Here is a 57,228-nt window from a genome sequence, read left to right as displayed (position 1 = left end):
TGTTATTTACCAAACCTGCTGTTTTAGATACAGCTACTCTCCTAAGCACACAGCGTCTTGCAACACGACTAAGCTTTTTTAGCTTAGGTTTTGCGACTGCAGCTTGGGCACCTCTTATTCCTTTTGCACAGCAGCGTTTAAACCTAAATCATGCCGATTTTGGTTTACTTTTGCTGTGTATGGGTATTGGTTCAATGATTGCTATGCCTGCGACTGGTGCTTTAGTAAAGCGCTGGGGATGTCGTCCGTTAATTGCTTTGGCATTGATGCTGTTAATGGTTTTATTGCCTAGCCTTACGATGTGGAGCAGCATTGTGAAGATGGCTGTAGCATTGTTTATTTTTGGATCGGCAGCAGGATGTCTTGGAGTAGCTGTCAATTTACAAGCAGTAGTTGTTGAAAAACATAGTGTGAGAGCTCTTATGTCTAGCTTCCATGGAATGTGCAGTCTTGGTGGCTTAACAGGCGCTATGCTTGTGACAGCATTATTGGCAGTAGGTCTTTCACCCTTAATGAGTACTTTATCAGTCGTTATGATTTTGCTTGTTATTGGTGGTGTTGCGATTCCATCTTGTTTAACGTCTTTTGAACAGGACGAAAAGCCACATGAAGATACCACTCAAGCACCTAAAAAATTTTATCGTCCTGATGGCATTATTCTGCTTATTGGTATGATGTGTTTTATTGCCTTTTTATCAGAAGGTGCAGCAATGGATTGGGGTGGTATTTATTTAACAAGTAAATATCAGCTTAACCCTGCTTTTGCTGGTTTAGCTTACACTTTCTTTGCACTTAGCATGACCACTGGTCGTTTTGCGGGTCATATCTTGCTTAAGCAATGGGGTGAAAAAAATATTGTGACTTATAGTGCAATTGGAGCCGCTATTGGTATGGCTGTTATTGTAACGGCACCAGTGTGGCAAGTGGTTGTATTGGGTTATGCACTGTTAGGATTAGGTTGTTCTAATATTGTACCAGTGATGTTTTCTCGTGTTGGTCGACAAAACAATATGCCTAAAGCAGCAGCACTTTCTTTAGTATCAACAATTGCCTATACCGGTTCATTAAGTGGACCAGCTTTAATCGGTTTAATTGGGGAATGGACTGGTTTAAGTACAGTTTTAACAGGCGTCGCTGTATTACTATTTATTATTGCTTTACTTAACCGCTTTACATTAGTAAAGACAAATTAATTTATAAATAATAATCACCAAATAGCGAACATCGAGAAATTGAATTTCTCGATGTTCTTTTATACAGATTTATAAAACCTGATAAATAGATTGATAATTATCTTGTAATAATCGCTGAGGCTTCATTAGTAAAGTTGGTGTCTTTTCTAAATCATCCAAGAAATTATTTCGCCAATTGGTAAGATCAGATGATGTTAATCCCTTTATCAATTGTTGATAACGATTAATACGCTCAGCTTTAGACATTTCTAAAGCCATTTTTAAAGTATCCATCATTGCCGCTCTATCTTGTGGGTCAACAATCAAGGCTTGAGACATCTGCTCAGCAGCACCAGCATATTTAGATAAAATGAGCACACCTGGATTTTCTGGGTCTTGAGCCGCAATATATTCTTTAGCTACTAGATTCATCCCATCACGTAGTGAACTGATCCAACAAATATCTGAATGACGATAAATGTGCATGAGATTATGGTGTTGTACCGTGTCATAGCAGCAATCTACAGGTCTCCAGTCTTCATGCGCAAACTCTTCGTTAATTAACTCCAGCTTGGTTTTAAAACGTTGATATAAGCGTTGATAAGCTGGAATATCGGTACGAGAAGGGATCGCCACTTGAAGATGTCGAACTAAGCCATGATATTCAGGGCTGGTTTCCAAAAAGGTTGCAAATGCATTAAATCTTTCGAGTAAACCTTTTGAATAATCAATACGATCAACTCCAATAATAGTTTTTTGACGTGGTATTTCTTCAAAATTAAACACCGAAGAGGTCGCCAAATCTTGCTGGGCTTGTTTTTGTATAAGTTCAGGCTGAACACCAATTGGGTATGATTTAATTAATATTTGACGTTTTTTATAGCTAATACTGTTGCTTTGAATTTTTTGAGCTTCGAGTAAATTCAGACAAGTCTGCATGCAGGCATTTTGGTCAATCTGAGTTTGTAAGCCAATAACATCATATTGGCTCAAGTCTTGAATTAACTCACGGGCTACCGGAATTTTGTGCCAGATATTCAGACTGGCAAAAGGAATATGTAAGAAGAAACCAATTTTGTTTTGCATGCCTAATTCACGGCAATAGCGAGCCACACTAAAAAAGTGGTAATCGTGCACCCAAATAAGATCTTCAGGCTGAGCAAGCTCTTTTAGCTTTTGAGCAAATAAGCGATTAACCTTTTGATAGGTATTATATTCTTCTGCATCATATTCAATTAGATCATCTCTATGATGCATTGCTGGCCATAAAACTTTGTTAGCGAAACCACAATAATATTGGGCATATTGCTGATGAGTGAGAGGGCAGGTAATGTAGTCAATTCCTTGAGAATAAGCCTGCGCAAATTCTGGCGCTTCGCTATCGGTAATTTGCTGCCCATTCCAGCCTAACCAGATGCCGTTACTATCATTTAGTGCATCTTGTACAGCTACAGCAAGACCACCTGCTGAAGCTTTACCCGATGGCATACTTATTCTGTTCGATAATACGATTAATTTAGACATAATTTTTCTCCATTCTGATTTTGGCTATTTTTGACATATAAGCTTTTTATTCTGTTTTGAAATAAAAGAAGAAAATCCGCGACATTATCAATATCTTTTAATCTATATTTTGCTTGTGTTTCACCCGGACCTACTTTAATACTAAGGCCAGATTGCTGATTAATGTAAGTGAAACCAGATTCATCTGTTAAATCATCACCTATAAAAATAGGTAATACAGCAGGTAAATCAAGATGATTTAATATAGTTTTAATTGCTCTACCTTTATCAGCTTGGTTTGGAATTAATTCAACAACAAATTTCCCTCTATTTATTTTTAATTGAGGATAATTTAAATTAATTCTTTGCATAATATTAATGGCATTATTTTCTAAATTAGGATTTTTACGATAATGTAAGGCAATAGAATATCCTTTATCTTCAATTAATAATTCAGGATGTTTATCACAATTTTTGGTAATATCTTGTTTTAATTTTTTGAAATTAATACTGCTTAAATCTGGTCGAATATAATTTCCTGAATCAAAATAAATATCTAAACCATGTAAACCAGCAATTGGAACTTCAATAGGATGTAGTAGTTTGCTTGCTGTATCTACATCACGACCTGTTACAGCAATAACAGGTATATTTAATTTAGTAATTTTTTTTATAACGTCTAAGGTAGTTTGTGGAATAAAACTATGCTCAGGATTAATTTGAAAGGGTGCTAATGTACCATCAATATCCAAAAATAAGCAGTAATTTTTATCTAAAGATAAGTTGTTTATAATATCATTGGGTGTAACAAAAGATGTATTTTTTTCTCTCCCATCAGATATTGTGCTTTGACTGTTCATATTAGCCTTCCTAATACTTTTTGATCAATAATTAATCTTCTAGCATTAAAATGAATTGGTGAGTCATTTTTTTTAATAAAAAAACATAAGTATTAACATTAATTACATTGCATAATGGATTTATAGGCGAAGTGTGGAGTATGTTGTTTTTTGATTGGCTTCAATGTTTAGATAATTAATTTTTTGTATGTTTACTATGAATAATGCGGGTCTTATTTATCAATATATTTCAGAATATTATCACATTATAAATGCTTAATTTTATGCTCTAAAATTTAATTTTTATATTGATTTTAAAAGATATTTTAAATCGATATTATTATATAATCCTTATAAAATTGGCTTTGAGCAGGCATATGAAGTTACAAAATAAAATTTTATTAATTACAGGTTGGGGAGTAGGAGTGGAGCCTTTGCAGTCCCTTAAATTGCAATTGGAAAAAGCTGGCTATCAAACACAACTTATTAATATTTTTAATATTTTAGATGGTAAGTATCGTGCCCAGCTTGATTTAGTTGCTGAGGTTGATGTAGTAATAGGTTGGTCTTTAGGTGGACAGTTAGCAACTCAACTGGTTAATACTTTTTATGAACAAACAGGGCAAACTAAAACTTTAATTACGCTCGCTTCAAATCCTTGTTTTGTTACCAACGATAATTGGCAGACTGCTATGCCTGCTGATGTGTTTAGTCAATTTAAGACTTCTTTTTTACAAAACCCGCAAGCCACTTTAAAGCGTTTTTATTATTTAATTACACTCGGTTCCTCTCAGGCTAAACAAGATTGGATAAGCATGCAAAACATAGCAAATCCGCCTTCAAGTGAATTGCTATCAGAAGGTTTGCAAATGCTTGAGCAACTAAATTTGGTAAATAACTTAAAAAACTATCTAGGTCCGCAGCTTCATGTATTTGCCGAGCAAGATAATGTCATTCCTTACAAAATTAGTGAAAATTTCAAGGATATCGCGACAGAAAACATGAGTTATAAAGTATTAGAAGGCGCTACTCATGCTTTTCCATACCTAGAAGTAGATCGAACAATTGAAGAAATCTGCCAATTTTTAACAATTCATCAGCAAAGTTAATAAGCTTTGGTTGATCTCGCAATTTTCTTTCATTCTTAACAGGTTTAACATGTGCTAAATGAAAGATTTAATTGCTGTAAAAGGGTATAGAGGATGACCGATAATTTTGATTTGGAACATATTTGGCATCCATATACCTCAATGACCCAACCTTTACCAACGTTTAAAGTTAAACGTGCCTATGGGGCAACGATTGAACTAGATGATGGTAAGACTTTAATTGATGGTATGTCGTCATGGTGGTGTGCAATTCACGGCTATAACCACCCTGAACTCAATCAGGCAGTGACAGATCAATTACAAAACATGTCACATATCATGTTTGGTGGTTTAACTCACGATCCTGCAATTGAACTTGGAAAAATTCTTTTAAAAATTACGCCGCCAAGTCTCGATAAAATTTTCTATGCAGATTCAGGTTCGGTAGCCGTTGAAGTTGCTTTGAAAATGGCTGTGCAATTCTGGACAGCACAAGGCCAACCACAAAAAACAAATTTTATTACTACACGTTCCGGTTATCACGGTGATACATGGAATGCGATGTCTGTTTGTGATCCTGTTACAGGTATGCATCAGATTTTTGGTACAAGTTTACCGAACCGTCTTTTTGTAGCAGCTCCGCAAACCAAATTTCATGAAGAGTGGAACCAAGAAGATATTGCTGAGCTAGAACAAGCTATTAAGCAAAATCATGAAAACCTTGCTGCACTGATTATTGAGCCGATTGTTCAAGGTGCAGGGGGGATGCGTTTTTATCATCCTGAATATTTACGTCAGGCGAAAGCACTTTGTGAACAATATAATCTGTTATTAATTTTTGATGAAATTGCGACTGGTTTTGGTCGTACGGGTAAGCTTTTTGCTTGGGAACATGCACAAGTTGAGCCAGACATTATGTGTATAGGTAAAGGACTAACAGGCGGCTACATGACGTTATCTGCTACCTTAACGACAAAGCATGTTGCAGAAACCATTAGTCGCGGTGAGGCTGGGGTATTTATGCACGGCCCAACTTTTATGGCCAATCCACTTGCTTGCGCGGTCGCTTTAAAAAGTACCCAATTATTAATTGAGCAAGATTGGCAGGCCAATATTGAGCGTATTGAGCAACAGCTTAGCCAATATTTAAAGCCTTTAAGTCAGCTTGATTATGTTGCCGATGTGCGAGTGCTGGGGGCAATTGGTGTAGTAGAACTCACCTTTAATGTTGATATGAAAACCTTACAGCAACAATTTGTAGACCGCGGAATCTGGATCCGTCCTTTTGGAAAATTGGTTTATGTGATGCCACCGTATGTCATCACGCATCAAGAGTTAAGCGATTTGCTCGAACAATTGGTTGAAGTTGTTCAAACGATGCAGGGAGCGAATTAAGATGTCATTGCTTGATCATTTTTCTGCCGAATTAGATGAGTTAAAGCAACAAGGTAACTTTAGACAATTTACCCAAAATGTGCAGCACGGACGTTTTATTACGATTCAAAATAAAACGATGCTCAACTTAGCTTCAAATGACTATCTTGGGTTGGCGGCTGATATCAATCTTCGTCAAGAGTTTTTAGATAGCTTTCCAATCGAGCGTAGCTATTTTAGTTCTTCATCTTCACGTCTATTAACGGGCAATTTTGACGAATATGAACAATTAGAAAATAGCCTAAGCCAAGCGTTTGGTGGTCGGGCGGCACTATTATTTAATAGTGGCTACCATATGAATATTGGTATTTTGCCAGCTATTGCTGATAGTAAAACTTTAATATTGGCGGATAAGTTAGTTCATGCCAGTATGATTGACGGGATCCGTTTATCTGGCGCTCAGTATGTGCGTTATCGACATAACGATTTACAACACTTGGAACAACTCCTCCAAAAATATCATGATGATGAAAAGATTGAACGAATCATTGTGGTCACAGAAAGTATTTTTAGTATGGACGGTGATGAGACGGATTTAGCCGCTTTAGTTCAGCTAAAAAAACGGTTTGCTAAAACTATGTTATATGTTGATGAAGCGCATTCAATTGGCGTTCGTGGTCAGCAAGGCTTAGGATGTGCTGAACAATATAATGTCATTCAGGAAATTGATTTTCTGGTTGGTACATTAGGTAAAGCATTAGCGGCGGTCGGTGGTTACATTATTTGCGATCCAATTATTAAAGATTATCTCATTAATAAAATGCGCCCACTTATTTTTAGTACTGCACAGCCTCCGATTGTTATGGCATGGGCAAACTTTATTTTTCAAAAAGTATTACTCGCTCAATCTCAACGTGAACACTTAAAAAATATTAGCCAATATCTTCAACAAGCTGTTGTGCAAAAGGGCTACGATAGCCCATCGACCAGCCATATCATTCCAGTCATTGTTGGAGAAAGTCAGGCTGCTATCACTAAAGCAATGCAGGTTCAGGCAAGTGGTTTTTATGCCATGCCTGTGCGTCCACCAACAGTACCTAAAAACAGTTCGCGTTTGCGTATTTCTTTAACGTCAATGGTGCAGCAATATGAACTTGAAGAATTGGTGAGTTTTCTGTGAGTTTCAATAAAAACTTGGTTGCCCAGCGTTTTGCCAAAGCAGGGCAAAGCTATTCAGAGCATGCAATTGTTCAAAAACAGATTTGCCAAAATTTAACAGGTTTAGTTCAGCAGTTCTGCCCGACTACGATGTCGCGTGTCTTTGAAATTGGTTGTGGTTCTGGCAATTTAACTCGTCTTCTTGCTACATCTTTTCAGTTTGAAGAGTTAATTTTGAATGATCTATATGCAGATGTGCAGCAGCACTTTAGTCATCAAGAAAATTTAAAATGGTTGATTGGGGATATTGAAACTTTAGATTTCCCTCAGCAGCTGGATATGATTGTTTCAGGTTCAGCTTTACAGTGGATGCAAGATTTACCGCATTTGCTCGAACGTTGTAATGAGGCTTTAACTGAGCGAGGTTGGTTATGCTTTTCAACATTCGGTTCTAAAAACTTATTAGAGATTAAAGAATTAACAGGACAGGGTTTAAGTTACTGGTCAGTTGAAAATTGGAGTAGTGCCTTAACTCAGGCTGGTTTTGAGATTTTGCATTTGTCAGAATCAGAAACTCAACTCTATTTCGATTCACCTAAAGCTGTGTTGCAACATTTAAAAGCAACAGGTGTAACCGCAACGGCTCAGCATCGTTGGACTAAACAAACTTTACAACAGTTTTATCAAGATTATGATCGGTTTAAGTATGCTGAAGGATATTCCCTAACATATCATCCGATTTATTGTATTGCCCGGAGAATGAAGTAAATGAGTGGCCAGATCTATTTTGTGAGTGGGATTGATACCGAAATTGGTAAAACCTACGCGACAGGCTTCTTAGCAAAATTATGGACTGAGCAGGGTAAAAAAGTGATTACCCAAAAACTCATTCAAACAGGTAACGCTGATATTTCTGAGGATATTGAAAAGCATCGTGAAATTATGGGGCAGGGCTGGTTCCAAGAAGATCATGACAAGCTAACCATGCCTGAAATCTTTAGTTATCCTGCTTCACCTCATCTTGCAACACGTCTTGATAACCGAGAAATTGATTTTCAAAAAATTGAAGATGCGACCCAAACATTGGCTGAGCGTTTTGAAATCGTATTGTTGGAAGGTGCGGGAGGTTTAATGGTGCCATTAACCACCAGTCTGCTTACCATTGATTATGTCGCTCAGCATCAGTTTCCCGTTATTTTAGTAACATCTGGTCGTTTAGGAAGTATTAACCATACTTTGCTTAGTCTTGAAGCACTTAAGTCTCGTGGGCTGAAGTTGCATGCCTTGGTTTATAATCTAAAAGATGAATCAAAAGATCCATTAATTTCTCAAGATACTTCAAATTATTTGAAAGATTACTTAGCTATTCATTTCCCCGAAGCTGAATGGATTGAACTGGCAAAAATGAATTAAGTTAAACGGCTATAAAAAACCGCTCAAATTTGAGCGGTTTTTTTTACATCTTTTTAATATCTTAGAATTTCTTCGAACCGCGGTTAAAACCAGTCGATTTACGTTGGTTCCCTGTGTTAACAGGAGCTTCTTTTTCATCATCACGACGTTGTTGACGTAAGTAACCGCCACGACGCGCAGCCATTGGTTTTTCAGTCATACGATCAGTACGGCGTTTTGCCATACCAAATAAGCCTGTACCTTGACGTGGTTTTAACTCAACCGATTTAGCTAAGTTGTCGATGTCAGTTTTGTCGAGTTCCATCCAACGACCAGTACGTAATTCGCGCGGTAAAATAACTGTGCCGTAGCGTGTACGTAATAAACGGCTTACTTTAAGATCTTGCGATTCAAAAATACGACGTACTTCGCGGTTACGACCTTCTTTTACTACAACTTGGTACCAGCGGTTAATACCTTCACCACCAATTTCAGAGAATGATTCGAATTTGGCAGGGCCATCTTCGAGCTCTACTCCGTTGACCATGTTTTGGCGTAGTTTTGGCGTTACTTCACCCATTACTCGAACAGCATATTCACGTTCGATTTCATTAGATGGGTGCATTAAGCGGTTAGCAAGTTCACCATCATTTGTGAATAGTAATAAACCAGTACTGTTAATATCCAGACGACCTACCATTACCCAGCGGTCATTGGCAATTTGTGGTAAATGATCAAATACGGTTGGGCGTTTTTCAGGATCATTACGTGAACAGATTTCACCCTCAGGTTTGTAATAAATCAGTACGCGACGACGAATTTCGTCTTCAATCTGAAACTGAACTTTACGGCCATCAATGCGTAATTCATCGCCTGGTTCAATGCGCTCACCCACTTGGGCAACACGACCGTTTACACTCACGCGTCCTGCGGCAATAACCTCTTCCATATATCGGCGGGAACCTAATCCGATTCGCGCTAATACTTTTTGCAATTTTTCACTCATGACAGCACAACCTTAGACATAATGATCAACAGTCCACCTCTTTATGATTTCGGTGCATTTGCATCGAGAGCCATAAAGGCTTCCTTGGCGTTCTGTAGGGGAGGCAATTGGCCTAGAGAGGCTAGACCAAAAGCATTCAGAAACTGAGGCGTTGTAATTAGCAACGCAGGTCTTCCGGGTAAATCTCTAAAACCGGCTTCTTTAATCCAGTTCCAGTCAAATAGTGTTCTAAGAATCTGACTATTATTAGATACACCACGAATTTGTTCAATATCAGCTCGGGTAACCGGTTGATGATAAGCAATGACAGCCAGGGTTTCTAGTAATGAAGGCGACAGTTTTGTTGGTCGCTCTGGCCAAATTTGCGCAATAATACTACGATATTTAGATCTTACCTGAAAGCGAAACCCTTGTGCTGTTTCAATCAGCTCAATAGATCGACCATGTTGTAATAGCGCGAGCTGTTGCAAGAGCTGACGAAGCTGTTGTTTATTATATTGATTGTTAAATGCTTCTTTTAAGCGGGCAATTGAAACAGGCGCTTCACTGGCAAAGATAATTGCTTCAAGTTGTAATAAGACTTCATGATGTATGTCAGCTAATGACAAATCACTATTATTTTGTTCAAAACTACTCATATTGAAGATCCTTGAATTGCTAACGGGGCTTCAATACCAGTGGCAATAATTTTAATTTTCTGTTGGCGAGTCAATTCTAAAACTGCCATAAATGTAACAACCATTCCCATACGACCTTGCTGGGGATTGAGTAATTCTTTAAAACTTAACACGTCACCAGACTCTAATTTCTCTTCAATATATGCAATACGTTCTTCGAGTAAAACAGGTTCTTGAGCGACAACATGGGTAATAGGTTCGGGGCGATTAAATACACAGAACAACGCATCATGTAGCGCTGAGATATCGTAACCTTCATAAACAGGAGAGATATGTCCCAAGCTTACATTGGCACTAAATGTATCGCGCTCAAGAATTGGCATTTGACCTAAACGCTCAGCTGCTTGCTTAATGCGTAGATAGGTTTCAAGACGATCAATAAGCTCCTGCTTAGGATCTTTTTCAATACTTATAATGGTAGGTTTTGGTAGAAGTAGGCGAGACTTCAAGTCAGCCAATAAAGCAGCCATCACCATATAATCTGCTGTCAACTCGATATTTAAAGATTTCATGCTATCCATATAGGCCAAATATTGAGTCGCTATAGGAGCAATATCGAGTTGAATTAAATCGAAACCGTTTTTCTGAATCAGATAAATTAAAAAATCTAATGGACCTTCAAACCGCTCGAGCAAAATCTCAAATGCAGCTGGAGGTATATAGAGATCTTCTGGAATTTTGTCATGCCACTCATCTAAAACACGGATGTGTGGAGCGTCTTCCATGGATTGATGAAGTGATTGATTCATTACGATTATAAGCCACGCGAATTTTCAAAAGCATGAGACTTGTTATTCAAGTCCTAGACAGCTGTAAGTAGAAGAACAGCAGATAGTGAAAATCATTCTAAATGAATTGTGTCTTTTAATAAATTACTTAACGACTAAAGTGTAAAAAAAATCCAAAATAAATAAAGAGTATTTTTTTGAGTGATAATACTTTTTTTTAAACTATTGGTAAAAAAGTAAGTGCTTATTCAAAAGCACTTACATCGCCCACACCACGGCGGATAATTTCAGGATGTTCGCCCGATAAATCAACGATACTTGTACTGGTCAAGGTACCAAAACCACCGTCAATAAATACATCAATTCGTTTATCTAACTGATTTTCAATATCATAAGGGTCATCTAGAGGGTCTTCTTGACCCGGTAAAATTAATGTACTGGTGAGTAGGGGCTCGCCAAGTTCTTGTAATAAAGCCTGACAAATCGGGTTGCTTGGAATACGTAAACCAATCGTTTTCTTTTTAGGGTGCATCAATCTACGAGGAACTTCACTTGTTGCAGGTAAAATGAACGTAGTAATAGCTGGTGTGTTCGCTTTCAATAAACGATATGTCGCATTATCAACTTTTGCATAAGTTGCAATATCAGATAAGTCACAGCACATAATGGCATATTGATGTTTAGGTCCTAAGCCACGAATCTGTGCAATACGTTCCATGGCATTTTTATTACCGATTTGACACCCAATTGCATAGGCAGCATCGGTAGGGTAGACCACAACATCTCCTGCTCGGATACGTTCAACCGCTTGGGCAATGAGGCGTTGCTGTGGATTTTCAGGATGTACATGTAAATGCATCATATTTTAGAGACTCCATCACGCCAGTGTTAAAAATAATTATTAGGCTTTTTAAATGGCCTAGGCAAGTAATTAACGTAGCTTTTTTGTCAATTAATCAAGGAGTTCACGTTTAAATTCATTTAATTGTAAAGGTGTACCCGAACGTGTACATTGGCAAATAAAACCAATAAATGCTGCTGCATCACGTGGCAACTTAGCTTCACCCGAAAAGTAACGTTGCACTTGAGTATAAACGTTATCTTTAAATAGTTTGCCATCACCGCTATCACCTGTAAGGTTATCGAGTGAAACTCTAAATTTTCGGCCAAAAGATTGCGCAAATAACCATTCAATTGCTTGTGGCTTAATTTCTACTTGTTCAAATAAACTTTGCTGTTCTTGGGTGCGACCATCAGGTGCATACCAATAACCTAAATCTGGTAATAGACGTCTTTTTTCACCAGCAATAGTCCAGTGACTAATTTCATGCAAAGCACTATTAAAGAAACCGTGAGCAAATTGGATCTTGGCTGGTTCTTTATTTGTCGCTGGGAAATATTCAGGTTCAAAATCACCACGAACTAATGTCACATTATGGTGGGAAAACCAGTGATTAAAGTGTAAAATAAGCCAATCAACTTGCTCAGACTCCGATTTTGAGCTTGACCATGGTGAGAGTTGCACTAGGTCAGGTACAAGAGTGTTCTGATGAGTTGAATGGGTGCAAACGAGTAATGAAGTGTTAACTTCAGGTTGCGGCTGCAACAGGTGCATTGCTTAATTTACCCCGAGTTCTGTCTAAAGAAGTGCAAAATTGTATCTTAATCTTTGACAGAGTACCGATGAATTTGTAGAATTGCCGCCTTAATTATGTCAGCAAATACCTTTCCGGCACAGATTGAGCCGTTTAAATGGGCTGAACAAGGCTTTACATGGTCAGGTCAACTGCCCTTGTCTCGCTTTGCTCGTATCGCTCGTGAAGCTGTTGGATCAATTGATAACCAATTGATCAACATAGACTGTAAGCTATCAATGGATGCATATCATCGCATTGTGTGGATGGACGGTCACATGGACACGAAAGTTCCAATGGAGTGCCAACGTTGTTTGGAACCTGTTGAAATGCCTCTTGTCTTAGACTTCCATATTGCATTAGTGGATGATGAGTCACTGATAGAGCGCTTGGATGAGGATGCTGATTTCATCGTTTTAGGTGAAAGTGAGTCTTCGACGAAAGGCGATTATGATACGCCTGCCTCGATTAACTTACTCGCATTACTAGAAGATGAACTGTTATTGTTGATGCCTTTATCTCCCAAGCATGATGCTTGTGAACATAAACATCAACCTACCATTCAGAATGTTGTCGAAGAAAAACGGGATAATCCGTTTGATGTTTTGGCAGGTTTGAAGGGTAAACTTAACTCATAATTTGTGTTATAATTATGAGATAAGACAACTGAATTTGTTCTGATCCATTTTTTCGATCTTTGTAAGGAGCCATCATGGCCGTTCAGCAAAACCGTAAAAGTCGCTCTCGCCGTGACATGCGCCGTTCACATGACGCTTTAACCGAGAATGCATTAACAGTAGACCAAGCAACTGGTGAAACTCATCGTCGTCACCACGTGACTAAAGACGGTTTCTACCGTGGTCGTCAATTATTCGCTAAAGCAGCTGATGCTGAATAATTGCATGATATGCATTAAGCGTGATGCTTAAGTATAGAAAAAATGGGAGCGAAAGCTCCCTTTTTTTGTTGTTTTTCGCAATTATAAATATATAAATAACATGTTAAATTTCCGCTCCAGAAATGAGTGAAAACCCAAAAAAGGATTTCTTATGTCTGCTAAACGTCTTGAACAAGTAGCTTTAGCCACAAAAACTGCATTTGTGTTTCCTGGTCAAGGTTCACAAAAAGTCGGTATGCTTGCTGAACTAGCAGAACAGTTTAGTGGGGTCGGGCAAACTTTTGCAGAAGCTTCAGATGCTCTTGGATTTGATCTTTGGCATATTGCACAAAGTGGTGAAGGTCTCGACCAAACAGAAAATACCCAACCTGTGTTATTAACTGCCAGTATCGCTTTATGGCGTGTATGGCTTGATTTAGGTGGTCTGGCACCTAAATACCTTGCAGGACATTCACTAGGTGAATACAGTGCATTGGTAGCTGCAGGCTCTATGAGCTTGGCGGATGCAGTTAAATTAGTTAACTTGCGTGGCAAGCTCATGCAAAGTGCTGTACCTCAGGGTCAAGGGGCTATGGCTGCAATCCTTGGCTTGGCTGATGAGAAAGTGGTTGAACTTTGTCAAACCGTGAGTGCATCAGGTGAAGGTTCTGTAGAAGCTGCAAACTATAATTCACAAGGTCAAGTTGTGATTGCAGGAAGTACAGCTTCTGTACAAGAAGTTATGGCTTTGGCAAAAGAGCAGTCAGCTAAAGCAATTGCTTTACCAGTATCAGTTCCTTCTCATTGTTCGTTGATGAAACCTGCCGCTGAGAAATTTGCAGAAGCTTTGGAACAAACTGCCATTGAGCTACCTACCATTCCTGTAATACAAAATGTCAACGCGGGAATAGCTACCGATGTTGCTCAATTGCGTCAGGCATTAACTGCACAATTGTACCAATCAGTACAATGGACACGTACCATGCAGTCTCTACAAGACCAAGGTATTCAATACATTGTTGAGTGTGGTCCAGGTACAGTATTGAGTAACCTCGCAAAGCGTTTACCAAATATTGAAAAAGCTTTTTCTATTGATAGTAAGAGCAAAATGGAAGATGCCCTAAATGCTGTTTTAGTGGCAGAAGGAAAAATTGCATGACACAAGAACGCAAAGTTGCATTAGTAACGGGCGCGAGTCGGGGTATTGGCGCTGCCATTGCCCAGCAACTTATTCAAGACGGTTATTTTGTTGTAGGTACTGCGACTTCTGAATCTGGTGCACAAAAGTTAAGTGATAGCTTTGGTGAACAAGGTGCAGGTTTGGCGCTCGACGTGCGTAATCTCGATGAGATTGAAGCAGTCGTTTCTCATATTGAACAGAACTATGGTCCTGTACTTGTTCTAGTTAACAATGCAGGTATTACGAAAGACAATTTGTTGCTTCGTATGTCTGAAGATGATTGGGATGACATTCTCAACATTCACCTTAAAGCAGTTTATCGTTTATCTAAACGTGTGCTTAAGGGTATGACGAAGGCACGTTTTGGTCGAATTATTAATATCAGTTCTGTTGTAGCTCACTTTGCAAACCCAGGCCAAGCGAACTATTCTGCTGCTAAAGCAGGTATTGAAGCATTCAGCCGTAGCCTTGCAAAAGAGATGGGTAGCCGCCAAATTACTGTAAACAGTGTGGCGCCAGGCTTTATTGCAACAGAAATGACAGATGCACTTAGTGAAGACATTCGCAAAAAAATGAGTGATCAAGTGGCTTTAAATCGCTTAGGTGAGCCACAAGATATCGCAAATGCGGTGAGTTTCCTTGCAAGTGATAAAGCAGGTTACATTACCGGTACGGTATTACATGTAAATGGTGGTTTATACATGGCCTAACGCCGATGTATAAACTTTTAAAAATTTTTATATTCAATTAAACTAGTGGCAAATTAAACGCCACAAGCAATGAGGAGAATTCCTGTGAGCGATATCGAACAACGCGTTAAACAAGCGGTTGCAGAACAACTTGGTCTTAAAGCTGAAGAGATTAAAAACGAAGCATCTTTTATGGATGACTTAGGTGCTGACTCTTTAGATTTAGTTGAACTTGTTATGTCTTTCGAAAACGACTTCGACATCACTATCCCTGATGAAGATTCTAACGAAATCACTACAGTTCAATCTGCAATTGACTATGTAACTAAAAAACTTGGTTAATTCGCATATTGCTGAATAAAAAGAAGGCCACCGTAAGGTGGCTTTTTTTATTTTAGAAAAAATTTAAGAGATACATATTTTTACAAGATCAACCTCAATTGATAGCAGAGGTATAACTTTTTTGAAGTATAACAATAAAGGTCAGTTTAATGACTTTACTATAAACAATAATATGAGGACTAAAAGATGGGTCTTTTTGATTTTGTAAAAGGTATTGGCAAAAAAAATACCGCACCAGCAGAACCACAACCAGCTCCAGCAACACCAGCAGAACCTTCTGCACAAGAAGTTGCAAATAAATTATTAGGTTTAATTAAAAGTTTGGGCTTAGGGGTAGAAGGCTTATCTGTAACCTATAACGGTACTACTGATACTGCAATTATTAAAGGGCAGGTAAAAAGCCAAGCAGATAAAGAGAAAATTATTCTTATTGTTGGAAACATTGATCATGTGGCTCGAGTAGATGACCAGATGACAGTGGCAACTCCTGAACCAGAAAGTAAATTTTATACAGTGAAATCTGGTGACAACCTTTCAAAAATTGCGAAAGAAGTTTACGGTGATGCAAATCAATATCCAAAAATCTTTGAAGCAAATAAACCAATGTTAAAAGATCCTGATGAGATTTTCCCGGGGCAAGTTTTACGTATTCCTCAATAATCGAGGTTAATAAAAAAAGGCGCTTTAAGCGCCTTTTTTGTGCTTTTAAAAACGCTTTGGAATCTTTTGTCCGTTTGGTACAGGGGTGTCTGCATTTTTTAAAACACCGAATAACCATGTTTCAGCATGCTGTACTGCAATTTTTAAAGAATCACCTAAAGCTAAACGGCCAGCGATAAAGCTAGCTAAAGAACAACCTGAGCCGTGATATTCACCTTCAAGGCGAGGACAGCTACTACTCGCTGCTAGTTCACCATCGATATGTAAACTATTTTTAATATGATCTGGTGTATCTTCATGTCCACCTTTCACTAGAACAGCTTTAGCACCCATTTCAAAAAGCTTTTGAGTGGCTTGATCTAAATCAGTAATACCTGTTAGAGCACGTAATTCAACCGTATTTGGAGTAATAATTGTGGCTAGAGGAATAAGTTCAACGAACGCTTTAACGAGAGTTGCCTGATCACCTAAAGAGCCGCCACTGTTTGCGACTAAAACAGGATCAAGTACATATTGATAGTCAGGATGAGCACGTAAAAATTCAGCTAGTGCCGCAATATTATCTGTCGTGCCAAGCATGCCTGACTTAACACATTTAATGGGTAAGTCACCTACAACTGCATTTGCTTGTGCTAATAAGAGTTCTTTTGAGGTTGCTTCGAAGCCAAATACTTGTTGTGAGTTCTGAATGGTGAGGGCAGTACATGCAATTGCTGCATGGGCACCACTTTGTCCAATTGCTTCGATATCGGCTTGTAAACCTGCACCACCTGAAGGGTCTAAACCCGAGAAACAAAGTACGGTTGGACGCACGGTTATTTCCTTTTCAATTTAAATTTACGTTAGTATAAGAGAGTTTGATTAAACTCTCGACCAATTGAATTAAATACTTTACTGGGTTACTGATTGAATGGCTATAAAACATATTTTGATTGATTTGGATGGAACCTTAACAGACCCAAAAGTTGGAATCCATACTTCAATTCGCTATGCAATGGAGAAATTAGGCTATCCATTGGCTGCTGATTTAGATATTGATTGGACAATTGGCCCACCATTAAAGCCATCACTCGCAAAATTATTAGCTACTCAAGATGATGCTTTAGCTGAACAAGCTTTACTTGCTTATCGCGAGCGTTTTTCGGTGGTTGGCCTGTTCGAAAATGAAGTGTATCCATCTGTTGCCAAAACGCTTAGCGCTTTAAAAAAAGAAGGATATCGTTTATTTGTTGCAACTGCTAAACCAACGATTTATGCAAAACGTATCTTGGACCATTTTGAATTAAGTCAATACTTTGTACATATCTATGGGAGTGAGTTAACGGGTGAGCGCACTAATAAAGCTGACCTTATCCATTATATTCTTGAGCATGAGCAATTAAACCCAGAAGAGTGTTTAATGGTCGGTGACCGCCAATATGACGTTTTGGGTGCTCGTCATAACGGTATCGAGGCGGTAGCGGTGACTTATGGTTATGGAACAGCAGAGGAACTTGCTCAAGCACAGCCTAAAGCAATGATTAAGCAATTCTCTGAACTTTTGGACTATGTTGAAGAACTGACAGCACAAAAGAAAGTTTCTTAAATATTATTAAATTTTAATTTGAAGGTTTGGCTTTGATCTAAAGCCAACCCTTTTTTATTTAAATACCGTGTTGCTGGCGGTATTGAACAAGTTCTTCAATCGTAATCACCGTTAAGTGATGAGTTTGAGCATATGCTAAAACTTGAATGCCCGATGCCATCGTGCCATCTGGATTGGTTAATTCACATAACACACCAGCAGGTTTTAAACCGGCTAATCTTGCTAGATCAATTGTTCCCTCGGTATGACCTCGACGAGTAAGGACTCCACCATTACGTGCACGTAATGGGAAAACGTGACCCGGACGATTTAAGTCACTTGCAACAGCGCCATCTTTAATAGCAGTTTGAATAGTTGTTACACGGTCTTTAGCAGAAACACCAGTGGTAACGCCTTGAGCTGCCTCAATGGTCACTGTAAAAGCGGTATGAAACTGGCTTGAGTTTTGAGAAACCATTGGAGGGAGTTCTAGATGATCTGCTAGCTCTTCTGTAAGGCATAAACATACAATCCCTGAACCATCACGAATCATACGTGCCATTGTTTCTACCGTTAAAGTTTCGGCTGCAACAATTAAATCTGCTTCATTTTCGCGATCAAAGTCGTCCATAACCAAGACAGGCTTGCCTTGACGGATATCTTCTAATGCTTGTTGAATGCGTTGCTCAGCAGGAGAGAGGGCTGAGAAAAAAAGTTCTGGTTGAATTAAGCTAGACATAATGAAACGCTCTCGTAAAAATACGGTTGAACATTTCAGGACTGATGTAAAAACAGGCTGGCACTGAAATAAAACGGATTTATCCCAGTTCGTCGTCTTCTTTCATCCGGACTATACCGTCGGCTTTGGAGTTTCACCAAATCTGCTCAAATTACACAATTTAAGCTCGTGGGCTTGTTAATCTATTTATAGAAATTAACTTTACCACCGGTGGGGAATTGCACCCCGCCCTGAAGCGATGGGTTTTATTATAGCGCGCTTGATAGAATTGGCTAGATGCTTTTATAGAATGCTAAGTTTCTTTATGAATAAGCATTTTCATAAATCGAAATAGGCTTTTTAACAAGAGCTTACTTGTTGATATGAAAATGGAATGCTATGTTTTTTATAGAAAATTATAAATAAAATAGGTGTTTCATGCAGATAAGAGACTATTATCCTCTAACCAATAGCTCATTTATTCAGCACCTCCATATTTTCAGTTATGTATTTATGGCGGTAAGTATCCTTTATTTAATTGCTGCTAACTGGTTGATGCTTCCAGACAGTATTCAACTCGCTATCCCGCCCGCTATATTAGTTGTCACAGCTTGGTTCAGCATAAAAGATACTTTAAGCGATGGGGTTAGTCAGACCTTACATAGCGTTTGTGGTTTGATGATAGGTTTAAGCTTGGCTGTAATTGGACAGGTTTATCAAACTGGTGCAGACAGTTATTTGCTTTTTTTAATTTGGACATTGCTTTTACTGCCGTGGTTATATCGGCCGAATATTGGAATCTTTGCTTTAATTTGTATTACCAGCCAACTTACACTTTTTTTATTTTTTAAACAGACTTTCTGGTCTGAAAAGTTTCCTTATTTATATTTAATCGCTCTAAATCTATTAAGCCTTATTGAGTTTTGGGTATGTATAAACAAATATCGTGCTTTAAGGTTTGTCTTTATCGCTTGGTTCGCCTTTATTTCGATTATTGGAATGATTCAATATTTATCGAATGAGAATATTCCTTATCTAATTTCTGCCTTCTTTTCCGGAATAGTCGTTTTTTATTATTTCTTCAAAAAAGATGATCAGCTATGTGCTAGTTTGATGGCAGCTGTTCTTGGTGGGACTGCAACGATATGGCTTGTAGATGGGATTAATAACCTATTTAAAGACTCTAATGAGTTCATATTTTTATTGATTGCAGGCATTATTTTTATTTGGTTTGCGCTGATTAGCTATCTTTTAATAAAAATTTTTCGTCAAAGCCGCTTTTATATCATTCCATTGGCAATTGGTGCTTGGCTTGCTGGCTTGGCACTTGCAGCTTTTACGCTGGTGTTTTGGGAAGCTATTTCTTTAATTATTGGAGTTGTTTTTGTTGGATTGGCGTTGATTCTTTTAAAGAAATCACAAAGCTATTTCTTTCGGCAATTTGCCTATTGTTTGTTTATCAGTGGGCAGACCGCTTTCTTGTTTCATCTTGGTTCAGAAACAGACCAAATTCTATGGGTTTTAATTGCACAGATTTTTATTCTATGTATTAGTTATTTTCTTAAACCACATTGGTTCTTCATTTTAATTCAAATGCTTGCTACGTATGGCATAGCTTTTATCTATTTGCTACAACTGGACCATTCATTGTGGTCGATACATTCTACTCAGACTTATTTAAATTTAACTTTGCTCAGTTACTTGGTTTTTAGTTTGGTACTCTTACCTAAGAAGAAATCAATAGCTCTATATGAGCGTAGTATTTTTTTATTCGTGCTGGTCGTAATTCTTGTAGTTTCTTTTTTTGATACTTTTATGGGGCTGGTACCAGAAAATTCGATAGATCAGCAGTTATGGATTTTATATTTGCTACCTGTTGTCTGGTTACTTTGCTTTAGTGTTCTTCATTTATATCGACAACTTAATACACTCACTTTTTGCGCCTTTTTAATATTTGGTGTGTTACTTATTGTGTTGGGATATTTTGAAATTTTCATCCTGCTTATTATTTTAACGTGGGCATTAAAAAAGAAAGATTATCTTGTGTATGGAGTGAGCTTAACAGTATTCGTTTTTGTGTTCTGGCAGCTCTATTACAACCTACAAATAACTTTTCTAGCTAAGAGTGCATCTATTTTTATTTCGGGTATTGTTTTGTTGGCTCTGTCTTGGTTACTTCAACGTGAAAATAAAAATGATCTTGTTAAAGGAGAGAAAGAATGAAAAAGTATTTTTCTCTTATTATTGCCGTTATCACGCTATTATTTTTTGCAGGTTTAGTGGCGAAAAACGAATGGCATCTGCACCATAGTAAAAGTATTTTTATTGAGCTTAAACCAGTTGATCCTCGTTCAATTTTACAAGGTGACTATATGGCAGTGGCTTATGAATTACATTTACAATCTCTTAAAGCTCTTGCAGGAAGTGAAGGTGAGGCTCTGGAACAGGTGATTTTTAATCACTCTTCCGTTCCCGCAAAAGTTATTTTGGATTCACAAAATCGCGTAGTTCGTACCATTTTAGATATCAATAATTCATTTGCTGGGCAGAGGTTAATTTTAAAAAATCCTGAAAATCGTTTGCAGGCTTTATATCCTGCCTCTCGCAGTTTCTTGTTTGCAGAAGGCTTGGCTCAATGTTATGAAAAAGCCAAATATGCTGAATTTAAGGTAAATCCTGAAGGAGAGGCGATATTGTTCGAATTACGAGGAGAGCAGCTTCAACCATTAAATTGTGAAAAACAAAAGAACTGGTGGGAAGGAACTATTAAGGATTTATAAAATAATAAAAGCCCGTCAATGCGGGCTTTTTATTCTTAAAATAAATTAGGCAACTTGAACAGGAATGCAATTCGCTGTGTGGTTGACTGTATTATTTGGATTAGCATATACCAAACGTGGTTTATGAATATTTGCTTCAGCTTCAGTAAAATCACCAAATGTAGCAATAATTACTAAATCGCCAACATCTGCTTGATGTGCAGCACCGCCGTTTACTGAAATAATTCCAGAGTTATCTTCACCACGAATCGCATAAGTTGTGAAGCGTTTGCCATTGGTTACATTCCAAACATGAATTTCTTCATATTCACGAATACCAGCTAAGTCCATCAATACGCCATCAATTGCACAAGAACCTTCATAGTGAAGTTCAGCATGGGTTACAACTGCACGGTGAATTTTGCATTTTAATAAACGAGATAGCATGGCTAGCGTCTCCTGAGTAGACCTAAGATGTAGATCTTATGGTGAAATCTTTAGCTTTTGCGGTTGGCAAAGTGGCTGATGCGCATTTTGCTCCTAAAAAAGCAAGATAGCAAGCATGATTGTTCAACAATTTAAGTGGGTTTATATGCATTAATTTGATTCATGGCCTGTGGAACTTGTCCTTGAACAAGTAGCTTCACTTTAGAAAGGGCATGATCAATTGCTGCATCCATCAGACTTTGTTCACTACTTGGTGCTTTTCCAAGTACGTGACCTGAAACTTTCTCTTTCGAGCCAGGATGTCCGATACCAATACGTAAACGGTGAAAATTTGGACCAATATGAGGGACAATGTCACGTAAACCGTTATGACCACCGTGTCCACCGCCTGTTTTAAGACGAATTACACCTGGGTTCATATCAAGTTCATCATGAGCAATCAAAATTGCTTCGGGAGCAATTTGATAAAATTTTGCAAATGGAACTACACTTTGTCCAGAACGGTTCATAAATGTAGTGGGTAGAAGTAGACGGACATCGTGTCCTTCTATATTACCACGTCCACTGATTCCGTGAAATTTCGGATCATTTTTTAATGTAATGCCATATTTGTCAGCAAGCTGTTCAATGAACCAAAAACCTGCATTATGGCGGGTTTGGGCATATTCTGAACCAGGATTGCCCAAACCAACAATTAGCGAAATATTTGACACTAATCTACGCCTTTAAACACTTATGCGCGTTTGAAGTCAGCGTGCATAGGAGTGTTTTTAGATGGGTGACGTTGTAACGCTTGGATTTTAACGTTTTCAACTTTGTCGCCCACTTTGATTTCTACAACTTCTTCAAAGAAAGCATTGCTTTCTAAAGCTTTTACAAGCTCACGAAGTTCTAAAGTAACAGTTACAGGCTCAGCGTTGCCACCATAAATGATAGCTGGAATTAAAGCTTCGCGACGAAGGCGGCGGCTCGCACCTTTCCCTTGTTTGTCTTCAGCACGCGCTTGAGCGTTTAATACGAAGTTTGCCATGAGTAAATCCTCATTAAAGTTTAAAAGACTAAACTTGCGACCAGTTTAGTGATAGAAAACCCCAGCCAAGGCTAGGGTTTATAAAAAGCTGCAATATTATAAACTATCGAACATTGCACTGATAGACTCTTCGTTATTAATACGACGAATCGTTTCAGCAACCATGCTAGCAACAGAAACCTGACGGATCTTGCCTAAGGTCAATGCTTCTTCAGAAAGAGGAATGGTATCAGTCACAACCAGTTCATCAATAACTGAATTACGTAAGTTTTCAATAGCCTTACCTGATAGTACAGGGTGAGTTGCGTATGCAACTACACGACGTGCACCAAATTGCTTAAGCGCATCAGCTGCTTTACACAATGTACCAGCAGTATCGACCATATCGTCTACGATAACGCAATCACGATCTTTTACGTCACCAATTAAGTGCATAACTTGCGACTCATTGGCTTTTTGACGACGTTTATCAATAATTGCTAAATCGATGTCACCCATCTGTTTGGCAACAGCACGAGCACGTACTACACCACCAACGTCAGGAGAAACCACCATAAGGTTGTCATGTTGTTGTTGACGTAAGTCAGCAAGCAAAGCAGGAGTACCGTAGATGTTGTCGACTGGAATATCGAAGAAACCTTGAATTTGGTCAGCATGTAAGTCGATCATCACGACACGGTCAATACCAACAGTGGTAAGCATGTCTGCGACAACTTTAGCTGTAATCGGCACACGTGCAGAACGTGGACGACGGTCTTGGCGAGCATAACCAAAATAAGGGATAACAGCGGTAATACGACCAGCACTTGCACGACGCAAAGCATCTGCCATAACCAAGATTTCCATAAGGTTATCATTGGTAGGGGCACAAGTAGGCTGAACGATAAATACGTCTTTACCACGAACATTTTCAGTAATTTCTACTGAAATTTCTCCATCAGAAAAGTGACCGACTGATGCAGCACCTAGAGGGATATGTAAGTGACTTACGACTTTTTGAGCGAACTGTGGATGAGCATTTCCACTAAAAACGACAAGATTGGGCATGAAGCACCCTTGGCGGTTGGTATGTAATGAAATAGATGGCAGGGGCGGCTGGATTCGAACCAACGGATGCCGAGATCAAAACCCGGTGCCTTACCACTTGGCGACGCCCCTAACGTGTAACCTTAAAATGATTAAGAGGAGATTCTTTTAAACTATTTACCAAGTAAGATTTACATGGTGAATGCTTAAGAATTTCATCAATATTCATTTCATTCGTTACTTCAATAAAAACACAAGCACCTGTACCTGTAAGCTTTGCTTGACCAAATTGATCTAAATATTGCATTGCTTCTTCTACTTCAGGGTATAACTGCCGAGCCAGTGGCTCAAAGTTATTTCCAAAATTAGAAGGTTCTAACTGATAGGCGCAAAATTTAGTGGTCTTAGAGTCTCTTGTCAATGTTTTTTGTGAAAAAAGCAATTGAGTGCTGATAAAACAATCAGGTTTTAAAATAATGAACTGTTTTTGATCTAAGTCTATGAATGATAAATGTTCACCGATGCCTTCAGCCCATGCATTTTTACCATAAATAAAAATTGGAACATCGGCACCGAGCTTAACACCGTAGTCCGCAAGTTGTTCTTTCTCTAGGCCACATTCCCATAATTGATTTAACACAATAAGTGTTGTGGCGGCATTAGATGAACCGCCGCCTAGACCCGCACCCATTGGAATATTTTTTTCAATTTTGATGTCCAAGCCACAAAGTTTTTTTGCATGTGGTTTTAGTATTTGAGCTGCTCGATAAATCAAGTTTTCTTCAGCTCGAACTTCACTCAACCCATCAATTTTGATTTCTTCGCCCAAAGTCGGTGTAAATGTCATCCAATCATATAAATCAATTAGTTGGAAAATGGTTTGTAGCTCATGGTAACCATTTTCACGTCGGCCTGTAATATGTAAAAACAGGTTGAGCTTAGCAGGGGAAGGAACTCGAATCATAGATTTATATAATTAGACTTAGCGGTTTTGGATGACCATTGTAATACGGTTTTCTTTATCTTCAGCAAGAGCTTGCTTTAAAACCAGTTTGTTTGGCAAAGTTTGTTCACCATCGTAACTGAAATTAACTGTCCAGCCATCTTCAATCAGTTGACTCACTCGATTTGCAGCGTCTTTCGTAATTTGAGCATTTAGCGTTGCTGGTTTTGCTAAAATCCAGCTTGTTAAGTGTGTAATTGGTGCTTGCCAACCCGTTGCACGTTCTAAAAGTTCTTCTGGAGAGGCTGCGCTAATAAGTCCTGTTTTAGAACTGTTTAAAGTTACTTCGCCTGGTTTACCCTGAATTTGGGTTTTTCCAACGCCTAAAATACCGCTTAATTCGATATCAAAATTATCTTGCTGTTGAAGCCAGGTAAAAAACGCACTACCGGTTTGCTGTGGTGTACGAACCCCAATCTTACCTTGTAAATTAAAGTGTTTTTCGTCTTGAACTTGTTGGGTAACCGCTGGTTTTGGTTGAGTAAAATGCTGACAACCGGTTAGAAATAATACACTTGATCCACAGATCGCTGTGCACAGTTGGGCAAATTTGCTCATATATTTAACTCTTTTTTGCAGATGTAGGTAAAATTAACGCATCAAGCTGTTGTAATTGTGGATCATTGGCATGTTTTTGTTTCAGTTGTTGTAACACTGCGCTAAATTGCGTGAGTGACCCTTGCATATACAAAGCTTTAGCATAACGAACGCCAATATTTATATTATGGCTAAGTTCATACGCTTTGCCTAAGGCTTCCGCCGCAGCTTCATAATCATTCTGTAAAAATGCAATATAACCTAGCGTATCAAGAATTGAGGCCTGTTCAGGCGCATATTCTAATGCTTGCTCTGCATACTGACGTGCTTCTTTTAAACGACGGTTTTGCAGTGCTAGTGTATAAGCATATGCATTTAGATAAGTTGGGCTGTTGGGCTCAAGTTGTAATAATTGTTTTAAGGTTTTGTCCAGCTTGTCACGGTCCGTATATGGATCAAGTAATAAAACTTCCGCATAAATCAGTTCTGGGTCGTCGGGTAGGTTTTTAATTGCTTCATCTAATAGATTTAGTGCAGCTTTTTTATTGCCCATTTTCTTTAAGATTTCAGCTTGGGCTTGATATAAGAAACTTGCATGTTGAGGATAATTTACTCGTTCTTGAGTAAGGAACCGTAAAGCATCGTGTAAGTTTTCTTGTTTATCATATATTGCGATCAAGTTTCGTCTAGATACCACATATAAACTGCCATCAACTAAACGATAGTAAGCTTTTGCAGTTTCATAATGCTGTTTACGCTCTGCATTAATGGCTAAGTAGTAATACGCTTCATTTTGATATTTTGCCGAGTTTCGTAGGTCAACAAGATATTGTTCCGCTTTGTCATATTGCTTTAAATCAATACTTGTTAAGCCTGCAATAAATAAGGCTTCTTCAGCTTTAGGGTTGGTTTCTATAATCTTTTCAAGTTTTTCTAACGCAAGCTGAGATTGGTTAATTTGTATGAGATAGCGGATTTCAGCTAATCGAATATCTAAATTTTTCTTATTTTTACGACTCGACTTTGCATACCATTTAAGCGCACCTTCTTGATCGCTGAGAGCAATAAGTAAGTTTGCTTTCATTAAAATAAAGCTCGTTACTTTAGGACGTCGACGTAATGCTTTGTTAATGTTGGTTAGCGCAGTTTGTAATTGGCCATTTTGAGCCTCTAAATTGGCGATGAGTGCCAAAATAGAAGGATTGTCTTTTTCTGCGCTAGAACGTAAAGCTGTTAATAGTACTTCTCGATCCTGCGCATTTTCTGGAGCAATGATGGCTAAAATTTGTTCTAAATCAGCAGTGGGATCTATCTTTAAGATTTTATCTAATGTCTCAGCAGCAAGCTGATATTCGTGCGTTTTTAAAGCAATGTGTGACAAATAAAATAAAGCTGGTACATCTTTAGGTTCTTGAGCTACCCAGTGTGTAGCAATATTTAACGCAGCTTGTAAATCATTATATTCAAGTGCAACGTCTAAAGCTCTCTGCTTAATTGATGTAGAGTTGCTTTTAATTGCGAGCACTGTGTAATTATGCAAAGCGTTTGGAATATCGTCATAAGCTAGAGCAAATTCAGCGACCATCGTTTGCTCTAGTGCCTGATCAAATGAATGCACGGCATAGGTCTCTTGCACAGGACGTGCATAGACATACGAGGACATGCTACCTAACAACAAGAATGTGGTAGAATACTGTCTTATCGAAGCACCGTTAAAATTAATACGGCTATTCATTTGACGCAATTTTTATTGATCCAAAGTAATGCTTTTTATGACACCGATGTTGCACAATAGCATAAATTTAGCGAAATGATGATCTGATATGTCTTTCTTTGCATTGGGTGTCAACCATCAAACAGCTTCTGTAGAACTCCGCGAACAAATTGCTTTCAATGCAGAGCGATTAAGTCGTTTGCTTGCCGAACAACGTCATCACCAAAACTTAAAGGATTTGGTGGTTGTCTCGACCTGTAACCGTACAGAAGTTTATGCCATGGCAGAAAACGCCGAAAGCCTTCTAAAATGGTTAGCCGATGCCAATAATATTGATGTAAAGCAGTTAATTCATCATGTTTATCGTTACGAGAATACGCAGGCCATTACACATTTAATGCGAGTGGCGAGTGGTCTAGACTCTCTCATGCTTGGTGAGCCACAAATTTTAGGGCAGGTTAAAAGTGCTTTGGCATTGTCTAAAGAAGCGCAAACGGTCTCTCCTGAATTAAATAGTGTTTTTGAATACGCTTTCTATGCAGCTAAACGTGTACGTTCCGAAACTGCGGTAGGTAGTCATGCTGTTTCGATGGGGTATGCTGTTGCACAACTGGCCTTACAGGTTTTTAGTAAGCCTGAAAAGCTTACTGTTATGGTGGTTGCTGCGGGTGAAATGAATAGCTTGGTGGCTAAACATTTGGCTGAAATGGGTGTCGCGAAGATTATTATTTGTAATCGTAGCCGTGAGCGTGCTGACCAGCTGGCTCAGGAGATTGCACATCAGGTTGAAGTTGAAATTATTGAGTTTTCAGCATTAGCAGAAAATTTATATCGTGCTGATGTCGTGTCGAGCTGTACTGGAAGTTTATATCAAGTTATTGCTTATTCTGATGTTAAGGCTGCATTAAAAAAACGCCGCTACCAACAAATGTTAATGGTTGATTTAGCAGTGCCACGTGATATAGATCCTAAAGTTGAAGCACTTGATGGTGTCTATTTGTATGGTGTCGATGATTTACAAAGTGTGATTGATGAGAACCTCGCTCAACGTCGTCAGGCGGCAGTTGAAGCGGAAGTAATGGTGAATCAATTAGCGACTCAGCTTATTACTCATCAAAAGGTTAAAGAGGCTGGTAGCACCATTCATGCTTACCGCCAACACAGTGAAGAGATTAGTCAACAAGAGCTTACGCATGCATTAGAAGCTTTGCATCATGGTGAGAATGCCGAGCAGGTATTACAGCAATTTGCCCATCGTTTAACGCAAAAACTTATGCATCCTACATCGATATTACTACGTGAAGCGGCCAAAGCAGAAAATCCTGATTATTTTGAATGGTTACAGCAGCATTTACAGGATGTATTTGATCATGAGCGTAAGCCAAAACATTAAGACAACAGTTTCAAGCTAATTTGTTTTGTTAATTCATTCAATTGTTGTCTTAGATTTCTTGATTCAATTAAAGAAATCGGTGATTTCAGCTTCTGACGTAAATATCTTTCTTGCAGACTTAGCGAATATTCCTTAGCTAACTTGTCAGCTACCTCAGGTGCCTGTGTTAATGCCTGAATATTTGTTCTTTGCATAATATCGGCGATTTCATGACAGTAACTACTACACGCACCAAGCACATAATAAGTTGCCAACTCTTGATCATCCGGTAAATCATCAAAAATACGGTTTAAGATTGCCAGTACTTTAGCCAATAATTCATCTTGCTGAATATAAGCCCGTAATCCTTCGAAATGAATATAAAGAAAAGGATGATGCATTAAAATTGCTATCGCAAAATCTTCGTCTTTGGTTTGAATGTTAAAAGATAAAGATGCATCGTGACTAATTTGTGGGGTAAAACGCTTACCTAAACCGAGTTTTTCACGGAAAGATTGAGTAAGTAAGTAACGGAAAGAACCTTGTTTTGGCAATAACTCGGTGAGTTCTCTGAGTTCTCCCATGACTAAGCTTTTCCCTTCAGGCGTACTGATATCGTGTTGACCTGTTAAGTGCGCAAACACGAAATCGGACAAAAGAGGGGCTTGTTGTAATAGTTTTTGAAAATTTTCGAGTCCTTCTCGACGGATGAGAGAGTCTGGATCGTGATCATTGGGTAGAACAAAAAATTTAAGTTCACGACCATCATTGAGAAGGGGTAAAGCAATTTCTAAAGTTCTGCGTGCTGCTTTTTGACCAGCAGCATCACCATCAAAAGCAATGGTAATACGACTATTTTGTTTAAATAAAATATTAAGGTGTTCAGTATTACTTGCAGTCCCTAAGGTTGCTACAGCTCCTGTAATGCCATATTGCTGAAGCGCAATGACATCCATATAGCCTTCAACCATTAACCAATCGCTAGATTTAAGTTTTCTACCTTCATAAAGTCCGTAAAGTAGCTGATTTTTATGAAAGACTTCTGAATCTGGCGAGTTAATATATTTGGGCTTGATTTCATCATTTAATGCACGCCCACCAAAGCCAACCACTCGGCCTTTCGGGTCGCGAATTGGGAAAATAACGCGGTCACGTAATAGGTCAAAATCACGGCCATTATCGCTCGAGCGGATAAGTCCAAGTTGTTTTAAGCCGTCAATATCATAAGGAAAAGCTTTTTCTAGGTGTTGCCAGTCTTCTGGAGCATAGCCTAAGCGCCAAAATTGAATAGTCTGATTGGTTAGTCCACGCTGTTTAAAGTAATTTTTTGCCTTTTGACTATGAGGTAATTGTTGTTCATAGAACTGAGCAACATTTTCCAGTAAGTCATATAAATTACCTTCTTGAACTGGTTCATCAAAGCTAAACGGCTGTTCGAACTGAGCAAAAGGGTCATCAAAAAATACGGGTTCAAGCGTGTTGTAGCTTTCATCTGATGGCTGCTGTGAAGTTACAGGCTCAGCCGTATTTGTTTTAGTAACAGGTGGCTTTGTAACCTGACGGGTATAAGATAGTTTTTTATTCTCAGTATTATCTTTGGGTAATTCAATTCCAGTACTGCTCGATAATTCTTTCATTACCTCAATAAAGTTTCGGTTATCAATATCCATAAGAAAACGGATTGCATTTCCGTTAGCCTGACAACCAAAGCAGTGATAATACTGTTTGTCACGGTAGACATGGAATGATGGCGTTTTTTCTTGATGAAAAGGGCAACAGCCGGAATATGTACGTCCGGTTTTTTTCAATTTCACACGCTGACCAATCAGATCGACAATATCTGTGCGATCTAAAATTTGATCAATCGTATGCTGTGGAATTGCCATAATTCAGATAACCGTATTAAAACTTGATGAGACAGTGAGTCAGAATATTCTGACATGATGAATCGAGATATGCCCAATAAATATTTTAATATTTTATAAAAACAAACAGGCAAGTGATATCACTTGCCTGTTTGTTGATGTTTTTTAAAGCTTAAACTTATTGAGCAGCGTCATCCGCACCTTGTGTTGCCTCGTCTGATTGAACATCAGTTGAAGCTTCAGTAGAGGTTACAGCTGGTGCAACAGTTGTATTTTCTGCTGCTTGTGACTCAGGTTTGTCTAATAAACCGAAGCTTAAACGGTTTGTCCAACTACGTTCAGACTTAGGAGCTTCAACAGGTGTTTGTTCTGGTGCTTCAGTTTCTTCTTTATCTGAATTACCAATTAAACCAAAACTAACACGGTTGAGGAAACCACGTTTTGGAGCTTCTGCTTCAGTTGTGCTCTCTGGCGTTGCAGCAGTCGATTCACGACCGAAGATACCTAAAGTTGCACGGTTGATCCAGTTACCTTCTTTACGAGCAGCACGCATGTTAACTGTGCCGTCTTTTTTCACAAGGCTTGGATAATTAAGCTTTAAAACTTCAATATATTGTTGGGAAGTAGCTTTATCACCTAACTTGTCATAGCTATATGCCAAAGTAGCTAAAGCTTCTGGAATTTGAGGTGTTTGTGGATAGTGTTCAATCACCCATTGCGAACGTTCTGCAGCGGCGATCCAAGCTTTACGCTTAACGTTGAAGCGAGCAGCAGTCATTTCATTTTCAGCAAGTTCTTGCCCAATGAATTTCATACGCTGAGCAGCATCAACAGAATATTGGCTACTTGGGAAACGACGAATTAAATCAACAAAGTTTTGATACGCAACTTTTAAATAACTCACATCACGATGGGACTGTTGCAAAGAGGTATAACGCATCAAACTGTCGTAGTTTTGCTCCATATTGGCAACAGCACGAACATAATAAGCATAATCCACATTTGGATGTTGAGGATTTAAACGAATAAAACGTTCTGCTAAGGCAATGGCGCCTTCATAATCTTTTTGTTTAAATTTCGAATATAGAAGTTCAAGTTGTGCTTGTTGAGCGTATTGTCCAGTCGGATAATAAGTATCGATTGCCTCTAAAGACTTGGTCGCATCAAGATATTGACCACGATCAAGCGACTTTTGGGCCTTTTCGAAGTAAGCTTGTTCACTAGATTGAGGGCCAGTATCGACCACTTCTTTTTTACTTGGATTGCTGCTACAGCCCACAAATGCAGACGCTACGCCTAAAGATAAGGCAAGCATCGTAATTTTATAACGTGGTAGCGACATAAAAACTCCTCTGTTATGTTGGGCAATGAGCTACAATTGCGCTATTAAACCACTTTTATCTCAATGATCAAATGACTTCAGCACAATCTTCAAACACAAACTTCTCTGAAACCGACTTCAATTTACTTGAAGATTCTGAGGATGCAGATAACCATACTTCTGATACAACTGCAACACGTTTATCGTTGCAAGTTCAGCTAGATGAAACCTATCTGGGACAACGTATCGATCAGGTAGCAGCCTTGGTATGGAGCGAGTTTTCACGTGAAAAGCTCAAGCAATGGTTGAAGGATGGCCATCTGTTGGTGAATGGTAACATTGTCAAGCCTAAGCACCGTTGTGAAGGAACAGAGCTACTTACGCTTGAAGTAGAGCTCGAAGCCCAGACGACGAGTCAGCCTGAAAATATTCCACTTAATATTGTCTATGAAGACGATGATATTTTAGTCATTAATAAGCCAGTAGGCATGGTGGTACATCCAGGAGCAGGCAATAGTTCTGGAACTTTAGTGAATGCTTTGCTTTACCATTTCCCAAAATTGGCAGAACTTTCGCGCGCTGGTTTAGTACACCGTATTGATAAAGATACCAGCGGTTTACTGGTTGTCGCTAAAAGCCTAGAAGCTCAATTTTCTTTAAGTAAACAGTTGGCAAATAAAACGGTTTACCGTGTATATGATTTGGTTGTTTATGGAAATATTATTGCTGGCGGTACGATTGATGAACCAATCAAACGCCACCCAGTTGACCGTGTGAAAATGGCAATTTTACCGGGTGGGCGAGATGCGGTAACTCACTACAATGTAAAAGAACGCTTTAAAGATTTTACTCGTGTACAAGCTCGTCTTGAAACAGGACGAACACATCAGATCCGTGTGCATTTTAGTTACATTGGTTATGGCTTGATTGGCGATCAGGTTTATATGAACCGTGTACGTGTGCCAGCTGGTGCATCTGAGTTGCTCATTGAAACTTTACGTGGTTTTAAACGTCAGGCATTGCACGCAGCGAAATTGGGCTTGAAACACCCTCGTACTGGTGAAGACATGCTGTTTGAAGCGCCGTGGCCTGAAGACTTTACACATTTAGTAAATGTGTTACGTTCAGAAAACGCTGCATATTAAGGACGTGTATATGGAATTTGTTCAAGGTTTACCTCAAGGCGTATTTGTAGGGCAGACACGTGTTCAACATCCTTTGGCATTACCAACGGATCAACTTGAATTATCTGGCTTTAATTTAGCTTTACATGTCAAAGATGAGGCACAACGTGTTCAACAGCATCGAATGATATTGTTAGATGAGTTTGCGAAATTTGGTGTTAAAAAAATGACATGGATGACTCAAACGCATAGTACGATTTGCCATACTGTAAATGAACAAATTCCTTTTAAAGCTTTAATTGGCGATGGTCTGGTCACCCAAACAAAAGGCCATGCTTTAATGATGATGACGGCTGATTGCTTACCTGTCGTGTTGGGAAATGCTGAAGGCAGTGAAGTTGCTAATTTGCATGCCGGTTGGCGTGGTTTGGCTGGTGGCATTATTGAAAATACAGTAGCCGCTATGCAGAATCCTCCAACTTGGGCATGGTTAGGAGCTGCAATCAGCCAACCTTGTTTTGAAATTGGGGCTGAAGTAAAAACTGCTTTTTGTGATAAATATCCAGAGTTGGAAACAGCCTTTGTTGAGGGCGTGGCTCCAAATAAATTTCATGCAGACTTATATGCCATTGCTCGCTTTATTTTGCAAAGTCTAGGTGTGCAACAAGTCTTAGGTGGAGATCAATGTTCTTATCAACAGGATGATGAGTATTTTTCTTATCGTCGTGATGCGAAAACTGGGCGTATGGCCACGTTTGTTTTTATGTAAGTTTTGATAACCGCCTTAAATGACTCTCTTACATTATATTCACTAAAATAAGAGAGTTTTTTATTTAATTTGAAAATATGTCTACAGCTCGCGGTAGGGAGAACCTTATATTTCATATTTATAGATGAAGGTTTAGCAAGTGTTAATAAAATGATAAAATAGAAAAAATCGCTCAAAATTTTAATCTTATGTCTTTGCCTGAAAAACATCTCTCTATTGTCTACCACAGTCCATATGGTCATACCGCGAAGGTAGCTTCCGCTATTGCTGCTGGGGCAGAGGTGATGGGTGTAAAAGTACATTTAATGAATATTGAACATATTGATTGGGATGCACTTGATGCATCGCACGGTATTATTTTTGGTTCGCCTACCTATATGGGGAGTATGACCGCTGACTTTAAAAAGTTTATGGACAGTACTTCTAAACGTTGGAAAGAGCGTTTGTGGCAAGGCAAGCTTGCAGCTGGCTTTGCAAACTCAGGTGGTCTAAGCGGCGATAAATTGGCTGTATTACAACAATTAAATATTTTTGCGATGCAACATGGCATGCTTTGGTCAGGTTTACCTTTAATGACGACAGGTCATGGCGAAAAAGATTTAAATCGATTATCGAGCTGTTTAGGTTTAATGACACAGTCAGATAATGCGCCTGTTGAAATTACTCCTCCACAAGGCGATTTAGATACTGCAAAATGGTTTGGTGAATATCTTGCTGGACTCTTATATAGATTAAATTAATAAATTCCGCGATATAAAAAAGCCTCTAAAAAGAGGCTTTTTATTTAATTACTTATGAAATATACGAGCTTTATCACGCTGCCAATCGCGATCTTTTTCAGTCGCACGTTTGTCGTGAAGCTGTTTACCTTTCACAAGCGCGATTTCAAGTTTAACCAAGTGACCTTTCCAGTAACATGCTAAAGGAACACATGAGTAACCTTTTTGGTTAACTGAACCTGTTAGCTTTTCTAGTTCTCGGCGTGATAATAATAATTTACGTGTACGTGTAGCTTCAGGTACTACATGAGTAGATGCTGAAAGGAGCGGTTGAATTTGTGCACCAAATAAAAACGCTTCACCATTCTTAAAAATGACATAACTTTCTGTCAAACTCATGCGACCAGCACGTAAAGACTTTACTTCCCAGCCGAGTAAAGACATACCAGCTTCAAATTTTTCTTCGATAAAATAATCATGACGGGCACGTTTATTTTGTGCGATGGTTCCGCCATTATGTTTCTTTACTACTGTTGCTTTCGCCATAATTCAAACTTCCACAATTGCCCCTATTGTGCCGTAAACTGATGCTAAGGTGAAGTTTTTCCTGCACGTCAATATTTCGCCTGATGTATAACTTTTGCTAAAATAGGTTCACAATACAATTAGAGTACTAGCGGATGTCTAAAACGCGTGTAATTTATCCTGGAACATTTGACCCCATCACGAATGGACACGTTGATTTAGTTACTAGAGCATCAAGAATGTTTGATGAGGTTGTAGTAGCAATTGCAATTGGACATCATAAAAACCCTTTGTTCAGTCTAGAAGAGAGAGTTGAACTGGCCCAAACATCACTCAGCCATTTATCAAATGTTGAATTTGTAGGCTTTGATGGTCTACTGGTTAATTTTTTCAAAGAGCAAAAGGCAACAGCAGTACTTCGTGGTTTAAGAGCAGTTTCTGATTTTGAATATGAATTTCAACTTGCCAATATGAACCGTCAACTTGACCCACATTTTGAAGCAGTATTTTTAACACCATCTGAGCAGTATTCATTTATTTCTTCGACATTAATTCGGGAAATTGCTCGTTTAAAAGGGGATGTAACCAAGTTTGTTCCGCAAGCTGTGGTTGAGGCCTTTGAACGTAAACATCAACAAGGTTGGTAAAGTGTCGTTATATATCACCGATGAATGCATAAACTGTGATGTTTGTGAACCAGTTTGCCCAAATGAAGCTATTTTCATGGGTGAAGTGATTTATGAAATTCATCCAGATTTATGCACTGAATGCGTTGGTCATCATGACCAGCCGCAATGTCAGTTATTTTGTCCAGTGGACTGTATTCCTAAAGATCCGCAGCATGTGGAAACGGAAGATGAGCTATTCGACAAATATAAAAAATTAATTGCTCAAAAAAGCACAAGCAATTAGTAAATAAATTTGTTAATATGCGCCCCTGAAGTGAGCTGGATGGTCGCTGCTGTGGAGGTCTTCGTGACTGAAGCAGGGGAGGAAAGTCCGGGCTTCATAGGGCAGGGTGCCAGGTAACGCCTGGGCGGTGAAAGCCGACGGAAAGTGCAGCAGAGAGTAGACCGCCTCATTCGTGAGGTAAGGGTGAAAGGGTGCGGTAAGAGCGCACCGCGTGTCTGGTAACAGTTCACGGCATGGTAAACCCCACCAGAAGCAAGACCAAATAGGAATCCTGAGGTACGGCCCGTACTGGATTCGGGTAGGTCGCTTGAGCGTATGAGTGATTGTACGCCTAGAGGAATGACCATCCTCGACAGAACCCGGCTTATAGGCTCACTTCACCTCATTTTATTTAAAATTTTTCTTGACGTGCGTTAAAGAAGTTAAGATAATGCGCGCACAGTTTTCGGCTATGTAGCTCAGTTGGTTAGAGCACCGCACTCATAATGCGGGGGTCACAAGTTCAAGTCTCGTCATAGCCACCATTTTATAGACCACGCTCCTGCGTGGTCTTTTTTTATGCTCATTTTTTTGATTAAACACAGTTTGTAAAGACCGACTTTATAGTTATGGCATTGTTTGTCTAGACCAATTTCTTCATGTTCTTATAACACTTAACAAGGATGTTGAAGACATGAAAAGGTCATTATTATTTTTAGGAATTTTAAGTTTAACGGCGGGAGTAGAGGCTTCTGCGGCTGATTTAAGTTGGGGAGATCCAACTTTGGAATCGGGACAATTTAAAGTTTCTGGCGCAGTACGTTCTCGTTATTTGCATAAAGATTATGTGGTTGATGCAAATGAAGGTTCTCAAAATGATGACTGGCGATTAACTGATATTAAATTAGTGCTAGGTTATGAAAATCCAGATTGGATTGCAGGTGCGGATGCCCGTTGTTATCAATATGATCGCTTATGTGATGCGATTTTCCTAAAAAAAGCTTGGGTAGGTTATAAATTATCTGATCAGCAGAGAATCACGGCAGGTTTGCAACCCATTGATTTTGGCTTTGGTGAATTTTGGGGAAGTAGTTATTACGAAACGCTTTTAAATACCGTTGGTTTAGAAGATATTGATAATCTGGGGATTAAATATAAATTTGCAGATGATAAATACAATTTGACCTTAGGTTTCTATCCAACTGATGGAGGAAACTATAAGGGAACGTCAAAAGACTCAAGCAGATACAGCGGTAATTTCGTTGAAGCTGATGACTTGATGGTAGGAACTAATATTGAAGAAAAGAATATGTGGATTGCGCGAGCCTCTAGAAAATTTGAACTTGATAAAGTTCAAAAATTTTCGACCGAGTTAGGAGGTTCAGTCTGGTATTCTGATTTAGAAAATAAAAGAACAGATGAAGATGGACACCGCAAATCATGGAATGTATTTGCTCAAACGCAATATCAAGCATGGCAATGGATGTTCTTAGCAGGTAAGCAAGATGTCACTAATGGCGATAATTTATTGCCAAATAGCTCAACCATTGGAGCATTTGATTACCCGTATCAAGTCGCTAACAAAGGTAAATATTTGATTAATGAAATTAACTATACCTTTGCTCAGCCATTCCATCAGATTGAAAACATTAAACCGTATATATCCCATAGTCGCTTTTTTAAAGATGAGGATGGATATAAAGACTCTGAGCGTTTAATTGCAGGCGTTTATTTTAATTACAAAGCCATTGGTATTCAGGGTGAATACATTATGAGTAAAAATGATCCAATGGTGGGCGGTGGGGCTGATGGTCTTGCACAAGGTAGCAGTAATGATTGGGATAAATTATTTTATCTTTCAATCGGATATTATTTTTAAAATTTAAAAGCAATTTATTGCCCTAGGTGAATAGGCCTCACTTAGGGCTTTTTTTCATAGAAAGACTTTTTCAGGCGGTGGTTCTCGTTTAACTGCTGGAGAAATGAGTTGTCCTCGGTTCAGGTTTTGAACGTGCTGTAAACGATTGAGCAATTCGTTTTGAATGAACAAAATACAGGTTTGCAATTTAGATGAGCTTTTGAGTCGTGATGGATAAACTGCCCAAACATCTGCATCTTGCCAATATTCGGGCAAAATGTGTTGGAGTTGACCTGTAATTAATTCATCTGCAACATCCCAAATTGATCGGAAAATAATCCCGTGGCCTTCTATGGCAAGTTGATGAATAATTTCGCCGTTATTCGAAACAAAACGTGGTTTGATATGCACTGAGACATCTTCAGAAGCATGCCTAAATTTCCATAGCACAGACGATTGATCACGCTCACTAATCGTCAAACAATCATGTGTTTGCAAGTCTTCAATGCCGTCTGGTACGCCGTGTTTAAGTAAATAGCTCGGTGCTGCACATAAAATTCGAAAATTAGAAGCTAACTTCTTCGCAATCATGTTTGGCGCAATTTCATTACCAATTCTAATATCCAAATCAATACTGTGTTGAATCAAGTCCTTGGTATTGTCGATGGTGTCAAAATGAATCTGTAGTTTTGGATAAAGCATCATTAATTTAGACAGAATTGGTGCAATATGCTTTCTGCCAAAACCAAAGCTACTAATAATATCCATACGACCGGTAGGCGTACTGAGTGGGTTATTTACCAGTTCACAGACTTCATCAAATTCTTCAAGAATATTTGAAACTCTCTCAAGGATGAGTTTGCCATCTTCTGTCAGACTAACGTGACGCGTGCTGCGATGAAAAAGTTTGCAGCTTAAGGTGTTTTCTAAAATATTAATTCGCTTGCTAATAAAAGCTGGCGATGTCCCGAGTTCCTCAGCAGATTCGACAAAACTTTTTAGTTTAGCGACTGTGCAAAAAACCTTTAAATCCGATAGGTTAGGTAGATTATTCACGATCCGTGTCCATTGGAGTGATAGTTCTGTTGTTGATCATTTTTGCTTAAAACATCATGTTTAAGCCATACAAGGATATTAGTCGAAGGTGTGAAGGAAGCTTATGGCAAAAAGATATAAAGTTGCCACGATTGCAGGCGATGGCATTGGTTTAGAAGTTCTACCAGAAGGCATTAAGGTTGTAAAGGCAGCAGCAGAGAAGTACGGCATTGATCTTCAGTTAGATGCTTTCGATTGGGCTAGCTGTGATTATTACCTAGAGCACGGCAAAATGATGCCGGATGACTGGTTTGGAACTTTGCAGGACTACGATGCAATTTATTTTGGCGCTGTAGGCTGGCCAGATAAAGTACCTGACCATATTTCGCTTTGGGGTTCGCTGCTCCAGTTCCGTCGTGGTTTTGACCAATATGTGAATTTACGTCCAGTGCGCTTAATGCCGGGTGTTAAATGTCCCTTAGTAGGTAAAAAACCGGGCGATATCGACTTCTACGTAGTCCGTGAAAACAGTGAAGGTGAATATTCAGCCATTGGTGGTAAGGCTTTTGAAGGAACAGATCGAGAGTTTGTTTTACAAGAAGCCGTATTTACACGTCATGGTGTAGATCGCATTTTGCGTTATGCATTTGAGTTTGCAAATCAGCGAGATGCGAAAAAAATTACCGCAGCGACCAAGTCAAATGGTATTGCCGTTAGCATGCCGTATTGGGATGAACGTGTTGATGCGATGGCAAAACAATATCCACAAATTCAGGCCGATAAACAGCACGTTGATATTTTAGCAGCTCGTTTTGTTTTACAACCTGAACGCTTTGATGTGGTTGTTGCATCGAATTTATTCGGCGACATTCTTTCCGATTTAGGCCCTGCATGTACAGGAACTATTGGTTTGGCTGCTTCGGCAAATTTAAACCCAGAAAGAAAATTCCCATCATTGTTTGAACCTGTACATGGTTCAGCACCAGATATTTACGGTAAACAAATTGCCAATCCAATCGCTGCGATTTGGTCAGGTGCAATGATGTTCGAATTCTTTGGTGAAGAAGACGAACGTTGCATTCAAGCAGGTCAGGACATTATGCAGGCGATTGAGCATGTATTAATTAATGGGCCAAAGACAGCCGATATCGGCGGTCAGGCAAAAACTTATGAGGTAGGAGATGCAATTGCATCGTGTGTAGCCCAAATTAAAATGGACGTGTTCGCTATGGAATAACGCCATCCAAAAAATGGATGTATGGATATGGATAATCAAAACACAAAAATTTATACGGATAAAGTTCTTGCCGTAACCAGTTTACTGTTTGTATTTATTTCAGTTGCTGGTTTGGCGATTTATTCGCAAGAGTCGATCAAGATCGCTGCAACATGGATGCAGTGGACGACATCGGTATTTACCACCCCAGTATTACTGTTTGCTTTTTTAGCTATTATTTTTACTTTTGGTCTAGCTTTTAGTAAATACGGCAAAATCAAACTAGGTGAAGGAAAGCCTCAATACACCACGATGTCATGGATTTTTATGTTCATCTTGTCGGGTATCGGGTCTTCTACATTGTACTGGGGCTTTCTGGACTGGGCTTATTATTATCAAACTCCGGGTTTGAGCTTACCGCCTGAGTCAGCAGAAGCATTGAAATATAGCGTGGCTTACTCGTTTTTTCACTCAGGTTTAAGTGCATGGGCAATTTATGCTTTGGCATCAATTTCTTTGTGCTACAGCTACCATGTTAGAAAAAACAAAGGCTTAAGTTTGGCTTCTGTGATTGAAGCTGTGACAGGCTTTAAATCAACTGGCGTGGTTGGACGTTTAGTCGATCTTATGTTCTTGCTTTGCATGTTTGGTGCATTGACGATTTCATTAGTACTCACTGCCGTGACATTTACCAATATTTTGTCTCAGCTCACGGGTATTCCAAATACCTTTATGACCAAGGTCATCATTATTTTGGGTGTTTCGGTTCTATTCGCACTAAGTTCGTATGTAGGTATGGACAAGGGCATGCAACGTTTAAGTCACATGGTGTGCTTAGGTGTGGTGTTATTTGCGATTTATGTACTTTGTTTTGGTCCAACGCAATTCATTTTGAATAACTCATTAATGAGTTTCGGGTTAATGGCAACCAACTTTGTTGATATGAGTCTGTTTACCGACCCAATGGGCGATGGCAAGTTTACTCGTGAATGGACTGTTTTCTACTGGTTATGGTGGATTTCATATGCACCGGGTGTGGCACTGTTTGTAACACGTGTTTCTAAAGGCCGTACTATTAAAGAAGTGATCTTTGCCATGGTGATTGGTGGCAGTGTTGGTCTTTGGTTCATCTTTGGTGTGTTTGAAAACTACAGTGTTTATAGCTTTATTCATGGGGCTGTAAATGTACCGCAAATCTTAAGCCAACAGGGTGGTGAGGTTGCAATTGGTCAATTGCTCAGCCTATTACCTGCTGGAAAGCTGATGATGTGGATTTTCCTCGGCATTATGGTGGTGTTCTTGGCAGCACATATGGATGCGGTTGGGTATGCGGTTTCAGCAACATGTACACGCGGTTTAAGTGAAGGGCAAGATCCATCGCCAAACGCACGTCTGTTCTGGTGTGTCATGCTGACTTTGGTTCCAATTGCCATGATCTTTAGTAAGGCACCTTTAGACACAATGAAAACAGCAACTATTGTGACGGCTTTACCATTCATTGTGATTATTCTGATTCAAACCTATGGTTTAGTGAAATGGTTGATTCAGGATTATGCCAAAGTCCCATCACATTTAATTGAGCAACAAGGTTATGATGATGTGGAAATTGGTTTAAACCAGACTCAAGATGAACATGCAAAACGGATGCAGCTTGAGCTTGCAAGCTCAATCAAACTGGACAGAAAAACCAGCTAGAGGGAACGGTAATGACTACATGTGAACAGACCACGTATGTTTTAAGTGAAGAAATGCAAAGCCTTGTGTATTGGAGCAGCATTTATTCACCAGCAGATGCAGATATTGACTCAGTCCGCGCGGCCTATGACGCGATGTGTCGACACTACACTTTGCCTCGTGATGGCAAGATCGAAGTAGAAGACCGAGTTGTTGCAAATGCAGAGCATCCTGTACCTGTTCGCATCTATTCACCAAAAACTAAACGACCTGAAGCTGGTTGGCCATGTGTGTTGTATTTACATGGTGGCGGTTGGATGGTTGGTGGACTCGATTCACATGAGTTTATTACCAGTTATTTATGTCAGGACCTAAATGCAGTTGTCATTGGTGTGGATTACCGCATGGCACCAGAGCATCGCTTTCCAGCAGCTTTTGAAGATTGTTTAGCAGTTTATCAATGGCTTAAACAACATGGTTCTGACTGGCAGATTGATAGTGAAAATATCGTTCTAGCAGGCGATAGCGCAGGCGGTAACTTAGCAGCAGCCCTTGCAGTGCATCTACAGCATAGTGGTTTACAAGCTCAAGGTCTGGCTTTGGTTTATCCGTGTTTAACTACAGCACTTGATACACCAGCCGCACAAAAGCATGCCCATGCGCCGTTACTCACAACGGAAGATATGCATTTTTATTTAAAGGAGTATGCACCGAATTCACAAGATTGGCAGGATTTACGTCTAGCACCTTTATTGGCAACTGATTTTTCAGATATGCCTACAAGTTTTGTGGCGGTTGCAGAATATGACCCTTTAAGTGATGACGGTTATTTCCTTACCCAAAAATTGGAACAAGTAGGTATCCCTAACGAGTTCCATTTAGGCAAAGGTTTATTACATGGCAGTTTACGTCTGATGCGTGACTGTCCTGAAGTTCAACAGTTATATCAAAACATGCTGAGTGCGATACGTCGCATGTTTGGCAGTGTCGAAAAGATATGAATTTAATATCGAGTCATTTGGACGAAAAGAATTTAATGGAGTAATAACATGAGTGCAGTTGAAAAATTACCTGAAGATTTTTGCGCAAACCCAGATGTTGCATGGACTTTCCCTAAAGTTTTCTATACTTCATCGCAAGTATTTGAGCATGAGAAAGAAGCAATCTTTGCTAAAAGCTGGATTTGTGTTGCACATGGCAGTGAATTGGCACAACCGAATGACTATATTACCCGTAAAGTAATTGGTGAAAATATTGTCATCATTCGTGGTAAAGATAGCGTTTTACGTGCGTTTTATAATGTGTGTCCACATCGTGGTCACGAGCTTTTAAGTGGCAGTGGTAAAGCAAAAAATGTAATTACTTGCCCATATCATGCTTGGACTTTTAAGCTAGACGGTAGCTTAGCCTTGGCGCGTAACTGTGACCATGTCGAATCTTTTGACAAAGAAAACTCAAGCATGGTGCCTTTAAAAGTTGAGGAATATGCAGGATTTGTTTTCATTAATATGGATGAAAATGCGACTTGTGTAGAAGACCAACTTCCGGAATTTGCTGAGCGTTTAAATCAAGCATGTAGCGTAATTAAAGATTTGAAACTGGCAGCACGTTTTGTGACAGAAACTCCAGCAAACTGGAAAGTGATTGTTGATAACTATCTAGAGTGCTATCACTGTGGACCAGCGCATCCTGGTTTTGCTGACTCCGTACAAGTTGATAAATATTGGCATACCACACATCAGAACTGGACATTGCAATATGGCTTTGCTCGCTCATCTGAGAAGTCATTTAAGCTTGATCCATCAGTAACAGATCCTGAATTTCACGGTTTCTGGACTTGGCCTTGCACGATGTTCAACGTACCACCGGGCAGCAATTTCATGACTGTGATCTATGAGTTCCCAGTAGATGCAGAAACGACTTTGCAGCATTACGATATTTACTTCACGAACGAAGAACTCACTCAAGATCAGAAAGATTTGATTGAGTGGTATCGCAATGTATTCCGTCCTGAAGATTTGAACTTGGTCGAAAGCGTACAACGTGGTTTGAAATCACGTGGTTATCGAGGTCAAGGCCGTATTATGACTGATAAGCAACGTTCAGGAATTAGTGAACATGGTATTGCTTACTTCCAACATTTAGTGGCGCAGCATCACAAATAAAACAAATGGATTGATTCAGGTGTAAAGATGACTTACACCTGATTCTTCAGTTAGGAAGATGATATGTCGAGTTTACAAAGTACTGAATTATTTCAGCAACAAGCCTACATTAATGGGCAATGGTTAGCTGCACAGTCAAATGCAACGGTTCCAGTGACTAACCCTGCAACAGATGAAGAAATTGGCACAATTCCTAATATGGGAGCGGCCGAAGCGACACAGGCTGTTGAGGCTGCTTATATAGCTTTGCAAAGTTGGAAGGCTTTAACTGCTCAAAACCGTGCAGATATTTTATTGGCTTGGTACAAACTGGTTCTCGAACATACCGATGAACTTGCTTTAATCATGACCATTGAACAAGGTAAACCTTTGGCAGAAGCGAAAGGTGAGGTGCGTTATGCTGCATCATTTATTCAATGGTTTGCCGAAGAAGGTAAGCGTATTTATGGTGATGTGATTCCAACCGTCAATAATCAGCAGCGTTTTATTATCAGTAAAGAACCTGTGGGTGTGGTGGCTGCGATTACGCCGTGGAATTTCCCAATCGCCATGATTACCCGTAAAGCAGCACCAGCTTTAGCAGCTGGATGTACGGTCGTGATTAAGCCAGCGAATGAAACGCCTTATTGTGCTTTAGCGATTGCGAAGCTTGCAGAAAAAGCAGGTATTCCGGCTGGTGTGATTAACGTTGTTACAGGTAAATCACAAGAAATTGGTTCTGTATTTACTTCGCATGAAAAAGTGAAGAAATTGACTTTTACTGGCTCAACTCCAGTGGGCCGTTTATTGATGCAGCAGTGTTCAAGCACCATTAAAAAATTGGCGCTTGAGTTAGGCGGTAATGCTCCACTGATTGTGTTTGACGATGCCGATTTGGATAAAGCTGTACAAGGTGCGATTTTTGCCAAGTTCCGTAATGCGGGCCAGACCTGTGTTTGTGCTAATCGCATTTATGTCCACGACAATATTTATCAAGCTTTTGCCGAGAAGTTTGTACAAGAAGTACAAAAGTTTAAAGTCGGTAATGGACTTGAAGATGGTGTGCAAATTGGTCCATTAATTAATGAAAAAGCAGTTTTGAAAGCACAGCAGTTGATTGATGATGCAGTGAGCAAAGGCGCTAAAATTGCTTGCGGCGGTAAACAGCATGTTTTAGGGCAAACCTTTTATGAGCCGTCAGTTCTAACGAACGTTGACCGTACAATGGAAATTGTCCAAGAAGAAATTTTTGGTCCAGTTGCGCCGCTTATTCGCTTTACAGATGAAGCAGACGTCGTTTCTCAAGCAAATGACACGATCTTCGGTTTGGCTGCTTATGTGTATAGCGAAAATATTTCACGTTTATGGCGAGTGTCAGAACAGCTTGAATATGGAATGGTCGGTATGAATGCCACAGCAATTTCAAATGAAGTTGTACCATTTGGTGGTGTGAAACAATCAGGTGTTGGGCGTGAAGGCTCAAAATATGGTCTTGAAGAATTCATGACCATTAAATACATGTGTTTAGGGCTTTAAGGATAAGCCCTAACAACAAAAATATGCGGTAAAAGAAGGATTCTAATATGGCGAGTCATTATGAAATGTTCCCAGCGGTTGTTACTCGTGTGGAACAGCTAACCCCTTTAATCAAACGGTTTACGTTCAAACGTCAAGATGGGCAGAACTTTCCTCGATTTAGTGGGGGAAGCCATATTATTGTCAAAATGAATGAACAGCTTTCAAATGCGTATTCATTGATGAGCTGTACGCAAGATTTATCAACTTACCAAGTCTGTGTTCGTAAGGATGTAGAAGGTAAGGGCGGATCAGTGTTTATGCATGATCAGTGCAATGAAGGCTGTAAAATTCAGATTTCAGAACCAAAAAATTTATTTCCATTAGCCGAAACAGGCAATAAACATATTTTAATCGCAGGTGGAATTGGCATTACACCATTCTTGCCTCAAATGGATGAGCTTGCAGCACGCGGTGCAGATTTTGAGCTACATTATGCTTATCGCTCGCCTGAACATGCGGCTTTGTTAGATGAGTTAAAGCAGAAACATGCCAAGCATGTATTTAGCTATGTTGACTCAGAAGGTTGCTCATTAAAGCTGGATGAATTGATTTCATCACAACCTAAAGGCACACACGTGTATGTCTGTGGGCCGAAACCCATGATTGATGCTGTGATTGATTGCTGTAATAAGCACCGTTACCGCGATGAGTACATTCACTGGGAACAATTCGCTTCAACAGTTCCTGAAGATGGGGAAGCATTTACGGTTGTACTTGCCAAATCTAATCAGGAAATTGAAGTACAAAGTAATCAGACGATTTTACAAGCTATTGAAATATTAAATATTGATGTGGAATGTCTATGCCGAGAAGGGGTTTGTGGTACATGTGAAACTGCTATTTTAGAAGGCGAAGCAGATCACTTTGATCAATACTTAAGTGATGCAGAAAAGGCTTCACAAAAGAGCATGATGATTTGTGTGTCGAGAGCTAAAGGTAAAAAACTAGTATTAGATCTTTAATATATTTCTGTGGTCGATCAATTGTTTAAAGCAAAAAAATGCTAAAAAAAGAACAAATAATGATGATCTGAATCTTATTTGTTCAATTGATGGGCATTAAGGGTTTTTACCTATTGACCTGCTATACGGAACTATAGATAATGCGCACACAGTTTACGGCTATGTAGCTCAGTTGGTTAGAGCACCGCACTCATAATGCGGGGGTCACAAGTTCAAGTCTCGTCATAGCCACCATTTTAAAAACCACGCTCCTGCGTGGTTTCTTTTTATCTATTTTTTACTCATTAAAATGTTTTTCAATCATATCGAGTGTTTTTGAGCTTTGATAAAAGGGAGCTAAAAGCGCTTGAAGTAAAGGTTCTAAAATACCGTGCTCATTAAAGGCATCCATAACCTTCGGATAAAAACGTAAAGCTTCGGTTTGTAAGTCGCTTTCGGTTAACCCAATCTCACTTAATACTTCAAATAAACTCTGATCTTTATAAAAGTCATAAAAAACTTCGACACCATACAAAATCAGATCTTGCATAAATTGTGACTGGCGTAATTCTTTCCAGTATTCGTAAATTAAAACAAAAAACTCTTCAACATCGAGAGGAGTGAGCTGTTTCATAAATTCATACATTTTTTTATGTCTAATATCTTCCCAAACATGACGTACTAGACTTTCTAAATCTTCACTCGATAAAAGACTTAATTCTGTAAGTTGCTCATGAATAAAACTGGCAATCCAAGTTTCAAGTTTATGCTCGAGGCGTTGTTGCTGTAAAAAAGAGAATTTTTTGAGCTTATGTTGCCATTCAAAATGGTAGTCATCTATTCTAGATGCAGTTAGAAGTTTTGGTAATTTTTGTTCTAGAGTTGAGGTTGCAATATATTGGCAAAGCTGTTGTACAGAAGGGCTAGTTCTTAAAAACTGATTGAGATAATGAGGAATATGCTCCATTTCTAAAAATTTAGAAAGCCACATTTCAAATTGGTGGTCAGAGACCAAGTCTTGTAACTGAATTGGAGACTTCATAGCAGATAAATAAATACGCTGCGCGATTTCCCCAATAAACTCAAGTAAACCGGCACCTAGCTGCATTTCAAAAGCATAGCGTTTCACAACGGCTTGTAGTTGTTCTAAATCAACAACCTCATGTAGCTTGATTTCGTCAGCATGTTGCATAAATAACTGAATGAACTGCTGGAAATAAATAGGTGAGTTTTCTATAGATAATAGTTTTTTGAAAAATTCCACCTGCTCAAGCAAAAGTGCTTGAGCAAGTGCTGTAGTTTTTGATGAGTTTTTCTGCTCAGTCATTCGCTGTCCAACCGTTGACAATCGGATAACGTCGTTCGCGACTAAATGCACGAGAGGTAATTCTCGGGCCAATCGCACCTTGACGACGTTTGTATTCATTACGATCAACTAAACGGATGACTTTTTCAACAACTTCTTTATCTAAACCTTTGGCAATAATATCGGCCTGACCTAAATCTTCTTCAATGTATGCGTAAAGGATGGCATCCAATACATCATATGCTGGTAAAGAGTCTTGGTCTTTTTGATCTGGGCGAAGTTCTGCTGAAGGTGGGCGGGTAATCACACGCTCAGGAATCACAGGCGTTTCACTTAAGCTATTACGGTATTTTGCTAATTCAAACACGATAGTTTTATAAACGTCTTTTAGAACTGCAAAGCCACCAACCATATCGCCATAAAGTGTACAGTAGCCAACTGACAGTTCAGATTTATTCCCTGTAGCAAGGACTAAATTACCAAACTTGTTTGATAAACCCATAAGCAATGTGCCACGAGCACGCGCTTGTAAATTTTCTTCGGTTGCGTCAGCTGGTGAATTACCAAAGAAAGGATACAGGGTTTGCATGAAGCTATTTACGATTGAGTGAATTTCAGCAATACCGAAAGTCACACCCATACGGCGAGCTTGTTCAGCCGCATCTTCTACACTAATTTGAGAAGTGTAAGTATAAGGCATCATCACGGCTTGTACTTTTTCTGCACCGATTGCATCAACAGCAATCGCAAGTGTAAGGGCAGAGTCGATACCACCAGAAAGACCCAGAATCACACCTGGGAAGCCTGAGCGCTCTACATAGTCACGAGTTGCCATGACTAAACCTTGATAGATTTCTGCAAATGTTTCTAATGCAGGAGCAGATTCAGTGACTTTAAATAACTTTGTATCACGGTCAAATTCAGCAATATAAATGTCTTCTTTAAAGCTTGCTGCTTGTAAAGCAATTTCACCATTTTGATTGCTGACAAAACTTGTGCCATCAAAAATTAAATCGTCTTGTCCGCCCACTTGGTTAACATAAACAATATTTAGATGAAGTTGTTTTGCAAGTTCACTTAAGGTCTGTATACGGTGTTGTGGTTTACCGACTTCATATGGTGATGAGTTGAGTACAAGAGCAGTATCAACATTTAATTGGCTCAACTGTTTGACCGTATTAATTGACCAGATATCTTCACAAATTAATACACCAAACTTATGTCCAAGATATTCAAAAACTAAATGCTGATGGCCTTTTTGGAAATAGCGTTTTTCATCAAAGACGCCATAGTTTGGTAAATTATGTTTATTAAAAACACCCAAAACTTGACCGTCTTTCATGACAGCAGCAGAATTATAACGTTGACCATCTTCTGTCTGGTTTACAAATCCGAAAACCATAACAATATCTTTAACTTCGGCAAGTTGTGCAAAAGCCTTTTGCATACGTTTATTTAAATTTGGACGTAACAATAGATCTTCAGCTGGATAACCAATAACAGAAAGCTCGGGAAAAATAATCAGGTCAGCGTCTTGTTTTTTCGCCTGATTTACTTGCTCAATCATCTTTTGGGTGTTTGAGTCAATATTGCCAATATGCGGAGAAAACTGAGCAAGGGCAACTTTAAAACTTTTCATTCAAACCTAATCCTAGATCATAACGAATATAGATACACACAGTGTTGATTTTTATGGATATAATTTTTCAACGATGTGTATGATACGATAGTAAACAATTAAAATAGTAAACAAAAATGTCAAGATCAATAATATATACCAATCCCATATTTTCTGCGTAAAAATAACGAGATTTTCTGTATAGAATAGAAACAGGCTTCATTATTTTTATTGTTTGTATACTGCCTTATCACAAGCTAATTTGGAATAAGTCTGTTCTATTTTTTTCAATAATTTGAATTGAATAAGCGCACTTTTATACTTTAGATAAGTATTTATGATTTATAAGAATTCTCATTTACATTACGCAAAAAATGTTACGTTCAAAGCGAGATTGATTATTTAGTTACAAATGAAGTCGAGGTGAACAGATAATATTTGGGATTTTTCCAGAGCAAATATCGCGCGCAATTTCGCCTTGCTGTTCAATATTATACGTACTAAATGCCTTGTCAGGGTGATAGGTATATTTGTAGGGATTGTAGCTTTTAAAGCTGAGATAATAGGCTGATTGTAATAAAGCACCTTTCAAGAGTACATGAATGCCTTTTTGATATTGCATGATATGTGTGAGTTCGTGAATAAAAATACCCTGCATAAACTTGGACTCTAGAGCGTAATTTTCGCTGTAATCAGCAGGATTAACATAAATATTCCCATTTGGGGCCATGAAAATACCGCAACTCTGCCAAGGGAGGTAGCGGGTAGCAATAATTTTAGGCCGTTCACAATCGAGCATGTCGCCAAAAACCATTTGTGCTAATAATTTTTCGTGAGCAGTCAGATGTCTAATCGGATAGTTTTTTAAGTGACGGAAAATAAAAAGTGTAAGAAGAATAAATGGTGTATGAATTAAGCGTTTAAAGGCATTAAAAGTTAGCATAGCTTTGCCATTAAATGAGTTCATCTATTTCTTTAGCATACTATAGATTAGGTATTGCTAAATAAAGAGGTAGGGTATTGATTAATTTTATAGTTCTGTTTTGAAAAATATAATTGTTTGAATAGATTGTGCATTTTATTAGGATGAATAAAAGAATTCTTGGATAAGAAAAGCAAAAGCCCCAGTTAAAACTGAGGCTTTACAACAACTAAAATCACAACAGCAAATAAAATTAAGGTTGGCATTTCATTAAAAAAGCGCCAGAACTTATGTGATTTATAGTGAGCATTTCCGATGAGCTTTTTACGATAATAGCCACATACCAAATGATAAATCACTAATAAAGCCACTAATCCAACTTTGAGGTAAAACCATGTGGCTTGATGGTAATGTCGAGTTGCATCCCCCCACTCTACAAGGAAATGGGCGGTAATTAATGTAGCAATCATTGAAGGCCACATAATTCCACGATACAACTTGCGTTCCATTACCTCAAAGCGTTGATGACTTGCAGCATCTTCACTCATAGCATGATAAACATATAGACGTGGTAAGTAGAACAAAGCAGCGAACCAGCAAACCACGGCAATAATATGTAATGCTTTTACCCACAAAAAAGCATCAGAAGGTGCATCCATCGATAATCCTAGGTGGGATTATGCATCCCACTTCTTGAAAATAAGGCAAGCGTTAACACCGCCAAAGCCAAAACTGTTACTCATTACAGTATTCAATTTTGCATCACGTTTTTCAAGTACGATATCAAAAGGTTTTGCGCCTTCATCAAGTTCAGTCACGTTGATGTTTGGTGCAATAAAGTCATTTTGCATCATTAGCACAGAGTAAATAGCTTCTTGTACACCAGCTGCACCCAAGCTATGGCCTGTCATAGATTTGGTTGAGCTAAGAGGAGGTACGTTACCTTCACCAAATGCACGTTCCATTGCTTTAAGTTCTGTAATGTCACCCGCTGGAGTAGAAGTACCATGTGTATTTACATAGTCAATTTTCTCTACGCCATGTTGCTTAGCTTCTTCAAGTGCCATTAATACACAACGTGTAGCACCTTCACCACTTGGAGCAACCATGTCCGCGCCATCACTGTTCGCAGCATAACCTACTACTTCAGCTAAAATGTTCGCACCACGTGCTTGCGCATGTTCAAGTGATTCAAGTACTACAAAACCGCCACCGCCAGCAATAACGAAGCCGTCACGGTCTGCTGAATATGGGCGAGATGCTGTTTCTGGAGAGTCGTTATATTTCGAGCAAAGTGCGCCCATTGCATCAAACAATAAACTTTGAGACCAGTGATCTTCTTCACCGCCACCAGCAAGCATAAGGTCTTGTTTGCCAAGTTGAATTAAGTTGTACGCATAACCAATTGCATCTGCAGAAGTTGCGCAAGCACTTGTAATAGTATGTGAAATACCTTGTAGCTTAAATGCAACACCTACGTTTGCAGTAATGGTGTTTGACATGTTACGTGGTACAAAGAATGGACCCACTTTACGTGCGCCTTTAGTCTCTAATAATTCTGTCATTTCAACAACAGAAGCAGTTGAGCCACCACCTGAACCACCTGCAATACCATAACGTGGATTACCAGCAAGTTGTTCAGGAGTAAGGCCTGCATGTTCAACTGCAGCTACAGCAGCGTTGTATGCATACATCGCACATACGCCCATGAAGCGTTTTAATTTACGGTCGATATTATCAAAGTCTTGTTCTGCAGCAGCGCTGACATGACTTTTAAAATTGAGTTCAGCATAAGTTGGGTTAAAACGTGTCCCGGAGATTCCATTTTGAAGTGAATGAGTAACTGCTTCTAAAGAGTTACCGATACATGAGTTAATACCCATACCAGTGATTACAACACGTTTCATCTACAGGTCCCTTTATGGTGATATTTAAGAGTCTATCGTGTTCAACAGCTATGAAAATGAATAGGAGAATATAGCTGTAAGAAAACGGGACTCATGTTTTTCGTTGTTAACATGATAGCAGAAAGGATTTTTATTTCTTATGGCAAATCTTTATGACAATTTTACATTTAAAAAAAATAACCAAATACATAGTATGTTGCATTTGGGGTTAACTAAAATACACACATTCAAGTTGAGATAAATCCACATTCCACCTAGTATTTATCTCTAATTAGATAAATTAAAAAATCGAGGTACTTGATGACAAAATTTAATAATAATCAATCTGACAATTTGTTTTCTCAGGTCTTCGGAGTGGCTAAAAAGCTCAGTTCTACAGGATTGAGTATCTTGCAACAGAACCAATCAGGTGACGTCAGTAAGGTAATTGAACCAATCCCAACTGGAAAAACTGTTGAAGGTAGATCGAGAACAAAAAGCCCATTTGAGGTTGAGCAATATGAAAGTCCTCAACAAATGCTAAGAGAACATTTACCAAAAGTCACACGTCAGGTATTTGGTCGACATTTTAAAAAAGTAAATGGTGTTGCTACATTTCTTTCGCCAGATTGGGATGAAAAAATCTCAGGCCATTTATTTAATTGGTTAAATGACTTTAGTTCAAAAAGTACCTTAACTGAAAAAATCCTCGAAGAAGCGGGTGCTAAAGATTTATTTGAATTAACTAAAGATACAGGTCGTTCTCAACGTCTAAGTCAGGCGCTTATAGAACAAAACAAGCTCATTGCGACTGTACAAGGTGCAATTACAGGTGTATCAGGCGTCGTTGGTGCAGCTGTAGATATTCCAGTATCATTGGTTTTGGTCTTAAGAACTATTTACCAGACAGGAAGGTCACATGGCTTTGATCTGCTGGAGGTAGCAGACCAAGATGTTGTTGAGTTTATTTTTAAAGAAGTTGACATTAGCCTGATTGCAGAGAAACAAACTCTCTTGTTGGCTTTAAAAACATTGCGAAATATGTTGGAAACTCAAGATATTCATCAATTTCAGCAAGTATTAGGTTCAACCACAGATATAGATACTTTAAAGAACTGGTTAACAGATGAAGAAGGGGAGTTTAAATGGGAGTGGTTAAATCGTATTCCTAAACTTTCAGCTTTTGGTAAGTTTACCCCAGTTGCAGGGGCTGTTTTAAGCGCAGTATATAGCTGGAAATTACAAGAAGATGTAGGGCATAAAGCTCAGGCGATTTTTGGAGCTGCGAGACATTATTTAAATGAACATCCAAGTGAGCATTTATCTCCGCTACAGGCTTATTATGCTGCGGTTACACTCATTCAAAAAGCAAGCCCAAGACTTTTAAATGTAGGTGAAGATGGCAATATTCATGCCGCTCATCATCATAAAGTAGAAAATCACGAGGTAATCTCGAAAGTATCTATTGTGTTAAAACCTACAGAAAGTGAAAAAAGTGAAGAGAAAGTTCAGGAAAATGTTCATAAAGGCTTAGAAAAACTTGCTGACAAACATGTGACAGAACATGAGCATACTGAGCAAAAGCCTGCTCTAACACCAGAGGATGATGACGAGATATTAGAAGATAAAAAATACTCTTAACAATACGCTTACAAAGTGAAGGTTTAAAAAGTAAAAATAGCCTCTATTTAAATTTGTAAATCGTGCTGTCAAACATTGATATGGTCAACATTTGGTAAGTATTGCCGTGTTGACCATTTTTGCATCTTGGCTTACAATTATGTGCCCTTAAAAAGAGGTATTTTCTTTTTAAGGTTTTTTAATAACGGGAGAATTGCCATATGGCAACAACGAATCAGTTGATCCGTAAGGGTCGTACGACTTTGGTTGAAAAATCCAAAGTTCCTGCGTTGAAGGCTTGTCCACAACGTCGTGGTGTTTGTACACGTGTTTATACAACTACACCTAAAAAACCTAACTCAGCTATGCGTAAGGTTTGCCGTGTTCGCTTAACTTCAGGCTTTGAAGTATCTAGCTACATCGGTGGTGAAGGCCATAACTTACAAGAGCACAGTGTTGTTCTTATCCGTGGTGGTCGTGTTAAAGACTTACCGGGTGTACGTTACCATACCGTTCGTGGTTCATTAGACTGTGCTGGTGTTAAAGATCGTAATCAATCACGTTCTAAATACGGTACTAAGCGTCCTAAGAAGTAATTCTAGGAAACTAGTCGAATAAGCCCTTTAGCGTTTCGCTTGTTTGAATTCTTCATAGATTTGTAATTCAAGCGACGTATAGTAAGGCCAGCGTCGTGTACATGACACTTGTACAAACTGCTGGATCATCCTGAAGTGTCATATTATTAGGTGTATTAAAATGCCAAGACGTCGCGTAGTCGCTGCTCGTGAGATCCTTCCAGATCCAAAATTTAGCAGCCAAACAATCGCTAAATTCATGAACCACGTAATGCAAGATGGTAAAAAATCTATTGCAGAAAGTATCGTTTACGGTGCTTTAGAACGCGTTCAAGAAAAAAACAAAGTAGACCCAGTTGAATTTTTCGAGACTACTCTTGAAAAAGTTCGTCCTATGGTTGAAGTAAAAGCACGCCGTGTTGGTGGTGCTACTTATCAAGTACCTATGGAAGTGCGCCCATCCCGTCGTACTGCCTTAGCTATGCGTTGGTTAGTAGATGCTGCTGCTAAGCGTTCTGAAAAAACGATGGCTTTACGTCTTGCTGGTGAGTTGCTTGATGCAGCTGAAGGTAAAGGTGCAGCAATCAAAAAACGTGAAGATGTGCACCGTATGGCTGAAGCTAACAAAGCCTTCTCTCACTACCGTTTCTAAGCGGATAAAACAGGCCTTATTCAGGAGAATATTCATGCGTACAGCAGCTCGATTCAACATTGCTCTCTATCAAAGTGGGGGCTTTGCAGGTATTTAAGTTGCCTGTTTGGATATTCGCGCGCATCAATTTAATTGGTGCGTCCTGTTTTAAATATAACATTTAGGAATGTAGACATCATGGCTCGCCAAACCCCAATTACTCGTTACCGTAACATCGGTATTTCTGCGCACATTGACGCAGGTAAAACAACTACAACTGAACGTATTTTGTTCTACACAGGTGTATCTCACAAAATTGGTGAAGTACACGACGGTGCAGCAACAATGGACTGGATGGAACAAGAGCAAGAGCGTGGTATTACAATTACCTCTGCGGCTACGACTTGTTTCTGGTCTGGTATGGGTAACCAATTCGAACAACACCGTATCAACGTAATTGACACCCCGGGACACGTAGACTTCACAATCGAAGTTGAACGTTCTATGCGTGTTCTTGACGGTGCGTGCATGGTTTACTGTGCTGTAGGTGGTGTACAACCTCAGTCTGAAACTGTATGGCGTCAAGCGAACAAATATAAAGTGCCTCGTTTAGCATTCGTGAACAAGATGGACCGTACTGGTGCAAACTTCTTCCGTGCTGTTGAGCAAGTTAAAACTCGTTTAGGTGGTAATCCTGTTCCTATCGTTGTGCCAATTGGTGCTGAAGATACATTCCAGGGTGTTGTTGACCTTATCGAAATGAAAGCGATTATCTGGGATGAAGCATCTCAAGGTATGAAGTTTGAATATGCTGATATCCCAGCTGACCTAGTTGATACGTCTAACGAATGGCGTACAAAAATGGTTGAAGCTGCGGCTGAAGCTTCTGAAGAATTAATGGACAAGTACCTAGAAGAAGGTGATCTTTCTAAAGAAGACATCATCGCTGGTTTACGTGCTCGTACATTAGCTTCTGAAATTCAAGTAATGCTTTGTGGTTCTGCGTTCAAGAACAAAGGTGTTCAACGTATGTTGGATGCTGTAATTGAATTCTTACCATCACCTACAGAAGTTAAAGCGATCGAAGGTATCCTTGACGACAAAGACGAAACTAAAGCGTCTCGTGAAGCATCTGACGAAGCTCCGTTCTCTGCGCTTGCGTTCAAAATCATGAACGACAAATTCGTAGGTAACTTAACATTCGTACGTGTTTACTCTGGTGTTCTTAAACAAGGTGATCCGGTTTATAACCCAGTTAAAGCTAAGCGTGAACGTATCGGTCGTATCGTGCAAATGCATGCGAACGAGCGTCAAGATCTTGATGAAATCCGTGCAGGTGATATCGCAGCGTGTGTAGGTCTTAAAGACGTTACAACTGGTGATACATTATGTGATGAGAAAAACATCATTACTCTTGAGCGTATGGAATTCCCAGAGCCAGTAATTTCATTGGCTGTTGAACCAAAAACTAAAGCAGACCAAGAAAAAATGTCTATCGCTTTAGGTCGTTTGGCTAAAGAAGATCCATCGTTCCGTGTTCGTACAGACGAAGAATCTGGTCAGACAATTATTGCTGGTATGGGTGAACTTCACCTTGACATCATTGTTGACCGTATGAAGCGTGAATTCGGTGTTGAAGCTAACATTGGTAAACCAATGGTTGCTTACCGTGAAACGATCAAAAAGTCTGTTGAACAAGAAGGTAAGTTCGTACGTCAAACTGGTGGTAAAGGTAAGTTTGGTCACGTATATGTACGTCTTGAACCGCTTGATGTTGAAGAAGCTGGTAAAGAATACCAATTCGTTGAAGAAGTTGTTGGTGGTGTAGTACCTAAAGAATTCTTTGGCGCGGTTGACAAAGGTATTCAAGAACGTATGAAGAATGGTGTATTGGCTGGTTACCCTGTTGTTGGTATTAAAGCGACATTATTCGACGGTTCTTACCATGACGTCGACTCTGACGAATTATCGTTCAAAATGGCAGGTTCTTATGCCTTCCGTGATGGTTTCATGAAAGCGGATCCTATCCTTCTTGAACCTATCATGAAAGTTGAAGTAGAAACTCCAGAAGACTACATGGGCGATATCATGGGTGACTTAAACCGTCGTCGTGGTATGGTTCAAGGTATGGACGATCTTCCTGGTGGAACAAAAGCAATTCGTGCAGAAGTTCCTCTTGCTGAGATGTTTGGTTACGCGACTCAAATGCGTTCTATGTCTCAAGGTCGTGCGACTTACTCTATGGAATTTGCTAAATATGCTGAAACTCCACGTAACGTGGCTGAAGGCATCATCGCTAAATTCCAAGCTGGCGGTAAAAAAGGTGACGACGAGTAATCTTTCGATTACTATAAGCCCAAACTAATTTCTTAGTTAAAAACCAAGTGCTCATGGGGTGACCCTCCATGAGTAGTTTATAAAGGAAGATCATCATGGCTAAAGCCAAGTTTGAACGTAATAAGCCACACGTAAACGTGGGCACAATCGGTCACGTTGACCATGGTAAAACAACTTTAACTGC

58 protein-coding genes, 3 tRNA genes, 1 other RNA gene and 1 riboswitch (1 of these 63 only partly in view) are annotated in these 57,228 nt (G+C 39.1%); of the genes, 36 read left to right on the top strand and 26 right to left on the bottom strand.

The genetic code is table 11. The features are described from left to right. On the top strand, positions 1-1,193 hold the 3' portion of the coding sequence (locus RMB06_RS00815) for an MFS transporter (RefSeq protein WP_311077893.1). 1 nt of this gene lie to the left of the window's left edge; the window shows 1,193 of its 1,194 coding nt (coding positions 2-1,194); the start codon is cut by the window's left edge — 2 of its three bases fall inside, at positions 1-2; it ends in the stop codon at positions 1,191-1,193. A gap of 69 nt (positions 1,194-1,262) precedes the next feature. On the opposite strand, the gene RMB06_RS00810 is transcribed toward RMB06_RS00815, so the two are convergent. Together RMB06_RS00810 and otsB are read right to left on the bottom strand one after the other, a co-directional pair. After that, positions 1,263-2,696, bottom strand: coding sequence for a trehalose-6-phosphate synthase (locus RMB06_RS00810; RefSeq protein WP_311077844.1), 1,434 nt, complete (start codon positions 2,694-2,696; stop codon positions 1,263-1,265). After that, positions 2,684-3,535, bottom strand: coding sequence for a trehalose-phosphatase (gene otsB / locus RMB06_RS00805; RefSeq protein ID WP_017481308.1), 852 nt, complete (start codon positions 3,533-3,535; stop codon positions 2,684-2,686). Before otsB ends, RMB06_RS00810 begins: the two co-directional genes overlap by 13 nt. Before the next feature lie 356 nt (positions 3,536-3,891). Between otsB and RMB06_RS00800 the strand changes: the two genes are divergently transcribed. The 5 genes from RMB06_RS00800 (at position 3,892) to bioD (ending at position 8,547) form a co-directional block, all read left to right on the top strand. After that, entirely contained in the window at positions 3,892-4,623 is a 732-nt protein-coding gene (locus RMB06_RS00800) for an alpha/beta fold hydrolase (RefSeq protein ID WP_311077841.1), read from the top strand. Between the two features lie 93 nt (positions 4,624-4,716). Beyond that, positions 4,717-5,997 carry an adenosylmethionine--8-amino-7-oxononanoate transaminase gene (gene bioA, locus RMB06_RS00795; protein ID WP_311077839.1) on the top strand — a complete coding sequence of 427 codons (1,281 nt, stop codon included), beginning with the start codon at positions 4,717-4,719 and terminating at the stop codon, positions 5,995-5,997. Position 5,998: 1 nt separating this feature from the next. Continuing rightward, a complete protein-coding gene (locus tag RMB06_RS00790) occupies positions 5,999-7,156 on the top strand; it encodes an 8-amino-7-oxononanoate synthase (protein ID WP_311077837.1) in 1,158 nt (385 codons plus the stop codon). Next, complete coding sequence (bioC, locus tag RMB06_RS00785) at positions 7,153-7,902, top strand: malonyl-ACP O-methyltransferase BioC (protein WP_311077835.1); 750 nt, start codon at positions 7,153-7,155, stop codon at positions 7,900-7,902. The genes RMB06_RS00790 and bioC overlap by 4 nt, the downstream gene beginning before the upstream one ends. Beyond that, the gene (gene bioD, locus RMB06_RS00780) at positions 7,903-8,547 is read left to right on the top strand and encodes a dethiobiotin synthase (RefSeq protein ID WP_002120369.1); all 645 of its coding nucleotides are present in this window, start codon (positions 7,903-7,905) and stop codon (positions 8,545-8,547) included. Positions 8,548-8,608: 61 nt separating this feature from the next. On the opposite strand, the gene rluB is transcribed toward bioD, so the two are convergent. The 5 genes from rluB to RMB06_RS00755 form a co-directional block, all read right to left on the bottom strand. Then, positions 8,609-9,532: a 23S rRNA pseudouridine(2605) synthase RluB gene (rluB, locus tag RMB06_RS00775; RefSeq protein WP_002120431.1), complete on the bottom strand. Its 924-nt coding sequence runs from the start codon at positions 9,530-9,532 to the stop codon at positions 8,609-8,611. 41 nt (positions 9,533-9,573) lie between these two features. After that, complete coding sequence (gene scpB, locus RMB06_RS00770) at positions 9,574-10,170, bottom strand: SMC-Scp complex subunit ScpB (RefSeq protein WP_002120355.1); 597 nt, start codon at positions 10,168-10,170, stop codon at positions 9,574-9,576. Further along, a complete protein-coding gene (locus RMB06_RS00765; protein ID WP_017387236.1) occupies positions 10,167-10,958 on the bottom strand; it encodes a ScpA family protein in 792 nt (263 codons plus the stop codon). Before RMB06_RS00765 ends, scpB begins: the two co-directional genes overlap by 4 nt. Positions 10,959-11,181: 223 nt before the next feature. After that, the gene (locus RMB06_RS00760; protein WP_002120255.1) at positions 11,182-11,799 is read right to left on the bottom strand and encodes an L-threonylcarbamoyladenylate synthase; all 618 of its coding nucleotides are present in this window, start codon (positions 11,797-11,799) and stop codon (positions 11,182-11,184) included. A 90-nt stretch (positions 11,800-11,889) separates the two neighbouring features. Then, positions 11,890-12,552, bottom strand: coding sequence for an elongation factor P hydroxylase (locus RMB06_RS00755; RefSeq protein ID WP_069035938.1), 663 nt, complete (start codon positions 12,550-12,552; stop codon positions 11,890-11,892). A 96-nt stretch (positions 12,553-12,648) separates the two neighbouring features. On the opposite strand from RMB06_RS00755, the gene RMB06_RS00750 reads away from it, so the two are divergent. From RMB06_RS00750 to lysM, 6 genes are all read left to right on the top strand, one after another. Further along, on the top strand, positions 12,649-13,209 hold the full coding sequence (locus RMB06_RS00750) for a DUF177 domain-containing protein (protein ID WP_002120393.1): 561 nt from the start codon (positions 12,649-12,651) through the stop codon (positions 13,207-13,209). A 74-nt stretch (positions 13,210-13,283) separates the two neighbouring features. Further along, entirely contained in the window at positions 13,284-13,469 is a 186-nt protein-coding gene (rpmF, locus tag RMB06_RS00745; RefSeq protein ID WP_000290730.1) for a 50S ribosomal protein L32, read from the top strand. Between the two features lie 151 nt (positions 13,470-13,620). Further along, a complete protein-coding gene (gene fabD / locus RMB06_RS00740) occupies positions 13,621-14,607 on the top strand; it encodes an ACP S-malonyltransferase (RefSeq protein ID WP_002120357.1) in 987 nt (328 codons plus the stop codon). Beyond that, positions 14,604-15,338: a 3-oxoacyl-ACP reductase FabG gene (gene fabG / locus RMB06_RS00735; RefSeq protein WP_002120395.1), complete on the top strand. Its 735-nt coding sequence runs from the start codon at positions 14,604-14,606 to the stop codon at positions 15,336-15,338. Before fabD ends, fabG begins: the two co-directional genes overlap by 4 nt. A gap of 84 nt (positions 15,339-15,422) precedes the next feature. Beyond that, positions 15,423-15,659, top strand: a complete 237-nt coding sequence (gene acpP / locus RMB06_RS00730) for an acyl carrier protein (protein WP_001279871.1) — start codon at positions 15,423-15,425, stop codon at positions 15,657-15,659. A gap of 186 nt (positions 15,660-15,845) precedes the next feature. Next, entirely contained in the window at positions 15,846-16,319 is a 474-nt protein-coding gene (gene lysM, locus RMB06_RS00725) for a peptidoglycan-binding protein LysM (protein ID WP_206224463.1), read from the top strand. Between the two features lie 45 nt (positions 16,320-16,364). Here lysM and RMB06_RS00720 read toward each other — a convergent pair whose 3' ends face one another. Then, positions 16,365-17,132, bottom strand: a complete 768-nt coding sequence (locus tag RMB06_RS00720) for a hydroxymethylpyrimidine/phosphomethylpyrimidine kinase (RefSeq protein WP_311077829.1) — start codon at positions 17,130-17,132, stop codon at positions 16,365-16,367. A 97-nt stretch (positions 17,133-17,229) separates the two neighbouring features. Between RMB06_RS00720 and RMB06_RS00715 the strand changes: the two genes are divergently transcribed. Further along, complete coding sequence (locus RMB06_RS00715; protein ID WP_311077828.1) at positions 17,230-17,904, top strand: HAD-IA family hydrolase; 675 nt, start codon at positions 17,230-17,232, stop codon at positions 17,902-17,904. A gap of 58 nt (positions 17,905-17,962) precedes the next feature. Here RMB06_RS00715 and ribB read toward each other — a convergent pair whose 3' ends face one another. Then, positions 17,963-18,622, bottom strand: a complete 660-nt coding sequence (gene ribB / locus RMB06_RS00710; protein ID WP_005070969.1) for a 3,4-dihydroxy-2-butanone-4-phosphate synthase — start codon at positions 18,620-18,622, stop codon at positions 17,963-17,965. A 90-nt stretch (positions 18,623-18,712) separates the two neighbouring features. Next, a riboswitch (FMN riboswitch) is annotated at positions 18,713-18,863 on the bottom strand. Positions 18,864-19,039: 176 nt separating this feature from the next. On the opposite strand from ribB, the gene RMB06_RS00705 reads away from it, so the two are divergent. Continuing rightward, the gene (locus tag RMB06_RS00705; protein WP_311077827.1) at positions 19,040-20,824 is read left to right on the top strand and encodes a DUF2157 domain-containing protein; all 1,785 of its coding nucleotides are present in this window, start codon (positions 19,040-19,042) and stop codon (positions 20,822-20,824) included. Next, positions 20,821-21,381 (top strand): GDYXXLXY domain-containing protein, encoded by a 561-nt coding sequence (locus tag RMB06_RS00700; protein ID WP_311077826.1) that lies wholly within the window; start codon positions 20,821-20,823, stop codon positions 21,379-21,381. Before RMB06_RS00705 ends, RMB06_RS00700 begins: the two co-directional genes overlap by 4 nt. 45 nt (positions 21,382-21,426) lie before the next feature. On the opposite strand, the gene panD is transcribed toward RMB06_RS00700, so the two are convergent. From panD to RMB06_RS00660, 8 genes are all read right to left on the bottom strand, one after another. Further along, positions 21,427-21,807 carry an aspartate 1-decarboxylase gene (gene panD / locus RMB06_RS00695; RefSeq protein WP_002120296.1) on the bottom strand — a complete coding sequence of 127 codons (381 nt, stop codon included), beginning with the start codon at positions 21,805-21,807 and terminating at the stop codon, positions 21,427-21,429. Positions 21,808-21,938: 131 nt separating this feature from the next. Beyond that, positions 21,939-22,520, bottom strand: a complete 582-nt coding sequence (pth, locus tag RMB06_RS00690; RefSeq protein WP_002120328.1) for an aminoacyl-tRNA hydrolase — start codon at positions 22,518-22,520, stop codon at positions 21,939-21,941. 20 nt (positions 22,521-22,540) lie between these two features. Further along, positions 22,541-22,837 carry a 50S ribosomal protein L25 gene (rplY, locus tag RMB06_RS00685; RefSeq protein ID WP_002120443.1) on the bottom strand — a complete coding sequence of 99 codons (297 nt, stop codon included), beginning with the start codon at positions 22,835-22,837 and terminating at the stop codon, positions 22,541-22,543. A 96-nt stretch (positions 22,838-22,933) separates the two neighbouring features. Beyond that, complete coding sequence (locus RMB06_RS00680) at positions 22,934-23,884, bottom strand: ribose-phosphate pyrophosphokinase (protein ID WP_002120445.1); 951 nt, start codon at positions 23,882-23,884, stop codon at positions 22,934-22,936. A gap of 36 nt (positions 23,885-23,920) precedes the next feature. Continuing rightward, positions 23,921-23,995, bottom strand: a tRNA-Gln gene (locus RMB06_RS00675). Continuing rightward, positions 23,994-24,827: a 4-(cytidine 5'-diphospho)-2-C-methyl-D-erythritol kinase gene (gene ispE / locus RMB06_RS00670; RefSeq protein WP_060466115.1), complete on the bottom strand. Its 834-nt coding sequence runs from the start codon at positions 24,825-24,827 to the stop codon at positions 23,994-23,996. The genes RMB06_RS00675 and ispE overlap by 2 nt, the downstream gene beginning before the upstream one ends. Before the next feature lie 18 nt (positions 24,828-24,845). Then, positions 24,846-25,424 carry a lipoprotein insertase outer membrane protein LolB gene (lolB, locus tag RMB06_RS00665; protein ID WP_005070955.1) on the bottom strand — a complete coding sequence of 193 codons (579 nt, stop codon included), beginning with the start codon at positions 25,422-25,424 and terminating at the stop codon, positions 24,846-24,848. Positions 25,425-25,428: 4 nt separating this feature from the next. After that, on the bottom strand, positions 25,429-27,138 hold the full coding sequence (locus tag RMB06_RS00660) for a tetratricopeptide repeat protein (RefSeq protein ID WP_311077892.1): 1,710 nt from the start codon (positions 27,136-27,138) through the stop codon (positions 25,429-25,431). Between the two features lie 88 nt (positions 27,139-27,226). Between RMB06_RS00660 and hemA the strand changes: the two genes are divergently transcribed. Then, a complete protein-coding gene (hemA, locus tag RMB06_RS00655; protein ID WP_005803203.1) occupies positions 27,227-28,510 on the top strand; it encodes a glutamyl-tRNA reductase in 1,284 nt (427 codons plus the stop codon). Here the strand turns inward: hemA and RMB06_RS00650 are convergent. Together RMB06_RS00650 and RMB06_RS00645 are read right to left on the bottom strand one after the other, a co-directional pair. Further along, complete coding sequence (locus RMB06_RS00650) at positions 28,507-30,375, bottom strand: DNA primase (protein ID WP_032004254.1); 1,869 nt, start codon at positions 30,373-30,375, stop codon at positions 28,507-28,509. The genes hemA and RMB06_RS00650 overlap by 4 nt on opposite strands. A gap of 157 nt (positions 30,376-30,532) precedes the next feature. Next, complete coding sequence (locus RMB06_RS00645; protein WP_032004253.1) at positions 30,533-31,696, bottom strand: outer membrane protein assembly factor BamD; 1,164 nt, start codon at positions 31,694-31,696, stop codon at positions 30,533-30,535. Between the two features lie 71 nt (positions 31,697-31,767). Here RMB06_RS00645 and rluD point away from each other — a divergent pair, with 71 nt between their 5' ends. The 3 genes from rluD to RMB06_RS00630 all read left to right on the top strand — a co-directional run bounded on the left by rluD (position 31,768) and on the right by RMB06_RS00630 (position 34,308). After that, positions 31,768-32,820, top strand: a complete 1,053-nt coding sequence (rluD, locus tag RMB06_RS00640) for a 23S rRNA pseudouridine(1911/1915/1917) synthase RluD (protein ID WP_068557604.1) — start codon at positions 31,768-31,770, stop codon at positions 32,818-32,820. A gap of 10 nt (positions 32,821-32,830) precedes the next feature. Then, positions 32,831-33,568: a peptidoglycan editing factor PgeF gene (pgeF, locus tag RMB06_RS00635; RefSeq protein ID WP_068557602.1), complete on the top strand. Its 738-nt coding sequence runs from the start codon at positions 32,831-32,833 to the stop codon at positions 33,566-33,568. A gap of 188 nt (positions 33,569-33,756) precedes the next feature. After that, positions 33,757-34,308 (top strand): flavodoxin family protein, encoded by a 552-nt coding sequence (locus tag RMB06_RS00630; RefSeq protein ID WP_078225450.1) that lies wholly within the window; start codon positions 33,757-33,759, stop codon positions 34,306-34,308. Between the two features lie 48 nt (positions 34,309-34,356). Here the strand turns inward: RMB06_RS00630 and smpB are convergent, their stop codons facing one another. Next, entirely contained in the window at positions 34,357-34,833 is a 477-nt protein-coding gene (gene smpB / locus RMB06_RS00625; protein WP_002120348.1) for an SsrA-binding protein SmpB, read from the bottom strand. A gap of 134 nt (positions 34,834-34,967) precedes the next feature. On the opposite strand from smpB, the gene coaD reads away from it, so the two are divergent. The 5 genes from coaD (at position 34,968) to RMB06_RS00600 (ending at position 37,582) form a co-directional block, all read left to right on the top strand. Beyond that, the gene (coaD, locus tag RMB06_RS00620; RefSeq protein ID WP_005070938.1) at positions 34,968-35,459 is read left to right on the top strand and encodes a pantetheine-phosphate adenylyltransferase; all 492 of its coding nucleotides are present in this window, start codon (positions 34,968-34,970) and stop codon (positions 35,457-35,459) included. A gap of 1 nt (position 35,460) precedes the next feature. Beyond that, positions 35,461-35,724, top strand: coding sequence for a YfhL family 4Fe-4S dicluster ferredoxin (locus RMB06_RS00615; RefSeq protein WP_005070936.1), 264 nt, complete (start codon positions 35,461-35,463; stop codon positions 35,722-35,724). Between the two features lie 27 nt (positions 35,725-35,751). Next, positions 35,752-36,107, top strand: an RNA gene (gene rnpB, locus RMB06_RS00610) — RNase P RNA component class A. Between the two features lie 64 nt (positions 36,108-36,171). Then, positions 36,172-36,248: transfer RNA gene (locus RMB06_RS00605), tRNA-Met, on the top strand. Between the two features lie 149 nt (positions 36,249-36,397). Continuing rightward, positions 36,398-37,582 (top strand): porin, encoded by a 1,185-nt coding sequence (locus RMB06_RS00600; RefSeq protein ID WP_078225449.1) that lies wholly within the window; start codon positions 36,398-36,400, stop codon positions 37,580-37,582. Between the two features lie 54 nt (positions 37,583-37,636). Here the strand turns inward: RMB06_RS00600 and RMB06_RS00595 are convergent, their stop codons facing one another. Continuing rightward, positions 37,637-38,617, bottom strand: coding sequence for a LysR family transcriptional regulator (locus RMB06_RS00595; protein ID WP_022575864.1), 981 nt, complete (start codon positions 38,615-38,617; stop codon positions 37,637-37,639). 103 nt (positions 38,618-38,720) lie between these two features. Between RMB06_RS00595 and RMB06_RS00590 the strand changes: the two genes are divergently transcribed. The 7 genes from RMB06_RS00590 to RMB06_RS00560 all read left to right on the top strand — a co-directional run bounded on the left by RMB06_RS00590 (position 38,721) and on the right by RMB06_RS00560 (position 46,404). Further along, positions 38,721-39,833 (top strand): tartrate dehydrogenase, encoded by a 1,113-nt coding sequence (locus tag RMB06_RS00590; protein ID WP_078225448.1) that lies wholly within the window; start codon positions 38,721-38,723, stop codon positions 39,831-39,833. Between the two features lie 21 nt (positions 39,834-39,854). Beyond that, positions 39,855-41,507: a BCCT family carnitine transporter gene (locus tag RMB06_RS00585; protein ID WP_023187688.1), complete on the top strand. Its 1,653-nt coding sequence runs from the start codon at positions 39,855-39,857 to the stop codon at positions 41,505-41,507. Between the two features lie 11 nt (positions 41,508-41,518). Further along, entirely contained in the window at positions 41,519-42,487 is a 969-nt protein-coding gene (locus RMB06_RS00580) for an alpha/beta hydrolase (protein ID WP_005803187.1), read from the top strand. A 48-nt stretch (positions 42,488-42,535) separates the two neighbouring features. Beyond that, a complete protein-coding gene (gene cntA / locus RMB06_RS00575) occupies positions 42,536-43,651 on the top strand; it encodes a carnitine monooxygenase subunit alpha (RefSeq protein ID WP_002120432.1) in 1,116 nt (371 codons plus the stop codon). A gap of 63 nt (positions 43,652-43,714) precedes the next feature. Next, a complete protein-coding gene (locus RMB06_RS00570) occupies positions 43,715-45,166 on the top strand; it encodes an NAD-dependent succinate-semialdehyde dehydrogenase (RefSeq protein WP_311077825.1) in 1,452 nt (483 codons plus the stop codon). Between the two features lie 47 nt (positions 45,167-45,213). Then, positions 45,214-46,170 carry a carnitine monooxygenase, reductase subunit CntB gene (cntB, locus tag RMB06_RS00565; protein WP_311077824.1) on the top strand — a complete coding sequence of 319 codons (957 nt, stop codon included), beginning with the start codon at positions 45,214-45,216 and terminating at the stop codon, positions 46,168-46,170. A 157-nt stretch (positions 46,171-46,327) separates the two neighbouring features. After that, positions 46,328-46,404: transfer RNA gene (locus RMB06_RS00560), tRNA-Met, on the top strand. A gap of 43 nt (positions 46,405-46,447) precedes the next feature. Here RMB06_RS00560 and RMB06_RS00555 read toward each other — a convergent pair. The 5 genes from RMB06_RS00555 to RMB06_RS00535 form a co-directional block, all read right to left on the bottom strand. Then, on the bottom strand, positions 46,448-47,476 hold the full coding sequence (locus tag RMB06_RS00555; RefSeq protein WP_311077823.1) for a hypothetical protein: 1,029 nt from the start codon (positions 47,474-47,476) through the stop codon (positions 46,448-46,450). Then, positions 47,469-49,094 (bottom strand): NAD+ synthase, encoded by a 1,626-nt coding sequence (locus tag RMB06_RS00550; protein WP_311077822.1) that lies wholly within the window; start codon positions 49,092-49,094, stop codon positions 47,469-47,471. Before RMB06_RS00550 ends, RMB06_RS00555 begins: the two co-directional genes overlap by 8 nt. 385 nt (positions 49,095-49,479) lie before the next feature. Further along, positions 49,480-50,040, bottom strand: coding sequence for a hypothetical protein (locus tag RMB06_RS00545; RefSeq protein ID WP_311077821.1), 561 nt, complete (start codon positions 50,038-50,040; stop codon positions 49,480-49,482). Positions 50,041-50,201: 161 nt separating this feature from the next. Then, positions 50,202-50,654 (bottom strand): protoporphyrinogen oxidase HemJ, encoded by a 453-nt coding sequence (hemJ, locus tag RMB06_RS00540; RefSeq protein WP_002120291.1) that lies wholly within the window; start codon positions 50,652-50,654, stop codon positions 50,202-50,204. 18 nt (positions 50,655-50,672) lie between these two features. Beyond that, positions 50,673-51,902 (bottom strand): beta-ketoacyl synthase N-terminal-like domain-containing protein, encoded by a 1,230-nt coding sequence (locus RMB06_RS00535; protein WP_002120440.1) that lies wholly within the window; start codon positions 51,900-51,902, stop codon positions 50,673-50,675. A gap of 300 nt (positions 51,903-52,202) precedes the next feature. Here RMB06_RS00535 and RMB06_RS00530 point away from each other — a divergent pair, with 300 nt between their 5' ends. The 5 genes from RMB06_RS00530 to RMB06_RS00510 all read left to right on the top strand — a co-directional run. After that, positions 52,203-53,522 (top strand): EcsC family protein, encoded by a 1,320-nt coding sequence (locus RMB06_RS00530; protein ID WP_002120376.1) that lies wholly within the window; start codon positions 52,203-52,205, stop codon positions 53,520-53,522. A gap of 200 nt (positions 53,523-53,722) precedes the next feature. After that, positions 53,723-54,097, top strand: coding sequence for a 30S ribosomal protein S12 (gene rpsL, locus RMB06_RS00525; protein ID WP_002050319.1), 375 nt, complete (start codon positions 53,723-53,725; stop codon positions 54,095-54,097). 160 nt (positions 54,098-54,257) lie between these two features. Further along, positions 54,258-54,728 (top strand): 30S ribosomal protein S7, encoded by a 471-nt coding sequence (rpsG, locus tag RMB06_RS00520; protein WP_001138055.1) that lies wholly within the window; start codon positions 54,258-54,260, stop codon positions 54,726-54,728. Positions 54,729-54,905: 177 nt separating this feature from the next. Further along, entirely contained in the window at positions 54,906-57,044 is a 2,139-nt protein-coding gene (gene fusA, locus RMB06_RS00515) for an elongation factor G (protein WP_002120436.1), read from the top strand. A 95-nt stretch (positions 57,045-57,139) separates the two neighbouring features. Beyond that, positions 57,140-57,228: GTP-binding protein (locus RMB06_RS00510; protein ID WP_072292276.1), on the top strand; the 89-nt coding region annotated here is incomplete at its 3' end.

Source organism: Acinetobacter sp. V104_13 (assembly GCF_031798995.1).
GTDB lineage: Bacteria > Pseudomonadota > Gammaproteobacteria > Pseudomonadales > Moraxellaceae > Acinetobacter > Acinetobacter pittii.
The sequence above is the reverse complement of the archived record's forward strand: the minus strand, read 5'-3'. Positions and strand labels throughout refer to the sequence as shown.

Bases quoted from the DNA above. Each gene is read 5' to 3' on its own strand.
- RMB06_RS00810 (WP_311077844.1), bottom strand. From the start codon at position 2,696: ATGTCTAAATTAATCGTATTATCGAACAGAATAAGTATGCCATCGGGT.
- otsB (WP_017481308.1), bottom strand. From the start codon at position 3,535: ATGAACAGTCAAAGCACAATATCTGATGGGAGAGAAAAAAATACATCT.
- RMB06_RS00800 (WP_311077841.1), top strand. From the start codon at position 3,892: ATGAAGTTACAAAATAAAATTTTATTAATTACAGGTTGGGGAGTAGGA.
- bioA (WP_311077839.1), top strand. From the start codon at position 4,717: ATGACCGATAATTTTGATTTGGAACATATTTGGCATCCATATACCTCA.
- RMB06_RS00790 (WP_311077837.1), top strand. From the start codon at position 5,999: ATGTCATTGCTTGATCATTTTTCTGCCGAATTAGATGAGTTAAAGCAA.
- bioD (WP_002120369.1), top strand. From the start codon at position 7,903: ATGAGTGGCCAGATCTATTTTGTGAGTGGGATTGATACCGAAATTGGT.
- rluB (WP_002120431.1), bottom strand. From the start codon at position 9,532: ATGAGTGAAAAATTGCAAAAAGTATTAGCGCGAATCGGATTAGGTTCC.
- scpB (WP_002120355.1), bottom strand. From the start codon at position 10,170: ATGAGTAGTTTTGAACAAAATAATAGTGATTTGTCATTAGCTGACATA.
- RMB06_RS00765 (WP_017387236.1), bottom strand. From the start codon at position 10,958: ATGAATCAATCACTTCATCAATCCATGGAAGACGCTCCACACATCCGT.
- RMB06_RS00760 (WP_002120255.1), bottom strand. From the start codon at position 11,799: ATGATGCATTTACATGTACATCCTGAAAATCCACAGCAACGCCTCATT.
- RMB06_RS00755 (WP_069035938.1), bottom strand. From the start codon at position 12,552: ATGCACCTGTTGCAGCCGCAACCTGAAGTTAACACTTCATTACTCGTT.
- RMB06_RS00750 (WP_002120393.1), top strand. From the start codon at position 12,649: ATGTCAGCAAATACCTTTCCGGCACAGATTGAGCCGTTTAAATGGGCT.
- rpmF (WP_000290730.1), top strand. From the start codon at position 13,284: ATGGCCGTTCAGCAAAACCGTAAAAGTCGCTCTCGCCGTGACATGCGC.
- fabD (WP_002120357.1), top strand. From the start codon at position 13,621: ATGTCTGCTAAACGTCTTGAACAAGTAGCTTTAGCCACAAAAACTGCA.
- fabG (WP_002120395.1), top strand. From the start codon at position 14,604: ATGACACAAGAACGCAAAGTTGCATTAGTAACGGGCGCGAGTCGGGGT.
- lysM (WP_206224463.1), top strand. From the start codon at position 15,846: ATGGGTCTTTTTGATTTTGTAAAAGGTATTGGCAAAAAAAATACCGCA.
- RMB06_RS00715 (WP_311077828.1), top strand. From the start codon at position 17,230: ATGGCTATAAAACATATTTTGATTGATTTGGATGGAACCTTAACAGAC.
- ribB (WP_005070969.1), bottom strand. From the start codon at position 18,622: ATGTCTAGCTTAATTCAACCAGAACTTTTTTTCTCAGCCCTCTCTCCT.
- RMB06_RS00705 (WP_311077827.1), top strand. From the start codon at position 19,040: ATGCAGATAAGAGACTATTATCCTCTAACCAATAGCTCATTTATTCAG.
- RMB06_RS00700 (WP_311077826.1), top strand. From the start codon at position 20,821: ATGAAAAAGTATTTTTCTCTTATTATTGCCGTTATCACGCTATTATTT.
- panD (WP_002120296.1), bottom strand. From the start codon at position 21,807: ATGCTATCTCGTTTATTAAAATGCAAAATTCACCGTGCAGTTGTAACC.
- rplY (WP_002120443.1), bottom strand. From the start codon at position 22,837: ATGGCAAACTTCGTATTAAACGCTCAAGCGCGTGCTGAAGACAAACAA.
- RMB06_RS00680 (WP_002120445.1), bottom strand. From the start codon at position 23,884: ATGCCCAATCTTGTCGTTTTTAGTGGAAATGCTCATCCACAGTTCGCT.
- ispE (WP_060466115.1), bottom strand. From the start codon at position 24,827: ATGATTCGAGTTCCTTCCCCTGCTAAGCTCAACCTGTTTTTACATATT.
- lolB (WP_005070955.1), bottom strand. From the start codon at position 25,424: ATGAGCAAATTTGCCCAACTGTGCACAGCGATCTGTGGATCAAGTGTA.
- RMB06_RS00660 (WP_311077892.1), bottom strand. From the start codon at position 27,138: ATGAATAGCCGTATTAATTTTAACGGTGCTTCGATAAGACAGTATTCT.
- hemA (WP_005803203.1), top strand. From the start codon at position 27,227: ATGTCTTTCTTTGCATTGGGTGTCAACCATCAAACAGCTTCTGTAGAA.
- RMB06_RS00650 (WP_032004254.1), bottom strand. From the start codon at position 30,375: ATGGCAATTCCACAGCATACGATTGATCAAATTTTAGATCGCACAGAT.
- RMB06_RS00645 (WP_032004253.1), bottom strand. From the start codon at position 31,696: ATGTCGCTACCACGTTATAAAATTACGATGCTTGCCTTATCTTTAGGC.
- rluD (WP_068557604.1), top strand. From the start codon at position 31,768: ATGACTTCAGCACAATCTTCAAACACAAACTTCTCTGAAACCGACTTC.
- pgeF (WP_068557602.1), top strand. From the start codon at position 32,831: ATGGAATTTGTTCAAGGTTTACCTCAAGGCGTATTTGTAGGGCAGACA.
- RMB06_RS00630 (WP_078225450.1), top strand. From the start codon at position 33,757: ATGTCTTTGCCTGAAAAACATCTCTCTATTGTCTACCACAGTCCATAT.
- smpB (WP_002120348.1), bottom strand. From the start codon at position 34,833: ATGGCGAAAGCAACAGTAGTAAAGAAACATAATGGCGGAACCATCGCA.
- coaD (WP_005070938.1), top strand. From the start codon at position 34,968: ATGTCTAAAACGCGTGTAATTTATCCTGGAACATTTGACCCCATCACG.
- RMB06_RS00600 (WP_078225449.1), top strand. From the start codon at position 36,398: ATGAAAAGGTCATTATTATTTTTAGGAATTTTAAGTTTAACGGCGGGA.
- RMB06_RS00590 (WP_078225448.1), top strand. From the start codon at position 38,721: ATGGCAAAAAGATATAAAGTTGCCACGATTGCAGGCGATGGCATTGGT.
- RMB06_RS00585 (WP_023187688.1), top strand. From the start codon at position 39,855: ATGGATATGGATAATCAAAACACAAAAATTTATACGGATAAAGTTCTT.
- RMB06_RS00580 (WP_005803187.1), top strand. From the start codon at position 41,519: ATGACTACATGTGAACAGACCACGTATGTTTTAAGTGAAGAAATGCAA.
- cntA (WP_002120432.1), top strand. From the start codon at position 42,536: ATGAGTGCAGTTGAAAAATTACCTGAAGATTTTTGCGCAAACCCAGAT.
- RMB06_RS00570 (WP_311077825.1), top strand. From the start codon at position 43,715: ATGTCGAGTTTACAAAGTACTGAATTATTTCAGCAACAAGCCTACATT.
- cntB (WP_311077824.1), top strand. From the start codon at position 45,214: ATGGCGAGTCATTATGAAATGTTCCCAGCGGTTGTTACTCGTGTGGAA.
- RMB06_RS00555 (WP_311077823.1), bottom strand. From the start codon at position 47,476: ATGACTGAGCAGAAAAACTCATCAAAAACTACAGCACTTGCTCAAGCA.
- RMB06_RS00550 (WP_311077822.1), bottom strand. From the start codon at position 49,094: ATGAAAAGTTTTAAAGTTGCCCTTGCTCAGTTTTCTCCGCATATTGGC.
- RMB06_RS00545 (WP_311077821.1), bottom strand. From the start codon at position 50,040: ATGAACTCATTTAATGGCAAAGCTATGCTAACTTTTAATGCCTTTAAA.
- hemJ (WP_002120291.1), bottom strand. From the start codon at position 50,654: ATGGATGCACCTTCTGATGCTTTTTTGTGGGTAAAAGCATTACATATT.
- RMB06_RS00535 (WP_002120440.1), bottom strand. From the start codon at position 51,902: ATGAAACGTGTTGTAATCACTGGTATGGGTATTAACTCATGTATCGGT.
- RMB06_RS00530 (WP_002120376.1), top strand. From the start codon at position 52,203: ATGACAAAATTTAATAATAATCAATCTGACAATTTGTTTTCTCAGGTC.
- rpsL (WP_002050319.1), top strand. From the start codon at position 53,723: ATGGCAACAACGAATCAGTTGATCCGTAAGGGTCGTACGACTTTGGTT.
- rpsG (WP_001138055.1), top strand. From the start codon at position 54,258: ATGCCAAGACGTCGCGTAGTCGCTGCTCGTGAGATCCTTCCAGATCCA.
- fusA (WP_002120436.1), top strand. From the start codon at position 54,906: ATGGCTCGCCAAACCCCAATTACTCGTTACCGTAACATCGGTATTTCT.